A 53,949-nucleotide genomic window follows, 5' to 3' on the forward strand; every position below is an offset into this window, starting at 1 on the left:
AAAAAGCTCAGGGCCCGGATCCTCGAAGGTCTCCTCGAGCGCCACCAGATGCTCAACCCGTTCAAGTTCGCCTACTACGCGGGGCTGGCCGACCTTCATCTCACCGCGGTCGAATAGCCCCGGGAGACCGGCTGCGCCAGTAAGGGTGCAGCCGGTCACGCAGCGCCGGGACCCGGCAGCAACTCAACGTCCATCGGTCCCAGGGAAGCGCCGCAGGTGTCGCAGGTGAAGCTGGGCGTCAACTCGCCACCGCAACCATGATGACGCGTGAGCAGCGGCGGCCCGTCCGGGCTGCGGTACTTGTCGCCCCACATCAGCAGCGACATCACCACAGGCCACAGGTCCAGCCCCTGCGGGGTCAGCCGGTACTCGTACCGGTCCGGCCGTGTCTGGTACAGCTCCCGCTCCAGGACCCCGGCCTCCACGAGCCGCGCGAGACGGTCCGACAGTACGTTGTGCGCGATCCCGAGCCGGGTCCGGAAGTCCTCGAAGCGCCGGGTCTTCATCAGCGCCTCACGAATCACCAGCAGCGTCCACCGGTCGCCGACCACCTCGAGTGCCCGGGCGATCGAACAAACCTGACCCTCGTACAAACGCGGAAGCATGGCCTCAGTGTAGTCGATTGTGTGAAACAATCGGCCGGGAAAACGGAAGGAGCGAGATGAGCACCAACGACGAGTTCACGGTGGCGCCGGTCAAGCCGACGGCCACCTTCGAGGATCTGGAGAAGCTCGATATCCGGGTCGGGTTCATCGAGCAGGTGCAGGACATTCCGAAGTCCGACAAGCTCGTCCGGCTGCTCGTCGACTTCGGCAGCTTCAAGCGAACCATTCTCGTCGGCCTCAAGCAGGAGCGGGAGGATCCGGCCGAGATCGAGGGCCGGCAGGCGCTCTTCGTCGTCAACCTCGCGCCGCGGAAGATGATGGGCGAACTGTCCGAGGGCATGATGTTCGACATCGGGTACGCCGACTCGATCACGCCCGTACTGGCGATGCCCGAGCGCGTCGTACCCAATGGGACCCGGGCCGGGTGAAACGTCGGTCTCAGTTCGGCCAGGCGGGGTTGCGGCCGAGGTAGGCGACGATCTGGTCGAGCGTGTCGTCGCCGGACCACGGGATGTCCGCCGCGAAGGCCGAGCCGGGTGTGAGCCGGACGTCGCCGGTCGGGACGATCTGGGCGACGGTGTGGGCGGCTTCCAGTACCTCGGGACGGAACGTCACCGTCGTACCGAGGGATTTCGCGACGTCCCAGCTGTGGACGACGTAGTCGATGAAGTGGAAGCTGATCGCCTGGCTGCCGGGGAAAGAGGCGCCGAACTCGGCGAGCGGGAAGATCCGCTCCGCCACCCCGGGCTGTGCGAACGAGTCCAGGACGTGCTCGGCGGACTCGGTGTACGCCTTCACCGGGTCGTCGCCGAGGTCGACGAGCTTCCAGATCGCGGGGTCGTCCTCGCCGCGGGAGGCGGCGGCGAATCCGTAGTGCTGGGTGGCCATGTGCGCGAGCAGACCGTAGAGCGTCCAGGCCCGGCAGGGGGTCGGCTTGGACAGATCGGCCTCGGTGGCGGTGCTGACGATCTCGATGCTGGTCCGGACGGCTTCGGCGTCCAGCGGGATGTAATCAATGGTAGGCATGCGCATATCGTAAGCGCTCGCATATGATTGCGCCAGTGCTACCTTTTTCGGCATGGCAACCGAGCGACCCGACCTGGCGGCGATGCTGGCTCCGCTCGTCCGGGACCTGATCGCGATCGAGCTGCCGATCCTGGCCGCGCACCACGTCTCGATGTGGGGCTACGTCGTACTCAATGCGCTCGACGACACCCCCGTGCGGACGCAGGCCGCGCTCGCGGAGGCGATCGGCGCGGACAAGTCGCGGATCATCGGCACCCTGGACGAGCTGCAGCGGGTCGGGTTGATCGAGCGTACTCCGGATCCGGACGACCGTCGGGTCCGGCTGCTCTCGATCACGGCTCAAGGCCGGAAGGTACGTCGTGCCGTCCGCAAGGACATCCAGGCAGTCGAGCTGCAGACCCTCGACGGCCTGCCGGCAGCTGATCGGAAGATGTTTCTCCGCCTGCTGCAGCAGTTGCACGCTTCACGCTGACGGTGGACCGCGTTCCCTCGCGCGGGTGATCCGGCGGCGAACAAGCCTCAACAAACTGGCTGGATGAGGCGAGCGGTGGTGCTGTGGGCAACTATGTACGGCGGTCTGCGGATCTGGTACGCGACCGGGCACCAGCCGTCGTGGAAGCTGCCCGGCAACGACCTGCTGATCCCTTTGCGGGTATCGGTGGCCGCGTGCGTCGTCACCGCGCTCGCCGTCATCCGGATCCGGCCGCGCCTTCTCTGGGTGCTCGCCGCCGGCTGGCTGGCCGCGGCCGGGTTCATCCTGCTCGACGTGGTGGCCGGCGTCCTCCCGGGTCTCGGCATTCCGTTCGATCTGCTCGGCATGCTCAGCCGCCTCGGCGCGATCGCCGGCGCCGTACTGCTCGGGCTGCTTGCTCGTCAGCATCAGCCGACCGCGACTCCGTGGCCGTCCTGGATCTCGACCGTTGGCGCGTGTCTCGCCGCCGTCGGGTGCCTCACCAGGCTCGGTGCACAGGCGGTCGTCGGCTTCGGCAAGACTCCGTACGCCGGAAACTGGTCTTTCCTGGTTTTCGAAAGCGGATTCCTCCTCGCGGGCACGTTGCTGCCGTTCCTGCTCGTGCATCGGATCGGGCGGGCGTTCCCGCGCTGGCTCCTGCTCCTGCCCGGGTACGCCATCGGCGTCGGCATCACGGCGTACTTCGGGGTCGGGCTGATCCAGATGGTCGTTGCCGCGCTTCAAGGGCAGCCGGTGTACGGCGACGTCGGGCTGCCGGACAGCTTCTTCTGGGTCGCGGTACCGGCGTACGTCGTCTGGGGCGCGGGCCTGACAGTGGCCGCCCGCGGTTACCAATTCGCGACGCGAAGGGCAACCGATTCGGTGTGTGATCTTCAAAGCACACACGGTTGAACCATGTAGAGCGTTCAATCGTTCAAACCATGCACAGGCATGGTCGACAGGGCAGGAGCGCCGATGGCGGACGATCGGGCGACGCTGCTGCGCGAGCTGCACGACGTGCACGCGCCCGCGCTGTGGCGGTTCGTCGTCCGACTCACCGGCGACGACCGGCTGGCCGAGGACGTGGTTCAGGAGACCCTGCTGCGCGCTTGGCGGCGGCCGAACATCCTCACCGAGGACGAGCCGGGCGCCCGGGCCTGGCTGTACACCGTCGCCCGCAACCTGGTCATCGACGACCGGCGCAGCGCCCGGGTCAGCCGGGAGGTCGCCAGCGACGACCTCCCGGAGAACCCGAGCGCCGACCACGCGAACGCGGTACTGGATGCCTGGCTGGTGGCCGAGTCGCTGGCGCAGTTGTCGGAGGAACACCGGCAGGTGATCGTTCGTGCGTACTACGGCCGCCGTACCGTCACCGACATCGCCGCGGAGCTGGACATCCCGCCGGGCACCGTGAAATCGCGGCTGCACTACGGGCTGCGGGCCCTGAAGCTCGCACTGCAGGAGAAGGGGGTCACGAGCCAATGAGCGACCCGTACCGGGAGTGGGACGCGGCCTATCTGCTCGGCGCGCTGTCGGCGAAGGATCGTCGCGCGTACGAGGAGCACCTGCACACGTGTGCGGAGTGTTCCGCCGCGGTCGCGTCGTTGGCCGGCGTACCCGGGATGCTGGCTGCGCTGCCGGCCGACCGGGCGCAGGCCACCGTCACCACCGAGCCGCCGAACCTGCTCGCCGGTCTGGCACGGAGAGTCCAGCGCGACCGGCGGCGGCGACGGATCCGGTTCGGTGCATTCGCGTCCGCCGGCGCCGTGGCGGCCGCGGTCGTCGGCGCGCTCGTGATTGTCCCGCTGACGCGCGACGACGACTCCAAGGGCGACTACGTCGTCCTCTCCCAGACTGTGTCGAGCAAGCTGTCCGCCGACGCCCGGCTGGTGCCCGAGCCCTGGGGTACGACGATCGAGATCAGCTGCAAGTACGACGAACTCGCGACGCCGAGCGAACGCTCCCGCGGGTACGAGCTGTACGTCACAGATAAGACCGGCAAGGTCCAGCTGATCGCGAGCTGGACCTCCGCGCCCGGGACCACCGTGAAACCGGCTGCCACCACCAAGCTCAAGCGCGACGAGATCCGGGCACTGGACATCCGCAGTTCGGAAACCGGCAGGGTGTTGCTCGCCGTTCGTTTCTGAACATGAATGCACACGGCGCGTTGGGGCACCTGAAGGGTCAAGAACGGTGATCGCTCGAGAGGTGACCGCTCGAGACCCCGGTGTTCAGGGACGTGCACCGGGGTCGCCGTACGTCGTGACGGTGCCGCAAGAAAATTCCGGGGAAGCTGTAACACTCGGCTCGTCACCAGCGATACACCGTGTGTAACGCCACTTGAGGATCCCGTCCCAGGTCGTCCGCCCGAAGGGCCTGGGCCGGGATTCTCGACTGCTTCTGAGGCGCCGGCAGCGTTACGTGCAAAGGCCCCCCGGTGATGCCCACCCGGGGGGCCTTCGCAACTGCGATCCCTCTCCCTAGGATGCTTGCTCGGTCGGGCCTTCCGACGGCGGCAGGGCGATCCGGTCCGCCGGCAGGCGTTCCGTCCGCTCGGAGCCGTCGTCGCCCTCGTACTGCACCAGAGCGGTCCATCCCGATTCCTCGTGGTCGCGGCCGATCAGCCAGCCGCGATGCCACGTACCGTCCACACGGACGACGACGTGGCTGGGCAGAGGGAGTCGGGACACCAGATCGGTGCCGGGCTCGAACTCGGTCATGGCCGAAGGTTAGGTGCAATCCGCTCGCGGCGCCTCTTGAAAGCGTGTTCCGTCCAACTCTTCTCAGAGTCCGGACTCGAGTCCAAACGCTTGTACGGCGGCGTTCACCTTCAGCGCACGGCCGCCGGGTATCCGCGTGACCCACCCGTTGTCGAGCGCGTGTGCGCACAGCGCGGCGCCGACCGCGCCGGCCAGATGCGGGCGGCGCTCGGTCACGTCGAGACAGGAGCGGACCGGCGCGCGACCACGCCGTACGTCGAGCTCGATGCCGAGATCTTTCAACCAGGCTTGACCTTCCGGGGTCAATGCGATCCCCTCGGACCAGTCGATCAGGCCGCGCTCGGTCATCGCGTCGGCAAGCGCCACACCGAGTTTTCCGGCGAGGTGGTCGTAGCAGGTCCGGGCTCGTGCGAACGCGTCCCGTTTGCTGACCGCGGACAGGCTGTTCACGACTTCGGTACGTTGTGGCGTGAGCGCGGCCAGGCCTTCGAGCAACTCGGCCGTCTCCGGGCCGGCGAGTTTCACGTACCGGTGTCTGCCCTGACGGACCTCGCTCAACAGGCCGCCCGCGACGAGCAGGTTGAGGTGCTCGCTGATCGTCGGCCGTGAGACCTTCGCCACCTTCGCCAGTTCGGACGCGGTCCAGGCGCGGCCGTCCAGCAACGCGAGGCAGACGGTCGCCCGGGTCCCGTCCGCGAGCATCCGGGCCCAGCCGGCCAGCTCCTCACCTTCGGCAGTCATAGCGTCCATGATGCCGGGTGGACAGTTAGGCGTCCGCCGAACGGTTCCGTGCATAGCGTCGATTCGTATGACGCACCTGACGATCGAACCCTCCATCCTGTACGTCGGAACGCCAGTCGCCCTGCTGACGACGCTGAACGAGGACGGCACCGTCAACCTGGCGCCGATGTCGTCCGCGTGGGCGCTCGGCTCCGTGGTGGTACTGGGTGTCGGCGTCGGTGGCCAGACCGCGGAGAATCTGCTGACCCGGCCCGAGGTGGTCATCAACTACCCGAGCCCCGAGCTGTGGCAGGCGGTCGAACGCCTGGCTCCGCTCACGGCGGCTGACCCGGTGCCGCCGCACAAGCAGGCCCGCTTCCACCACGATCGCGCGAAGTTCGAGGCCGCCGGGCTGACCCCGACGCCGTCCGAGCTGGTCACCCCGCCCCGCGTCGCCGAATGCCCTCTCCAGTTCGAGGCGTCCGTCACCCAGGCCGACCTAGATGCCAAAGGCAACTTCGTCCTGGCCCAGGCCGAGGTCCTTCGAGTCCACGCGGCACCGCACGTGGTAGTCCCCGGCACATCCCACGTCGACCCTGCCGCCTGGTCCCCACTCATCTACAACTTCCGTCACTACTACGGGCTGGGCGCTGAACTCGGCGAATCCTTCCGCACCGAAACCCCAAGAAACAAAGGCGTGTAGACCCCCGGCGTGCTGCGCAGGTGCTCCGGTCGCTGCGCTCCCTCCCGCACCCGCTCCGCGCGCTCTCACCCACCCTCCGACTGGCGCCGGCATTTCCCGGCTGCCGCGGGGTTATTGCGAGCTGCCGCTCGCGGGCGACTACATCAGCGGGGGTGGTGAGTGAAGCCGCAGGTGGTGAGTGGCGTGGGTTGCAGGTTGGGGAAGGTCGAAGTCGCGAGGGGTGGATGTGGCTCGACCCTTGCGTGCTGCGCAGGATTCCGGTTGCTGCGATCCCTCCGACACCTGCTCCGCGCGATGCTGTCTACTGACTCGGGGCTTCGGGTGGAGCTGCCTGACGGACTTGGGCCGGCGAGATCCTCAGCGCGAGGAGGAGTTCTCCGTGAGATCGGCGACGAGTTGCTCTACTCGGGTCCGGATCTCGTCGCGGACCTTGCGGACGACTTCGATGGGCTGGCCTGCGGGGTCGGTGAGTTTCCAGTCTTCGTAGCGTTTGCCGGGGTAGAACGGGCAGGCGTCGCCGCAACCCATCGTGATGACGACGTCGCTGGCCTGTACATCGTCGGTCGACAGCAGGTGCGGCGTCGTACCGGTGATGTCGATGCCGACCTCGCGCATCGCTTCGACGGCGATCGGGTTGACCTGGTCGGCGGGTTCGGAGCCTGCGGAGCGTACGTCGATCTTGTCACCGGCCAGGTGGCGCAGCCAGCCCGCCGCCATCTGGGACCGGCCGGCGTTGTGGATGCAGACGAACAGGACACTCGGCTTGCTCACGACGATGCTCCCGCGGTGGTTTCGATGTGGGGGGTGACGACTTCATCGGCGGCTTTGCCCGCGCCGGGATAGAGGACCGCGACCAGGGCGGCACCGATGATCGCGCCGAGGATCTGGAAGGTGATGAATCCGGGAACAGAGCTGGGCGAGATCCCGGCGAAGGTGTCGCTGAATGCCCGGCCGATGGTGACGGCCGGGTTCGCGAACGAGGTCGAGGACGTGAACCAGTACGCCGCGCCGATGTAGGCACCGACCGCGAGCGGTGCGATTGCGGCTCGACCGGTCGCGGCGAGTGTGAAGATCAGCAGGATCAGACCGGCGGTCGCGACGGTCTCGCCGATGTAGAGGTGTCCGGCGGATCGGTGGGTGGTCGACCAGGACACGGCGGGTTCGCCGTACATGAGGTTCGCCAGGATCGCCCCGGCGATGCCGCCGCCGACCTGGGCCGGGAGATAGGCGGCGAGGTCTCGCGAGGTCAGGCCCGTGCCGCTGCGTTGACCGAGCCACCAGTCGACCGCGGACACGACGGGGTTGAAGTGCGCGCCGGAGATCGGGCCGAGCATCAGGATCAGCACAGCTAGCCCGAGCGCGGTCGCGAACGAGTTCTCGAGCAGTTGCAGCCCGGTGTCATGTGGTGACAGCGACGCTGCGGCGATTCCTGAGCCGACCACGACCGTCACGAGCAGACCGGTACCGAGTCCTTCGGCCAATGCTCTGCGCCACAGGCTCATGCCCTGATGGCCGGCGCGGCGAGCAGGCTGGAGATCCATTGCAGCTTCTCGGGGACCGGCCAGTAGTAGACCCAGGTGCCGCGGCGCTCGCAGTCGACCAGGCCTGCCTCGCGCAGCACCTTCAGGTGGTGGGAGATCGTCGGGCCGCTCACGTCGAACTGTGGCGTCAGGTCGCAGACGCAGATCTCGTCGCCGGCCGACGTGATCATCGAGAACAGCCGGAGCCGGATCGGATCGGCGAGCGCCTTGAACACCGTCGCACCCTCGGCAGCTCCATCCGGATCGAGCGCGGCGGTCGAGATCGGCGCGCAGCAACCGTCGGTGGCGCGCGGGGTCAGCACGATCTCTTGTTTCGACATGGATCTATCTTGACTCTTGTCTAATCAAGAGGCAAGCTGAGTGCTGTTTCGATGATCTTCTAGACAGGGAGTTGGATCGTGGGCGAGCAGACAGCACCGTCAGGGGCGCCGATCGTCGTCATCGGTGCGGGCCCGATCGGCCTGGCGGCAGCCGCGCATCTCGCAGAACGTGGGCTGGACTTCGTCGTACTGGAATCCGGGCCGAGCGTCGCGGCGGCGATCGAGGAATGGCGGCACGTGAAGCTGTTCAGCCCGTGGCGCTACGACATAGACAGCGCGGCCCGCCGGTTGCTCGAAGGCATCGAGTGGACCGAACCGGACCTCGGCACGCTGCCCACTGGCGGCGACCTCATCGACGCATACCTGGAGCCGCTGACCAAGACCCCGCAGTTGAACGACCGCATCCGGTACGACGCTCAGGTCGTCGCGGTGACGCGGGTCGGGTTCGATCGCATCCGCACCGCCGGTCGCGAGGCTGCGCCGTTCCTGATCCGGCTCGCGGACGGTACCGAACTGTTGGCGTCAGCCGTGATCGACGCGGCCGGTACCTGGCGCAAGCCGAACGTCCTCGGTGGTTCCGGCATCCCGGCCCGCGGTGAGATCGACAGCGCCGAAGGTGTCGCGCGGGCCTTGCCCGACGTGCTCGGAGCGGACCGGGAGCGCTACGCGGGTCGTCGTACTGCTGTCGTCGGCGCCGGCCACTCCGCCGCGACAACGCTGCTCGACCTCGGCCGGCTCGCCGAGGAGGAACCCGGTACCGAGATCGTGTGGGTGGTCCGCGGTACCGACCAGGCCCGCACCTATGGCGGCGGCGACGCCGACGAACTGCCGGCCCGTGGCGCGCTCGGCTCACGGCTGAAGGATCTCGTGCAGTCGGGGCGCGTCGAACTGATCAGCTCCTTCCGGATCGAATCCATTGGCATGACCAACGGCCGCGTCGTACTCACGTCCGGCGAACGAACCGTGATCGCCGACACCGTGGTCAACTCCACCGGCTTCCGGCCCGACCATGACATGGTCTCCGAACTGCGCCTGGACCTGGACCCGATCCTGGGATCCACGCGCGCCCTCGCGCCGCTGATCGACCCGAACCAGCATTCCTGCGGCACCGTCCCACCGCACGGCGTCGACGAGCTCGCGCATCCCGAACCCGGCTACTACGCCGTGGGCGCGAAGTCGTACGGCCGGGCGCCGACGTTCCTGCTCGCCACCGGCTACGAGCAGGCCCGCTCGGTCGTCGCGGCCCTGGCCGGTGACTGGGAGGCCGCCCGTGATGTGCAGCTCGACCTTCCCGAGACCGGTGTCTGTTCGTCCAACCTCGTCTACGGCGGATCGGCCGAGGAGACCGGCGGTTGCTGCGGTCCGGCACCGCAGGCCGTCGAGATCTCCGCGCCGGCCGGTCGTGGACTGGCCACCGGGATCAGTGGCGGTCTCCTGGCCGTGATCGACGACAAGCCGGCCACCCAGTCGGGCTGCTGCAACTGATGACATCCACCACGACCGGTGCCGCGACTGACGCGTCCGGTCGCGGTGGCATGCGCCGTGAGGTGGTCGCGGCGTTGGCGGTGACCACGACCGTCAGCTACGGCGTCTTGTACTACGCGTTCAGCGCGCTGCTGGAGCCGATGCGCCTCGAGTTGCGGATCTCAGCGACGGCCGCCACGGGTGCGCTGACACTGGCCTCGCTGGTGAGCGCGGTCCTGGCGATCCCGGTCGGGCGCCGGCTTGATGCGCGCGGCGGTCACGGGGTCATGAGCTTCGGTTCGATCGTCGCCGCAGGCTCGGTGCTCGCGTGGTCCCACGTTCAAAGTCTTGCCCAGCTGTACGCAGTATTCGTTGCCATCGGCATTGCGTCGGCGATGGTGCTCTATCCGCCGGCGTTCGCGGTGGTCGTCGCAGTCACGGCCCCCGAGTGCCGGACAACCGCACTCCTGGGCATCACCCTGGTGGCGGGGTTCGCCAGCTCGATCTTCATCCCGCTCAGCGGCCAGCTCATCCACGCCTACGGGTGGCGCCAGACACTCGCCATCCTGGCCGCGACCATCGCCATCATCACCGTGCCGCTCCATGTCATCGCGCTGCGCCATACGCGCCCACCCGCACCCAGGACGCGGCACCCCGCAGCGGAAGGTGCCCCGTCACGGGTGCTGCATGACGCCGGATTCTGGCTGGTCGCCGCCGCGTTCGTTCTGCACAGCGCCGCGCTCGCGGTCATCGGCGTCCACCTGGTCACCTACCTCACCAAGCTCGGGCATCCGCCCACGACCGCCGCAACACTGGCCGGACTGCTCGGCCTGCTGTCGGTCACGGGTCGCGTGCTGGTGACGGTGCTGCGCCGGTGGTTGCCGATCACATCGGTCACCGCTGTGATCGTCACCGCACAAGGCGCGGCGCTCGGTCTGCTGCCTCTCGCCGGGCGTTCGACCAGCGGAGCAGTGATGTGTCTGGTCGCGTTCGGCCTGGGTTTCGGGGTCGCTTCGCTGGCGAAACCTGCCATCCTGCTCGACCGCTACGGCGACCACGGCTATGCCACCATCGCCGGCATTCTCAGTACGCCGACCACGGTCGCGGCCGCGTTCGCACCGCTGGTCGCTGCCGCACTGGCCACCGCGATCGGCTACACGACGCTCATCCTCACCGCCGCGGCAGCCTGCGTGCTCGCCGGTCTCAGCCTCGCAACTTCCAGCCGCATCCCACAACCTGAGTCGACTGTCGGCAGGTGATAGCCGGAGGGTGGGTGGGAGCGTGTGGAGCGGGTGCGGGAGGGAGCGGAGCGACCGGAGCACCTGCGCAGCACGCGGGGGGACTACACCAGGCGGAGGCGGTCTATTTCTTCGTCGCTTAGTACTACGTCCAAGGAGGCCAGGACTTCGGGGAGGTCTGCCGGCGGGACCGACCGCTCGGTGGGGGGAGTGTTGGGGTGTTCGGTGGTGAGGGTGTTGCCTACTAGGCGGCGGACTTCGCCTTCGGCTACTCGCATGACGACCGGGCGGCCGGTGAAGGGGGAGTGGGGGTGGGTGGAGACGTAGTGGTGGTAGACCTCGTAGTCGATGGGGCGGACCGGTTCGTCGTTCGAGGCGTGTTGGGGGATCCAGCCTTCGGGGGTCTGTTTCGAGAGGGTCCAGACGTCGCCGTCCTGGGTGAGGCGGTGGTCCCAGCCGGCCTGGTCGACCACCACACCGTCCTTCAGCGGCGTCGGGTACAGCTGGCCGGCGCCGAACCCTACGTCGGCCAGGAACTCCTCGCCCGCCACCCCCACCTTCAGCAGTGCGTGTGTACGCGGTCCGGCTTTGTGCGGTTGCACCCGCGCCACCCGCCGTACGACGTCGAATCCGAGCTGTTCCAGTGCCGCTCCGAACAACAGCGCGTGCTCGTAGCAGTACCCGCCGCGCTGCCGGCCGACCAGTTTCGCCTGGATCGCTTCGAGCGAGATCCCGGGATGCGTGCCGAGGATCACGTCGATGTTCTCGAAGGGGATTGCCAGGACGTGCGCGCGGTGCAGGCTGCGTAACGCCTCCGGGGAGGGCGCGACCCGGTCGTGGCCGATCCGTGCCAGGTAGGCGTCCAGGTCGAGGCTCTCGATGTTCCACATACCCACCACCTCAACAGTTCCAGTTCACTTGAGGTCAAGTTCGGTGAACAACGTGAGCTGTATCCCGCCCGGTGTCTCCAGCCGCGCGTTCAGCGAGTTCCACGGCGTGCGCGTCGGCTCGGCGAGCACCGTCGCGCCGGCGTCGGCCAGTTGCCGCGTGGTCGCCGCCGAGTCCTCGACCTCGAACGCGACCCGGTACTTCCCGGCCACCCGCCGCCCGACCTCGACCGCGTCGATGAAGTCGGCCTGCCCGGGATCGGCGATCTCCAGGGTCGCGCGTTCCACCTCGAGGATCGTCACGCGCCCGTCCGGCGACGAGTACGACGCCCGCTCGGGCAGCCCGAGTACGTCGCGGTAGAACGCGACCGCCTCCTCGTAGTCGTCCGCCGTGACCACCAACCGCAGCTCTTTGACACTCATGCAGTCAGTATCTACAACCGCGACACCTGATAGTGCGCGATCAGCCCGTCGGCGATCAGCACGCTGAGATTGACGGTGATCGTCGGCCGGTCGGTGAAGGTGAAATCGACGGTCAGGTACGCGAGCAGCAGGTTCTCTGCGAGCTCTCGAGTCTCCAATACCTTGTACTGCGGTGACATCCCGATCGGCTGCGCGTCGTAGTACTCGTAGACCGCGTCGCGGCCAACACCGTACGGATGCAGGCCCTGGAAGATCGCGTCCTTGGTGAAGAGCGCGGCGACCCGCGCAGGGTCGTGGTCGTCGATGGCCGACTTCCATTGGTCGAGAATGTTTGTGAGTGCGGTGTTCATGCGAATCTCCTCGTGGGGTGGCGGACCGGCAGCGCGGCGGTCGCTGCGAGCGCGACGACAGCGGCGCTGACCAGGAGCGCTTCGTGGTATCCGTTGTGCAGTAGGGGGCCGACGGCGAGTGGTCCGATGATCTGGCCGAGGCTGTAGCCGACTGTGAGTACGGCGACCGCATGCGGGACCTGCAGTTGGGTGCCGAGTGCGATCGCGAGGTTGGCGACGCCGAGGAACGTGGCGCCGAAGAGCGCTGCCGAGATGAGTGCGGCGGCGACTCCGTGGACGATCGTGGGTAGCGCGATGCCGATCGCCTGCAGGATGAGGGCGCTGAGCAACAGCGTGGGGCGGGACCAGCGGCGGCTCAGGGCGGCCCACACAACGGTTGACGGAACGGCGGCCAGGCCGACCACGATCCACGCGCTGTTCCCGACCGGTCCGGAGGCCGTTTCGTTGATCGCGGCAACCAGGAAGGTGCCGGCGATGATGTAGCCGATTCCTTCCAAGGTGTAGCTGGTCAGCAGCGCGTTGAAGTGCCAGGATCTGCGATGCGCGGTGCTGACGGAAAGCGTTGACGTTGCGGCGGTCAGGTGCCAGGCCGGAATGGTGCAGGCGAGAGTGAGTACGGCACTGATCCACCAGGCGGTACGCCAGTTGCCGCCGGCAAGTACTGCGCCGGAGAGCGCGATGCCGGCGCCGACTCCTCCCCCGAACGTCCAGCCGACGTGGTGGCTGGGGAGGCGGTGCAGTACGGCGTTGACCGCGATCACGAAAACGAGTGCGCTCGCGATGCCGGCGATCAGTCGGAGGACCAACCACAGCGAGTGATCCACGGGCATCAGCGCGAGGGTCACGGCGAGGACGATGAGCGACAGGCGGAGCGTCCAGCGCGAGTGGACCAGCCGCGGCACCACGACCGCCGCCACTGCACCGGCGAGGTAGCCGGTGTAGTTGGCGGTCGCCAGTGCCGCGCCCAGCCGAGGGGTCAGGCCGGCCTGTGCGTGCATCATCGGCAGGATGGGCGTGTAGGCGAACCGCCCGATTCCCATCCCACCGGCCAACGCCGCCGCCCCACGCCCGGCCAAACCCCATGCCCTCATTGTCAGTGGCCTGCCTGCTGGCCGCCGTCGACGTGCAGTACTTCGCCGGTGACGAACTTGGCGGTCTCCAGGTACGTGACCGCGTCGACGATCTCGTCGATTTCGCCGAGTCGGCCGACCGGGTGGAGTGCCGCGAGGAACTCGTGCGTTTCCTCCGGGTGCATCGGCGTACGGATCACGCCAGGAGCAACGGCGTTCACCCGGATCCCGCGGGCGGCGTACTCCGTGGCGAGCGACTTCGTCACCGAGTTCAGGCCGCCCTTGGTGAGTGAGGCCAGCGCCGACGGGACCGAGCTGTACGCGTGTGTCGCGAAGCTCGTGGTGATGTTCACAACGTGTCCGCCGTCGCCGTCGAGCATCGCCGCGATCGCCCGCCGGGTGATGTCGAAGAACCCTCGCAGGTTCACTCCGGTGATCTGCTCGTAGTCCTCGTCGGTGTACTCGGTGAACGGCTTCGCCACGAAGATCCCGGCGTTGTTCACCAACGTGTCGATCCGTCCGAATTCCTCCAGCCCGCGCTCGATCACAGCAGCCCCGACGCCGGGCGTGGCCAGATCGCCGGCCACGGTCAGTACGTCAGGATCGCCCGAGGCCGGGATCGTCCGCGAGTTCGCCACCACGGCGTACCCGAGCTTCCGATAGGCCGTCACCAGTCCTGCCCCGATGCCCTGGGACGCTCCGGTGATCACAGCAACCTTCATGTTTCCTCCGTTTCGAAATCCTTTCTTCTTCGATGGTTATCGAACCTCCGGTGCTTTTCCACGACCGGTTACCTCCCAGCTGGGAGGCGCGGCCTACTACGCTGAGCAGCGTGGAGCTGCGGCAGTTGCGGTACTTCGTGGCGGTCGCCGAGGAACTGAACTTCGGGCGGGCCGCGGCCCGGCTGCACATCGCCGGTCCGTCCCTCTCGCAGCAGATCAAGTCGCTCGAGCGCGACCTCGGCGTACTGCTCTTCGAGCGCGACCGCCGCGCCGTCAAGCTCACGTCGTACGGCGAGACGCTGCTGCCGCAGACGCGGGCACTCCTCGAGCAAGCCGACGAGCTGCGCCGCACGGCCAGAGGATTCGCCGCCAGCGAGCCGGTCCGTCTCGGCTACGTCAGCTGGCACCCACCCGATCTGCAAGAACGCGTTTCCGGCGTCGCCCAGCTCCTGGTCGACGCCTGGGTGATGCCGTCGCACACGCAGGCGCGGCGGGTCGCGGACGGCAGTGTCGACCTGGCGATCTGCTGGGTACGAGCAACCGATCTCGCCGAGCAGAACCTTCAGGGCCGCCTCCTCGGCGCGGACCGGTTGTTTGCCGTCGGCCACCAAGACACGCCGGTGGAAGCACGTCGAACCGTTGTCCTGGTCGATGCGGACACCGACGCGTGGGCCTCGTGGAACATCTATGCGATCGAGTTCGCCCGGGCCACGGGTGCGTCGGTCGTGCGCATCGACGACCACGGCATCACCGGTCCCGGCTTCTACGACCACGTACGGCGCCTCGGCCGACCCGTGATCAGCTCACCGAAACGCGACGCGACGCCGCTCCCGCGGGGCCTGACCAGGCGGCCCGTCGTCGACCCGGTCCCGATCTGGACCTGGGCGCTCGTGTCACGTCAGGACGAGACGCGTCCCGCCGTACTCGCAACGATCGATGCGCTGACCGCGGACGTCACCGTCGACTACGACCCCGAGAAGGACTGGCTCCCGTCGGACGATCCGTTCCGGGACGTCACCAGGCCTGGGTGAGCGCGGTGCCACTCGGCGCGAGCCGATACCCGGAATGCGCGGAGAACGATGCGGACAGCGCGAACCTGTCACCGCGGACCAGCGTGTGCCGCCACTCCACCGGCCGGTTCTGCGCGCTGCCCTGGCGGACGATCGAGAACACCGCCGCGTCGTCCGGACAGTGCAGCACCTTGCGCTCGGCCGCGCTCGGGTTGATCGCGCGGATGTCCTCGCTGCCGTGGTCGAGGACGATCCCGGTCCGGTTGGCGAGCTCGTTGTACAGGCTGGTATGCGTGAAGTCCGCGTCCAGCAACGGTTCCGCCAGCGTGGCCGGCAGCCAGACCCGGTCGAGGGCGAGCGGCTCGCCACCGGCGTACCGCAACCGCTCGAGATACAGCAGCGGGATCGACTCCTCGAGTTCGAGCCGGGCCGCGATCACCCCGTCGGCGCGGACGTCGAGTGCCCGGACCACGCTGCGCTGAGGGAGCCCGGCTGCCTCGACCGAGGAGAACAGGCTGTAGAGCGCGCCCATCGGCTGCCGGATCTCCGGCGCGGCCGCGACCCGCGGCTGCCGGCCGCGCTCGGCGACGATCAGCCCGTCGGTGCGCAACTGCCCGAGCGCCTGGCGAACCGTGTGCCGGCTGACCTCGTACTCGTCGACGAGTGCGAGTTCGCCCGGGAAGGCGTTGTCGAACTCTCCGGAGCGCAGTCGCCGGACGAGGTCCGCCTGCAACTGCTTCCAGAGCGGCTCGCCGCCGCCACGCTCGAGTTTCCGCACACGCCGTCCTTCCGGAGTTGCCAAATGTCCGGTCATCTCCTACCTTGAATGTACGTACATTTCTGGCAGAAGGGAACCGGCTGGTGGTGCAGCTCGAGGTTAGGACACCTCACTACCTCACCGCCGCCGCTCCCGTTGTCCGTCGCCTGCGGGCGGCGCTGTCGCACCGCAAGGGCCTGGCGATCGTGGTCGCAGTGACGGCCGTCGCCGTGCCGCTCGGTCGGCTGGTTCCGCTCGTCGGCGGTCCGGTGTTCGGCATCCTGCTCGGCGTGATCGCCGGCAGCGTGATCCCGGTACTCCGCTCCGACGCGTGGCGTCCGGGCTACGACTTCGCCTCGAAAACGCTGCTCCAGCTGTCGATCGTCGTTCTCGGAACCGGCCTGTCCCTGCAGCAGGTCGCGCGGGTGGGCGCCTCGTCGCTGCCCGTCATGCTCGGCACGCTCGCGATCGCGCTCGGCGGCGCGTGGTTGTTCGGTCGCCTGCTCGGCGTCCGCGGTGACACCCAGACCCTGATCGGGGTCGGTACGGCGATCTGCGGCGGTTCCGCGATCGCGGCCGCCACCGCGGCGATCGGCGCCAAGCGGTCCTCGGTCGCCTACGCGCTGGCGACGATCTTCACCTTCAACATCGTCGCTGTGTTGACGTTCCCGCCGATCGGCCATCTGCTCGGGCTGAGCTCGGAGGCGTTCGGCCTCTGGGCCGGTACGGCGGTCAACGACACGTCGTCGGTGGTCGCCGCCGGGTACGCGTACAGCCAGGCCGCCGGCGATCAGGCGATCGTGGTGAAGCTGACCCGCTCGCTGACGCTGATCCCGATCGTGCTGACGCTGGTCGCGCTGAAGATCCGGCGCGAGAACCGCGCCGCCCGCGCGCTCGACGCAGCCTCGACCGGTTCGTACGAAGGCGCCACGGCCTCGATCCGGAAACCGCTGCCGTGGCGCAAGCTCGTACCGCTGTTCCTGATCGGCTTCATCGCCGCCGCGGGCCTCCGCTCCGCGGGCGCCGTACCGACCAGTTGGCTGCCGACCCTGACCGTCATGGGCAGCACCCTGATCACCGCCGCGCTGGCCGCGATCGGCCTGTCGCTACGCCCGCGCGAACTCCGCGACGCAGGACCCAGGCCACTCCTCCTCGGAGCGATCCTCTGGATCCTGGTCGCGACCGGAAGCCTCGTGCTTCAGTCCTTCTCGTAGGCCGCCTGGCGGTCCTGGATTGCCTTGATCCGGGGTACGTCGAGTTTGTTGCTGCGGTCGAAGTTGTAGATGCCGTTCTCTTCCTGGAAGACGTCGGTCAGCTGCGTGTAGCAGTAGCCGAACATCAGCTCGTTGTCGAGCAGTGCGTCGACCAGGCCGGCGAAGCGCGTGTAGAACTCCTCCTCGTCTGCGACCCGCTGGCCGTAGCCCCATGAGTCCGCCGAGTTTCCGCTCTTGCCGGCAGCGGCCTTCTCAGCGTTCCACCAGATGCCGCCGAACTCGCTGCAGAAGTACGGCTGGCCGTCGTACGCCAGCGAGATCGGCTTGCTCTCGGGCCCGCCGGTGTTGCCGTACGGATTGTCGTTCACCAGGTCTGCCATCTGCCGCGCGAACTCGGCCGGGTCCTGCTCGTAGTTGTGCGAGTCCCAGACATCGGTTTCCGGTACGCGGTGGCTGTAGCCGGAGGCGTCCAGAACCGGCCGGCTGGTGTCCGCGGCCTTGGTGGCCAGGAACATCGCGCGGGTGACGTCGTCGAGCTGGGTGATCCGGTCGTGCAGCAGTTGGTGCGTCTCGTTCAGCGGGCACCAGCCGACGATGCTCGGGTGGCTGTAGTCGCGTTCGACCGCCTCGAGCCACTGGCCGACGTACGACGCGGTCGGCTGCTGGTTGTCGGTGTCGGTGTTGCCGACACCCGAGCCCCAGTCGCCGAACTCGCCCCAGACCAGGTATCCGAGCCGGTCCGCGTGGTACAGGAACCGCTCCTCGAACACCTTCTGGTGCAGGCGCGCGCCGTTGAACCCGGCCGCCACGCTGAGCTCGATGTCGCGGACGATCGCCTCCTCGGACGGCGCCGTCATCAGGCTCTCCGGCCAGTACCCCTGGTCCAGTACGAGCCGCTGGAAGACGTGTTTGCCGTTGATCAGGATCGCCTTGCCGTTGATGCTGACCGAACGCAGGCCGGCGTACGAGTCGGCGCCGTCCACGACGTTGCCCTCGGCATCGATCAGCTCGAGACGTACGTCGTACAGGTGCGGGTCGGTGGTGTCCCAGAGCCGGACGCGCTCGGCCGGTACTTGCAGCGTGAGCCGCGGCGCCAGGTCCAGGTCGGCACGGACCTCGGCGGTGGTGATCTCACCGTCGCCGTCCTGCAGGCGGGCGCGCACCTTCCAGCCGGGCTTGTTCGCGGAGACCGGTACTTCGAGGTGGAAGCTGGAGCCGGCGACGTCCGGGGTGATGCGCGGGCGCTTGAGGTGCACGGTCGGTACCGCTTCGAGCCAGACGGTCTGCCAGATGCCGGTGGTGCGGGTGTAAAGGCAGCTGTGGTTCGCGTACAGCTGGCTCTGCTTGCCGCGTGCCTGCGGGCCGCGGTGCGTGTCGCGGGCGCGGACGACGATCGTCACCTGCTCGCCGGGCTTCGCCACGTGGCGCAGGTTCGCGCTGAACGGGGTGAATCCGCCGCGGTGCCGGACGACCTCCTGCCCGTTCACCCAGACGGTCGCGTCGTGGTCGACGGCCTGGAAGTGCAGTACGGCGTCCTTGCCGTCCCACGCCGCCGGGATCGTGACCATGGTGCGGTACCAGACCGCCTCCAGGAAGTCGACGTCCTCGATCCCGGACAACGCGCTCTCCGGCGCGAACGGTACGACGATCCGCTGCGGCAACTCGCGGTCCCGCAGGCCGCGCTCCAGCCCGGAGTCCGACCGGTCGATCTCGAACTGCCACTCGCCGTTCAGGTTCAGCCACTCGGGCCGGACGAACTGCGGACGCGGGTACTCCGCACGAGGCTGCGTCATGAACTCTCCCGTGGTGCTGGTCGATGGCGGGACGAGAGCACTTTACAACGTTGGAATGGGTCGGGCAATGGGCTGCGCTCGACCTGGCTAGCGAGTGAAGAGGGCGGCGTTCAGGAAGTCGGCGGCGAAGGTGCCGGGCCGGTCGTCTCGTACGGCGCGGAGGTCCAGCGGGGTGAGGTCCGTGAAGATCGCGCGGAGGTCGTCGAGCGTGAAGGCCATGCCGCCGTACGTGTCCCCGGTCGCGACGACGTCGAGGTCCGACGGCGCCTCCATCCGCTCGGCCGCGAACGTGACGATGCCGAACCGGCCGCCGGCGCGGACGAGCGGGAGGACCCGCTGCAGGTACGTGATCCGCCGATGCGGGGCGATGTGGTGGAAGCAACCGGAGTCGTACACCACGTCGTACTCACGGTCCGGCAGCGGATCACGCAGTACGTCGGTTGCGGTGAGTGTGACGTTTGTGGGCATCGTCGGCCGGAGTTGGTCGAGGAGGTCCTTCGCGAGGTCGATCCCGTCGACGGTCGCGCCCTGCTCGGCGAACCATCGGGTGTTCCGCCCGGCGCCGCAGCCGACATCGAGAACCCGCGCGCCGTCGAGGCGCCCGAGCAATCCGCGCTCGTGCCAATCCACCAACGGCTCATCGGGCAGTTGCGTTGCGAGCGGGTGTCCCGGAGTCGTCAACAGACCGGTCCAGAAGTCGGCGGCCGACGCGTCCGACCGGTCACCGCGGCCGCTCGCACTCACCACCCGATCCAGCACGTCCAGCAACTGTTCCACGGTATGAATCCGAGCGTCCGTCACTCGCCAATTCTACTTTAAAACAAGGCGATTTGCTTCGAGTAGCAGTAGGTCGACGGCTCGAAAACGTACTTGCCCCACGGCTCAGTGCGCGTATAGCCGCTCGACTCGTAGAGCGCAATCGCCTCGGGCTGAAGATACCCGGTGGACAGCCGCACAGTCGAGTGTCCGGCGGCGCGCGCCGCCTGCTCCAGGGTGTTGAGGAGCAGGCGCGCCAGTCCGCGGCCGCGTGCGTGCGGGGCGACGTACATCCGCTTGAGTTCGGCGTCGTTGTTGTCGAACGTCTGCAACGCGGCGCAGGCGACCGCGTGACGGGCGTCGTCGACCACAACGAAGTACCGGGCGCCGTCCTTCACCTGTGAGCGACCCTCGGCGCCGTACTTGGCGACGAGCTCCGCGAAGGCGGCGTCCAGGAGTGCGGTCAGTTCCGGGTCGTGGGGTGGGCGTTCTTCGACGGTGTGTGGCACGTAGGCATCGTAAAAGCAGGTGTGGTGGCGCGCGCGGCCGCTCTAGGGTGATCCGCGATGCAGCGTTTCTGAAGGTGTAGGTAGGTCGCAGCCGGCCCCGGGTGGGGTCGGTTCGTTGCGGCATGCCTGCGCCGTGCTTCGACTCATCTGTCGATCACGATCCTTCAGGAGCGTCCTTGCTCAGCGTCACCGACCGCCTTGTCCTGCGTACCGTCGACGGCGCCGCGGACCTGCTCACCGCAGACCTGCGCGCCATGGCGTCCATCCACTCGATCCGCCAAGCATCCGTCGACACCGTCGAATGCACCCTCGACGGCGATCTCGAGGAACTCGCGGCCTGCCCGCTGTACTCGACAGTCGACATCGCTGACCCCGAGCTGTCGCTCAGGTGCGGCTTACTGAGCACCCTCGATCCGTCGTTCCACCCGACCGCCGGGCAGGGGCAGGTTGACCGCGGCACCGTTCGGTTCGCCCCGCTGTCCTGGACCCGCCGCTTCGGCTCTTACGAACGCTTGCCCTGGTCAACCAACCTGATCGTTGCCGAAGTTCTCGTCCGGCTGGCGAAGATCCGCCCCGGCCACCGCGTACTCGACCCGTTCTGCGGCACCGGCACGATCCTCCGCGCCGCCCACCGCCACGAGCCGACCGCACACATCGGCGGCGTCGACCACGACCACCTCGCCCTGCGACTGGCCGCCCGCAACGCACGCACTGCCCACGACCCGCGCCCCGCGGACCAAGGCCGGCGCCCCGTGGTTCAGGGCCCGCGCCTCGTGGTCCCGGGCGGGCGCCTCGTGGAGGGACGCGCGGAGCAACTTCCGCTACTCGACGGGTCCGTGGACCGGGTGGTGGCCAATCTGCCGTTCGGGAAGCAGGTCGGCAGTCATCGGGACAACCAACGGTTGTACCCTGCGATGCTCGAGGAACTCGAGCGCGTGGTGGTGCGAGACGGGCGGATCGTATTGCTGACCGAGGACAAGAGGCTGTTGCGGAACGCCGTACAGCGGAGTTCGTTCAAGGTCGTTCGCGAGCGGCTGTTCCGGTACAACGGGGCGACTCCGACAGCGTACGTACTATCCAGGACAGCCAACTCCCGATAACATCGCCAGATGGCGATCAAAGAGGCCGGAGCGTTGGCGGTGGCTGGATGTTTGTTTCACGGGTTCAGTGACGCGTCGCGTCTCGCGATCGTGCGGCATCTTGCGTTGGGGGAGCATCGTGTTGTGGACCTGACCGAGCATCTCGGGCTGGCGCAGTCGACAGTGTCTAAGCATCTGGCTTGTCTGCGGGACTGCGGGCTGGTCGAGTCGCGGGCCGAGGGGAGGGCGTCGGTCTTCAGGCTCTCTCATCCCGAGGCGACGATGGATCTCCTGTCCGCGGCTGAACGCCTGCTCTCACTCACAGGTGATGCCGTCGCGCTCTGCCCGATCTACGGCCTCGACGCATGAGTCACCCGGGTATGTCCCACGGTCCGGCGGGCGGCGAGCCGCTGCAGCTCGGAGGCGTCGGGTCGGCGTGGGTCGTCGATCCGGGCGAACGAGAGCGGCTCGGCCGCCGGGCTCGGCTCTTGGCGGCCGCTTCCGTCGCCTACAACGTGATCGAAGCCGTCGTCGCCGTGTCGTCCGGGATGATCGCGGGCTCGGTTGCGTTGGTCGGATTCGGCCTGGACTCGGTTGTCGAGGTGTCCAGTGGGTTGATCATTCTCTGGCAGTTCCGGCACCCGCTCCCGGAGTCCCGCGAACGCAAAGCCCTGCGCATGCTCGCGTTCTCGTTCTTTACGCTCGCCGCGTACGTCGGATTCGAGTCGGTACGCGCGCTCGTCAGCGGCAGCCACCCGGACACCTCGGGAGTCGGTATCGGCATCGCGATCGCGTCTCTGATCGTGATGCCGTTCCTCTCCTGGGCCCAACGCCGTACCGGCAAAGCGCTCGGCTCCAATGCAGTCGTCGCCGACTCGACCCAGACCCTGCTCTGCACCTATCTGTCCGCCGTGCTCCTCGTCGGCCTGCTCCTCAACGCCACCCTCGGCTGGTCCTGGGCCGACCCGATCGCCGGCCTCATCATCGCCGCCGTCGCCGTCCGCGAAGGCCTCGAAGCCTGGCGCGGCGAAGGCTGCTGCTCACCCCTCGGCGGCCCCTGCAAGGGCTAGAGGTCGAGGAGGCGGGCGCCGTTGTCCCAGCAGACTGCTCGTAGCCAGTCGTCGCCTAAGCCGAGGGCTTCCAGGGAGGAGAGTTGTACGGCGTACTCGTACGGGATGTTCGGGAAGTCGGAGCCGAGGACGATTCGGTCCTGGGCGTCGCGTAAGCGTGGGACCAGGTCGCGAGGAAACGGCATCATCGCCTCGACGAACGGGGTCAGGGCCATCGTGGTGTCCAGGTGGACGTTCGGGTACGAGGTGAGCGCGAGATGTTCGGCGTACTCCGGCATCCCCAAGTGCGCGATCACCGCGGTCAACGAAGGATGCCGGCGGAGGACCTCGCCCATCGGGCCCGGCCCGGTGTGCCGGCCGCGGATCGGGCCGGAGCCACAGTGCACGACGACCGGTACCGAGGCGTCGGCCAACTGGCCCCAGACCTCGTCGAGCTCGCCGGAGCGCGGGTCGTAGTCGCCGACCTGCACGTGCACCTTGAAGATCCGTGTGCCCAGTTCAAGGGCTTCACGCACATAGGAAGCGGCCGACGGCTCCGGGAAAAAGGTGCCGCTGGCAACACAACCCGGAGTGCGGGCGGCGAAGTCCCGCGCCCACGAGTTCAACGACTCGGCCATCCCCGGCTTGTGCGGATACACCAGCGCCGGAAACGCCCGCACGCCCAACGAGTCAAGCGTTTTCAGCCTTTCCTCGACCGACGTCCGGTACGTGATCGGCCAGTCTGTCCCGTAGTGCGTCGAGGCCTGGTCGAAGTACGCCCAGACGGCATTCATCACCCGGTCCGGCAGGAAATGCACGTGGACGTCGACCAGACCCTCCAGCCCGAGCCGCTGCCACCACCCGGGTACGTCGGCGTCACGCATCGGCCACCCAAAGGTCGGTGAGGCCCTTGAAGTGGGCGAAGAACTTCTCCTGCTCGTGCTCCGGGTACGTCGACGCGACCGTGTCACGGAGCAACCGTTCGAAGTCCGGACCGGCCACCCAGTCCCGCACCCGCTGATCGAAGTCGCCCAGATGCGAGGCGCACCATTCCTGGTACTTGGCCGTCTCGAAGTGCTCGTCCGCGAGCGCCAGGTACCGCTCCAGCTTGGCGTCGTAGTCGAGGTCCGGGTCGTCCGCGATCTCGAAGTACCGCTCGGTGTGCAGGTCGACCGACGAACGCCGCCCGGTCGCCAGGCAGAACACCGACCACTTCACCAGCGCGCTGATCGCCCACGGGAAGTAGTAGTGCAGCGAGGTGACCGCGACGTCCGGGCAGGCGTTGGCATAGTCGATCGGATAGACCTCGTCGCCCGCGACCAGCATCTCGCAGGAGTTGAACTCCCAGCCGAAGAAAGCGTTCACGATCCGGCTGATCGCCACGGTCTGGTGCCCGGCCGAGGGTGACAGGAAGTCGTGCGAGACGGCGTACCGGTTGTGCATCGGCTCGTCCGGGCGGAAATCCATCACCATCGTCTCGGCGCCGATCGACAGCGCACGAGCGAACTTGTCGTAGTCGACAGTGGCCTGCAGGTGCATCAGCATCTCGCCGGACTGGTCGTACGCCCGGTGCAGGTCGACCTTGTTGTCGATCCGGGACACTCCGCGCCAGCCGCCGCCGTCGAACGGTTTCATGTAGAGCGGGTACCCGAGGTCCTCGGCGATGGCGTCCAGGTCGAAGGGCTGGTTGTACTTCGCCGACGTGTACGCCCAGCGCACGTTGTCGACCGGGTTCTTGTACGGCACGAGCACGGTCCGCGGGATCTTCAGGCCGAGCCGGAGCATCGCGCAGTACGCCGAGTGTTTCTCCATCGACTGGAACGTGAACGGCGAGTTCAGCAGGTACGTGCCGTTCATCAGCGCGGCCTTCTTCAGCCACTCGCGCGGGTGGTAGTACCAGTACGCGAGCCGGTCGATGACGAGCCCGACCCGGACCGGATCGGTCAGGTCGAACGGCTCGATGGTCAGCCGCCGGGACCCGAACTCGTGCTCGTGGCCGTCGATCGTCACCGGCCCGACCCGCTGCAGCAACGCCTCGAACGCCCGCGGCCAGTCCTCCTCGGCGCCGAGCAACAACCCGATCAAATGCCGCGAACGATCAGCCACGAGGTCTCCTACAGGTCGACGGAAAGGGTAGCGGAGGGGATGGATTCTCCTCAGCAGAATCGGGGAAGGTGGTGGGCGATCTGCTGACGCCACCACGGCCAGTCGTGTGCTACGTCGTACCCCCACAGGTCCAGCTCATGCGGGATGCCCTTCTCCGCCAGCAGCGCAGCGGTCTTCAGTGCCGAGGGGAGCGACCCGGTGGGGTGGGTCTCCCAGTCGCCCTGTCCCACCGTGAGTACGAGGAACAGCCGGGACCGCAGCCACTCCAGGTGATCGCCCGACAGGTTGGGCAGGTAGTCGGCCGGGTTGTTGAAGTACGTCGCGGTGCCGCGCTCGCCCCACCCGTGCCAGCTGGCGGCGTCGTAGTTCCCCGACTGACAGATCGCGATCGGGAACAGGTCGGCCCGCTTCAGCGCGAAGTTCAGCGCGTGGTACGCCCCGAGGCTGCACCCGGTCGTGATGATGTCCGGAGCGCCCGGCGAGTCCGCACCGATCGCCGGCACCACCTGATTCACGATCCACGACTCGTACAGCTCGTGCCGCCGGGCGCGCAGCTCCAGCTGGATGCTGCGGTCCGACCAACTGACGTGATCGTAGGAGTCCACGCAGTACAGCTTCACCCGTCCGGCCTCGATCAGCGAGGCGACCGCGTCGACCATACCGTTGTTCTCATAGTCCCAGGCGCGACCCTGCTCGCTCGGGAAGACCAGCACGGGGCGGCCGAAATGGCCGTACCGGATCACGGTGCCGCGGCGGTCAAGCCCCGGCGCCTCCAACTCGACCTGCTCCCGTTCCATCGGCCCCACCCCAGGTCTGTCGCAGTAACTCCGTCAGATCAGGATCCAGCACATCCCGCCAGGCTGTGAAGTTGTGCATGTCGGGAGTTTCGGCGAGCGTCACGTCCAGTCCGAGCTCGGCCAGCCGGGCGGCCAGCACCCGGTTGTTGTGCACGTTTTCCTCGGTCGCCCCGGACGTCATCCCGACCAGCGGCGTGCTCGGTGCCGTGGTTGCCGTCAGCACCTGCTCGACGAACCTGGTCACCTCGGCGTAGTACTCGAACTTCGCCTCCTGTGGATCGGTCGCGGGCGTGAAGAACGAGCCCGACTGCAGGAACAGCCCGTCGAAGGTACCCGGATGGTGCCATTCGGCATACAGTGCGGCGAGCGCGCCCAGGCTGGCCCCCATCAGGACCGGACGCCGACTCCGGTACGACTCCTCGACCGCGGGCAGGACGTACTGCGTCAAGGCCTCGGCATACTGCGGATTCGCCGAGTACCAAAGGTTGCGGGCAGTCGGTTCGATCAGCGCGAGCCGGAACGGCGGGAGCGTGGCTCGGGCGACCATCGCTCCGGCGTACTGCACGAGCCCGGCGTACGTCGCGAACTCCGGACCGTCGTGGGCGAGCAGCAACGGCAGCTCGAACATCGGTGCGATGCCCTCCGGCGCCCAGACCTGCACGTCGACCGGCCCGACCGGGGACTCCGTGGTCAGTGGCGTCAGCGTCGACGGGATCGGTGACACGGTGAGCCAGGCGGGTTCGACGTACCCCGGCAAGGGCAGCCAGGAATGGTGCCCGAACGCGCCGCCGACGGTCCGTGGATTGGTCGGATCGGTCCGCGGCCCGAGGTCGGCGATGTCGAACAGGTACTCCATCCGGTGCACGGACGGCCGCGGTAGCCGCAGCTCCCAGCCATACTCGACCGGCTTGAACTCGAGCAGCTCCGCGGGCAGCCCGAGCTCCTGCCACAACCGAACGCCCGCGAACGCATGCGCAGCGTCACCGAGGCGGAACACCACCTCGGCTCCTTCGACCGCGCTGACAACCATTCGGACACGGTACCCAGGGGAATGCTGACACGATCTGTCAGTCATGCCGTTCTACCGTGGGAGGGTGGTCGATCTCACCGATATCCGCCGAATCACCGCGGACCTGCCGCGCAGCTACGAGGTCCTGGTCCGGGACCGGATCAAGTTCCGCGTCGGCCAGATCGTCTACTTGGCGGTCGCGCCCGACGAGCAGACCATCGGCCTGGGCTTCCCGCGCGAGGAACGCGCCGCGGCCCTTGAAGCGGAGCCCGGCAAGTTCCTCCCGCCCCGGCCGTCCGACGAGCGCTACCAGTGGATCGAACTCAACCTGGCAGCCGTCGAGTACGACGAACTCCGCGAACTGATCCTCGACGCCTGGGCGCTGTGCGTCCCGAAGAAAGTCCGCGCCGCCTACTTCGGCGACTGACCGATCTCGACGGGCGTGTCCGCGCTGCCGATCAGCCCGAGCAGGTTCACCGCCTCGGCCTCGACCTCATCCCGCTCGCGAGTCGTGAGCGGGAGATGTGGAACGACCTGCAGACTCTTGCCGCGGTGATGCCGCCAGTCGGCCCGGTAGTCGCCGTCGATCAGCACGGTCCCCATCGCCGCGCCGTTGCCCGGCGGCAGCGGTACCGCGCGTCCGGTCGGGTTGACCCGGCGCCGGTCCGCATGTGACAGCAGCAGATTGTCGAACTCCGGCAGGAACCGCACCGGCGCCGGCGTGTCCGCGTCGGGCAACGGTCCGTCGGGTACGTCGAACAGCTCCCGTCCGTCCTCGTCGGCGTACCGACGCAGCTCGAGCCGCTCCACGACCTCACGCAGCCGAGTCAGACCGGACCACGTCTGTGCGTCGGCCACACTCGCCGGACCGAACGCCGCAAGGTAGCGCAGGACCAGCGCGTCGATCGAAGGATCCGCGACCGGTGGCCGGCCGAGCCAGCTCTCGATGGTCTGCAGTGCGGCCGGACCCGTCTTCCCCCACACCCCGCGCGGTGTTACCTGGACGGTGCCTGTCAGGTAGCTGACGGCGTACGCCATCGCGTTCGCGTCCCAGTGCGGCCAGCGCTCGCCCAGCACTTCCCGCAGCCGGTTCCGGCTGTACGGCTCGCGGCTCAGGAGTTCTGTGCCGTAGGCAACAACAGCACCGATGTCGGCGCCGGCCAGTTGCTTGCCGAACGCACCACGGAAACCGCGGTCCGCGACCGTGTGGGTGAGCGGCCACATCATCAGGCAGTCCTCGGCGGTGACCAGATGGATGGTGGCCCGCAGCAACGTGGCGCGGACGGCCCGCCGCGATGTCATCAGCGCGGACAGGTCGGCCGGGTCGAAGCCCTCGAGCCTCGACCACAGCGCGACGTACGGCGCCAGCGGAGCCTGCGCCTGCAGCCCGACCAGCCGCTCGATCAGCTCGGCGACCGGTCCGGCCTCCCGGCGGAGCAACTGCTGGCGCTGGAGGGTGGCACGGTTCAGCTCCCGCCGGCTGAGCACAGGGTTGGTCACCGCGACAGCCTACGAAAGAGTTCGCCGATCCTCCTCAGGTAGTAGACCAGAACCATCCTGACGGCCGATGGGTACAGCGCGCCGGCGACGCACTCTGGAATCATGACCGGGGACTTCTTGCCGCAGCGCCGTAAGGCGTCGGTGTTCAGCCAGGCTTTGACCGTTGTGATCCTGCTCGCCGCCGCGGCGATCGCGGTGTGGATGTTCGCCTAGGCGTCCCAGTTGACGTCGGCTTCGCCGGGCCGGACGACGCCGGCCTCGTAGGCGACGACGACTGCCTGGACCCGGCTGGACAGGCCGAGCTTGGACAGGACCGAGCTGACGTGGGTCTTGACCGTGGTCTCGCTCACGAACAGCTTGCTCGCCAGGTCGCGGTTCGACAGGCCGCGGGCCATCCAGACCAGGATCTCCCGCTCCCGTTCGCTGAGCTGCGACAGCAGTCCGAGCCAGCGCGCGTCGGGCTGTGCCGGCACCGGGCTCGCCGTACCGCCCTCGAACCGGCGCTCCAGCTCCATGCAGCGCTCGAGCAGCACCCGCGTGGACGCCGGATCGACGAGCGAGTCGCCACGATGCACCGCGCGGACCGCGGACACGAGGAGATCCGGGTCGGTGTCCTTCAGCAGGAACCCCGACGCCCCCGCCCGGACCGCGGCCAGCACGTACGCCTCGTCGTCGAACGTCGTCAGCACCAGTACGGCGGGACGCGCCCGGCCGGCCTCGCGGTTCGCCGACGTGATCCGCTCGGTGGCGACCAGGCCGTCCATCACCGGCATCCGGATGTCCATCAGCACCACGTCCGGGTCGTACCGGTCGATCAGGCGCAGCGCCTCCTCGCCGTTCTCGGCCTGGGCGACCGTGGTCAGGTCCGGCTCGTGGTCGAGGATCATCGCCAGCCCCATCCGGATCACGCCCTGGTCGTCGGCCACCAGGATCCGGATCGGCTCGCTCACTTCTGCGGCGGTAGCCATGCCTGCACTCTCCATCCACCCAGGGGGCCGGCCGCGACGGCGAGCGTTCCGCCGACCGCGGTGGCCCGTTCCCGCATCCCGATCAGCCCGTTGCCGCGACCGCTCTCCTGGCGGCGCGCGGTCTGGAGTACGTTCACCGGTGGCGGTCCGCCGGTCCCGTTGTCGTCGATGGTCAGCAGCTCGCCCTGCGGTCCACTCTGCCAGGTGACCCGCGCCGCGGTGGCCTTCGCATGCACCATCACATTCGTCAGCGCCTCCTGGATGATCCGGACCGCGGTCAGGTCGGTCGCCGACGTGAGCTGCCGCTGCCGGGGCGGGAGTTCCATCGTGACGTCGATCCCGACCGCCTTCAGCCGCTCACCCATCCGCGCCACGTCGGCCAGGTCCGGTACCGGCGCGGTCCCGCCACCCGACCCGGTGTCGCCCGCGACCTGCGGTGACGCGGTGTTCAGTACCCGGACCGTCTCCCGCATCGCGGTCAGTGCTTCCTTGCCGCTGGCAATGATCCAGCGGATCGCCTCCCGCAGTACTTCGGGACGCTGGTCGGCGACCCGGTCCGCGGCCTGCGCCCGGATCACCACCGCGCTGACGTGGTGCGAGATCACGTCGTGCAGGTCGCGGGCGATCCGGGTCCGCTCGGCGACCGCGGCCCGTTCCGCCTCGACCGCGCGCAACCGGACCAGTTCGGCGTTGCGCTGTTCGAGCAGCGCCACCGACTTGCGGCGCCGCCGGGTGTCCGCGCCGAGCAGGACCATCCCGCAGATCAGTGCCTCGGCGAACACGAACAGTGACACGTCGATGTAGGTGTACAGGCTGCCGAGGTCGCGGGGGAGCGCCTTGTACCGCGGGCCGTGCAGCACCGCTCGGTTCACGTGGCTGAGGACGATCGCGACCACGGTCGGCAGGCCGATCATCAGCCCGGCCAGGCTGCCCATCGTGAAGAACAGACAGGTGAACCGCCGGACGCCGGCCGACGCCGCAAGGTATCCGACCACGAGCAGCGGTACCAGGTGGATCTCCGACTGCAACGCCGCGTCGCTGATCTCCGGCTGCCCGAAGATCGTCAGCCCGAGCTGCGCGGCCAGACCGGTGCCGACCGCGGCGTACAGGAACGGATACAGCACCGAGACGAGCAGCAGCATGGTTCGCGGCGTACGCCGGGTGAAGGCGACCGTCGCGACCAGGAACACGCCGGTGACCACCGAGACGGCCGGGTTGTGCGGCCGTAACCAGGTGCCGTTGATGAGGTTGAGCGACATGAACCAGACCAACCCGACGAGGGCAGCAAGCAGCAGATCCTGCTGCCACTGCGTCATGCGCCGCCAAAGTCCGATCACGTCGCCCAGCGTAGTCAGCTCGTGTTTGCCGAAGCTTCATCTGACCGGAGGGGTGCTCACTCCAACTTTTGGAGGAGGCTCGGCGTCCGAACTGATACTCAGGGGCTACAGATAGGGCTGCAGGACAGTCCCTGGGACCGATGCGTCGACTGCCCTGATCAGAAAGGCTGTACCCCATGAGTGAGGACCAGCTGCCGCGCCGGAGCGGGGCGGCACGGACGCGGTTGCTGTCCGTGATCGGCGTGGTCGGGGTCGGTGCGGTCGCGGGATCACTGCTGCTGTGGCACCAGCAGGTCGGCGACGCCCTCGGTCTCGGCGCGGACAAGGTCCCGGTGGTCTCGACGGTCGGCGCGCCCGCGATCAGCGAGCCGCCCGCCACGGTGGTACCGACGCCGACCGCGTCCCGCCGTACGACGCGGACGCCCACGAGCACGACGCCGACCAAGAAGCCGACCAAGAAGCCCACCGAGCAGCCGACCGAGCAGTCCGTGCAGGTCCCGCGCGAGGAGAACATCGACGCGCTCTCCCCGAAGCTCCGGGCCCGGCTGAAGAAGGCGTTCGCCGCCGCCAAAGCCGCCGGCATCCCGATCCGGATCAACTCCGGCAAGCGCAGCGCCGCGAAACAGCAGCGGCTGCTGAACGCGGCGATCGAGAAGTACGGCTCGTACAAGGCAGCGACCCGCTGGGTGCTGCCCCCGAAGTACTCCGCGCACGTCCAGGGCAAGGCCGTCGACATCGCGCCGGCGGCCGCCATGGCGTGGCTGGACAAGAACGGCTGGCGGTACGGCATCTGCCGCCGGTACGACAACGAACCCTGGCACTTCGAGGCGATCACCACGCCCGGTACGAAGTGCCCGCCGCGTGAACCACACGCGGTGGCCGCTGCAGATTGATCACTTGGGGGATCGAGAAATGACCATGACCTACGCACAGCCCTTGACCCGGCGCTACACCCGCGCACGGCTCGCCGTACCCGCTCTGTGGCGCCAGGTGGTACGCACCGAACGCACCGAGCACCCGACCACCGAGCCCGATCGGTCCGCGTACACCCAGCTGGAGATCTACGACGGTGTGCTGGCCGCGTTCGAGCGTCGCGACGAGGTGGCAGCGGTACTGCGTTCCGCCGCCGACCGTCCGGCCGCCGTACGGTTGTTGCGCTCGGAGTTCGGGCTCAGCCACCTGCAGGCGAGCGCCCTGGTGGACCTGCCGCTCACCACCGAGTGCCGCGACCGGATCGCCCACCGCGCCGAAGAACTCCGCACCGCCCTGCACCGCTGACCACTCTTCGCGCGAGCCGCAGCTCGGTGGTGGCGGCTCGCGCGGACCTGCGGTATTTGCGTGCCGTGGGGAGGATGGAACTGTGATCACGATCGAGCAGGCCGGACGACTGCGCAAGGCCGGGGTGCTGTGGACACCGGCGGCCGGGGACCGTTTCGTCGTACCGGACCGGGACATGGACGACGACGTGTTCGTGGTGAGCGACATGACCGTCGAGGTGCACGACTACCAGGGCAGCAAGGTGATCGGCTTCAACGGCACCACCGAATGGGCCCTGGACAGCATCGAGCAGCGCGAGGTGATCTGGCTCCCGCGCGAGGAGCAGCTCCGCGCCCTCCTCGGCCCGCACTTCAGATCGCTCGAAGCCACCCGCGACGGCTTCCAGGTCAGGGTCGGCGAAGCCACCTACACCTCACCCGACGCGGAGCAGGCGTACGCCGACGCAGTACTCGACCTGCTCGACGCCTAACAGGCTCGCCAATACTGCTTCTTGTCCCGGTCCTTCACCGTGATGCCGAGGTTGGCCAGCTCGCCGCGGAGTTCGCGCAGGTCGGCCTTGCCCTTGTCACCGTCGCCGAACGCCTTCGAGCGGACCTTGAGTACGGCGTTGGCCGCGGGCGGCAGGTCCGGGTCGTCCTCGATCCAGCGGCGGAACTCCGACGCGTGCGGATCGCCGGCGTCCGACCACGGGTAGCCGTGCGTCCGGAACGCGACCGCGATGTTCGGCGCCTCGGACTTCAGCTGGTCGTGCTTCTCGCGGGCCAGCTCCCGCGAGGTCGCGTCCTGCAGGACGATCTCCTTGCCGTCCAGGAACGCCACCGACACCTTCGACCGCGGTACGGTCACGGTCTTCTGGTTCTTCGAGAAGTCCACCGAGTGGCTGCTGATCGTCACCTTCAAGGTGTCGTCGAGCGCCATCGCGGCCAGTACGACGCCACCGATCAGGCCGACCGCCACGCAGATCGCGACGACCCACCACCCGTTCCACTGCGAGATGAGCCGCACAGGACCTTGGAACGGCACCCACTGCCGGCCCGCGGCCCAGTCCGCGAACCGCGGCAGGAAGAATCCGAGCACCAGCCCGAGCAGCGGCAGCCCACCGAACAGCAGCACCTTTTCGCCGGTCGAATGCCCGATCACGGTGCGCTCCGGCGTCCCAGTCATCGACCCCATGCCTCGACCGTACGGTCGCCGGGCGAAACTTAAGTATCGACCGACGGCAACCGAAGGAGCCCGCGCGTGCCTGACGGAATCTGGCTGCGTTTTCTGAGCGGCCCCGACATCGACGCGCTCGGCCTCACGCGGCTGGAGATCGTGGACGCGGTCGAGGACGCCGTCCGCGAGCACGGATTGGGTCGTACCGCCTTCGAGCCGCGGGTGCATCTCACGCCGGACAACGGCGGCATCGGCCACTTCAACATCCTGCGCGGTCATCTCGACGGGCTAGGTGCGCACGGGGTCAGCGGAGTGAAGGTGGTCGGCGACCTGAAGGGTCTGCCGAGCGAGCTCGCGATGGCGACGCTGTTCGACCCGACGACGGGCGTGCCGCTCGCTGTGCTCGATGCGACGATGATCACCGCGGCCCGGACCGGCGCGATGACGACGGTCGGCGCGCGGCACCTGGCCCGCCGGGACAGCAAGATCCTCGCGCACGCGGGTGCTCGGGGTACGGCGTGGTGGAACGTGACGATGCTCGACGACCTCTTCGACCTCGACGAGATCCGGGTGACGTCGGCGCGGCCGGAATCGCGGGAGAAGTTCGCCGCCGAGCTCGCGGAGGAACTGTCGACGCCGATCCGGGTGTGCGCGACCGCGGAGGAGGCCTTCGACGGCGCCGACGTACTGGTCGAGGCGACCCGCCTCACCGAACCCGAACCGCTGCTCCGCACCGCGGCGGTCAAGCCGGGAACGCTGACCATACCGTACGGTACGGTATCCGCGGTCGAGCTGGACCTCCTCGACGTGATGGACAAGGTCGTCGTGGACGACTGGCGCGAGGCGCAGTCCGGCCGCTTCGGTGCGCTGCGCCGGCACGTGGACACCGGCCGGCTGTCACCGGAAACGCTGTACGCCGAGATCGGGCAGATCGTCGCGGGACAGAGGCCGGGGCGGGAATCCGACGCCGAACGCAATCTCTTCTGGCATCGTGGTCTGTCGCTCCTCGACGTCGCCATCGCGCACCTGATCCTCACCCGCGCCGAAGCTGCGGACGCCGGCACGATGTTGCGTTTCCACTGATGATCACCGAACCTCGCGACCTCGATCCCGCCAGTTGGGAGCCGATCGAATTGGCTCCTGCCCTCCTGGAACGGCTGGCGGCGATCCGCGCCGAAGCCCTGGAGGTGCTGGAATCGGGGGACCCCGTGTACGGCGTGAATACCGGTATGGGCAATCTCAGCAAACGCCGTCTGACCCTCGAGGAGCAGGCGCGCCATCAGCACAACCTGCTCCGCGGCCGGGCGGTCGGCGGCCCACCGTGGCTACCACCCGACGAAGCCCGCGCAGTCCTGATCGGCCGGCTGAGAACCTTCCTCACCGGCGATGCCGCCGTTTCCGTCGCCCTCATCAACCAACTGGTTGCCCTGATCAACAGCAACTACGTCCCCGCCATCCCCCTCGAAGGCGCCGGCTCCGCCGGCGAAATCATCCCCCTCGCCCACGCAACCAGCCCCCTCATCGGCCTCGGCTGGGTCTACGAACTGCCCCGTCCTACCGCCCGCGGCGGCGCGGCGGGTGTTGCCTCTGCCGGAGCCGCTGGGGGCGGGGAGGGTGTTGTGCCCGCGGGGCATGCGGAGGGTTCTGCGCCCGGTTGGGGTGCGGAGGGTTCTGCGTCCGGTGGGGTTGGGGCGGGGGCCTCTCGACCGGGCGGTGGTCAGGTGGCGACGGAGGGGGTTGGTGGGACGTGGGGGCCCGTGTTGCGGTCTGCGAGGGGGGTGTTGCCGGGGTTTGAGTTGGGGGCTAAGGAAGGGATTGCGTTGCTGGCGGGGGTTCCGGGGGCGGCGGGGCGGGCGGGGCTTGGGGTTGCTCGGGGGCGGCGGTTGGTGGATCGGCTGACGGCTGTAGCGGCTGGGGCGATTGCTGTGGTGGGGGCCAATCGGGATCCGTACCACGTGGCGGCCGGGCGGGGTGACGACGTGCTGGCTGCCGAGCTCGCGCGGTTGCGGGAGTGGGCCGGTCCCGAGCGGGAGCCGCGGAGTTTGCAGGCGCCGGTTTCGTTCCGCGTGGCGGGACACGTGATCGCGCACGTACGGCGAACCCTCGAGCAACTCGACGACGCGGTGGAGCGCGCGTTCGAGGGCGTCACCGACTCACCGGCCTACCTGGATGGCGAATACGTCGGCACCGCGGGTTTCCACGGTCTCGATCTCACGGCGTACTGCGACCACCTGACCGTAGCGCTCGCCCACGCCGCGGAAGTCTCCACTGCTCGCCTCCACCGCCTCCTCGACCCCACGGTCACCGGCCTGCCGGCGCAGCTCGCCCGCGATCCCGGACCGCAGGCCGGGCTGGTGGCCGTCCACAAGCGGGCGGTCGCGATCACCCACCAGCTCCGCCGCCTGACGTTGCCCACGGCAATCAGCATGACGGAGACGTCCAACGGGCAGGAGGACGTCCAGACCTTCTCCTGGGAAGCCGTCGGCAACCTCGGCGAAGCCATCCGCCTCACCCGCGCGGCAACCGCCTGCGAGCTCCTCGCCGTACGCCAAGCCTTCGCGCTCTCGAACCGCCCGGTGCCACCGGCTTTACAACCACTCATCCAAGCGGTCGACGACGTTGTACCCCCGATCGACGCGGACCGTCCCTTCGGCGAGGACCTGACCCGGCTGCTGACGGAGGTGATCTAACCCCCGGCCGGCGTAGGTTGATCGAAAAAGCCAGCCGACACGCAGGTTGTACCGAAGCCGTAAGTAGCCCGCGTGGGGTCTGTGTCGTTGGCCTGGTGTCGGGGTCCTGTCGATGGCGGCGGAGGAGTTGTCGTGAAGCGGTTCGTGGTACCGCCGGGTTGGCCGATTCCGCCGCGGCGCAACTGGATCCCGCCGAAGACCTGGCAGCCGGACCCGTCCTGGCCACCGGCCCCGCCGAGCTGGAAGTTCTGGGTGAACGGGAAGGGCAAGCCGGTCCTCGGCCCCGTCGGCCGGTACGGCGGTCCCTCCCGCCGTGCCGTGTACGCCGGAGCCGCCGCGCTGCTCGTCTTCGCCGGCGTGAACATCTGGGCGGTGTCCGCGATCGGCCTGTTCGACGGCGACTCGGACGACTCCGCGGCGGTGAAGTTCGCCGAGAAGACAACCCAGCCGACCCAGAGCGTCGCGGAGAGCTCGACGAGTCCCGTCGTACCGCCGCCGACTGTGACGCCACCGCTCGTACCGAGCACGATCGTCACGCCGACCGTGAAACCGGCGAAGCCGACCCGGAAGCCCACCGCGAGCAGGACAACCGACCGGACCAAAGCGACTCCCAAGCCCACCCGGACCACGACGAGACCGCCGTCACCGAAGCCGACCAGGCCGACCGTTCAACCGTCCACCTCGGACGAACTCCTCCGCCAGTACTGCATCCAGCACGGCATCGACCCCGAGTGGTGTGATCCGAGCGTCTGGCGGCAGCACCACTAGACGATGTTCCGCTCGGGGCGGATCGTGGAGCGGAAGCGGTCGGTGCTCAGTGGGCTGACGTCGACGAACGGCTCGCGGCCGAGGTAGAGGTCGCGGATCACCTCGCCGACCGCGGGACCTTGCAGGAAACCGTGTCCGGAAAACCCTGTCGCGTAAAGGAAGCGCGAGATTCCGGCCGCCTCGCCGATGAGCGCGTTGTGGTCCGGGGTGACCTCGTACAGCCCGGCCCAGCCGCCGGTCAGGCCGACGTCGAGCAGTGCCGGTGCGCGACGCTCCATCGCGGCGGTGAGTCGTGGGATCCACTCGTCTGTGCGGCTGACGTCGAACCCGGGCTGCTCGTCCGGGTCCGACATGCCCACCAGCAGCCCGGGACCTTCGCGGTGGAAGTAGAACGTCGTACCGAAGTCGATCGTCATCGGCAAGCGGGTCGGCAACCCGGCGATCGCCTCGGTGACCACGATCTGCCGCCGCAACGGCACCACCGGCAACTCCACTCCGACCAGCTCACCAACCCGCGCAGACCAGGCTCCCGCGGCGCAGATCACGGTCCCGGTCCGCACCTCACCGCGCGGCGTACGGACCTTCGAGATCTGGTTGCCAACAGCATCGATCCCGACCACCTCGCAGTTGGTGACCAAGGTGGCACCGAGCCGACGGGCGGCAGTGGCGTAGCCGAGTACGACGGATTCCGGCGTGCAGTGGCCAGCGCTCGGAGAGAAGCAGGCACCGGCCAGACCGTCCGGTACGACGATCGGCGCCAGCTCGACAGCCTCGTCGACGGAGATCATCCGGGTCGGCGGAAGGTGCGCGGCCACCGTGTTCTGCAGTTTCGTGCTCTCACGGAAATGCTCGACCTGCTCGGCCGTCTCCAGCAGGAACAGGTAGCCGACCTGATGCAGATCGATCTCCTGCCCCGGACGCTCACCGAACCGCGCGAACGCCTCCAAGCTGCGAGCGCCGAGTGCGATGTTCACCTCGTCGGAGAAGTTCGCTCGTACGCCGCCCGCCGCTTTGCAGGTAGAGCCGGAGCCGAGCTGACTCCTCTCCAGCAAGAGCACGTCCCGGACCCCGGCCTCGGCGAGGTGAAAGGCGATGCTGGTCCCCATCACCCCGCCACCCACCACCACGACGTCGGCGGCGCGCGGGAGGCCGATCGCCGTCACGGCAGCTCGTACGACAGGTCGGCCTCTACCGTCTGGGTATCCATCTGCGCCTTCTGCAGCTTGCCCGAGTAGTCCCAGTTCAGCGACTGCCAGCGGGTGAACTGGTCGAGCACCCACATCCCGCTCTGCCGCGACCCGTTGCCCGACTTCCCGTTCCCACCGAACGGCAGATGCGCCTCGGCCCCGGACGTCGAGTTGTTCACGCTCACCATCCCGGCCGAGATGCCCTGCGCGAACCGGAACGCCTGCTGCGGATCGGTCGTGTAGATCGAGCTCGACAAGCCGTACCCAGATTTGTTGCCTAAAGCAATCGCTTCGTCCAGGGTGGTGTACGGCATGACGCCCACGATCGGCCCGAATGTCTCGTTCAGGAACAGCTCGTCGTCCGCACGCACGTCCGCGACGATCGTCGGGTGGTAGAACAACCCGGCCGCAGGATCTCCGACGAACCCCGCGCGCGGGTTGTCCGCGGTCACCCGCCCGGTCCGCCCGATCACCCGGTGGTGTGCCACGATCCAGCCGAGCGACTTCTCGAACCCGGCCGCGAACTTCTCGTCCAGCAGCGGCCCGAACAGCACGTCCCGCGTCGGATCGCCCATCACCGCCGCCCCGACGGCGGCCCCGAATCGGTCGAGGAACTCGCCGTACACGGAGCGGTGCACGATCGCCGTACCCAAGGAGGTGCAGCGTTGGCCGGCCGTACCGAAGCCGGAGAACAACGCGCCCTCGACGGCCAGCTCCAGGTCTGCGTCCGACGCGATGATCATCGGGTTCTTGCCGCCGAGTTCCAGGCACGGTGTCTGCAGCTGCCGGCCGCACAGCTCGCCGATCCGGGTGCCGACCGCGCTCGACCCGGTGAAGCCGACCTTGTCGATCAGTCCGTCCCGCAACGCCTGCTCGAGGCCCGTGAACGTGTCGGGGCCGTCGGCGTACACGACGTTGAACACCCCGGCCGGTACGCCGGCATGCGCGAAGATCTCGTAGAACGCGTCCGAGACGACCGCGGAGTACTCCGCCGGCTTCCAGACGACCGTGTTGCCGCAGAGCAGCGCCGGGACGATGTACCAGGACGGGACGGCGATCGGGAAGTTCCCGGCGGTGATGACCGCGACCGTCCCGACCGGACGGCGGAACGTGAACAGCTGCTTGTCCGGCATCTCCGACGGCACCGTCTGCCCGTACAGCCGGCGGCCTTCGCCGAGGAAGAAGTCGCAGGTGTCGATGATCTCCTGGACCTCACCGCGCGCCTCGGCCAGCGGCTTGCCGATCTCCTGCGTGACCAGCGCGGCCAGGCGCTCCTTGTTGAGCGTCATCAGCCGGCCGACATTCGAGATCACCTGACCGCGCTGTGGCGCCGGCGTCGCGGACCACTGCGCGGCGGCGTCCCGGGCCGCTGCGGCCGCCCGGACGAACACGTCCGGCCCGGCGCTGCCGACTGTCCCGACGACCTCGTCCAGCCGCGCCGGATTCGTCGACGCTGTACGCCGTACCGCTTCCGCCACTCGCTCGCCACCGACCACGGACAGCACCTCACGCGCCATACGGCTTACCTCCAGGTTGTGGGGTCTCCAACCCTAGAGCGAAGGCGGGATCTTGTGGTCGATGTACAGGTCGGGGATCGGAATCGGCATCCGCCACAGGTGCGAGTCCGGGTGGATCATGCCGTGCCGGACCGCGATGATGCGGAGCAGCCGGAGCGGGCCGGCGATCAGGACGAACGCGAGCGGGAGTTCGACCAGCAGCGCGCTGAGCAGCGCCTGGGTGAGGTCGCCGCCGCGCTGGCTGGTCATCACGTCGACCCAGGCGTCGCAGATCAGCAGTACCCCGGACGCGAACGCGGTCGGGAACACGAACTGCTTGCGTTTCCAGCCGCCGATCGCGGTCAGGACCAGCATCGTGAGCAGCAGGATGTCGAATCCGACCCACGTCGCGACCCAGTTCCGCGCGACGTAGTGGTTCGGCAAGGTGACCGCGAGGTACACCGTCCAGGGAATCAGCGCGATCACGCAGAGCGTGATCAGCACGGTCCGCCACTTGCGGATTCGCTCGATCGTTCGTCTGGACGGCAAGCCGTCCAGGCGTGGTGCGAGCCGCAGGATCAGTTCTCGCCGCTCCTGCGGCGTCATCGCCGCGATGTCTTCGTCGGTCAGCACCCTTCGAGTATGCCTTGTGATCGCATTCACAAGCCAGTATTCTGATACTTCGAAGCACTCGACGAGCGAGGTGCGGGAGATGACCGAGCGCAAGCCACCCGGCATGAAGACCCAGGATTGGGTCGAGGCTCAGCTCAAGCGGGCCCAGAACGCCGGCGAGTTCGACAACCTGGCCGGAGCCGGGAAACCGCTGCGGCTGGCCGAGGGCCACGACCCGGACTGGTGGGTGAAGGACTTCATCCGCCGGGAGAACATCGAGACCGACGCGTTGCTGCCGTCGGCGATGCAGTTGCGCAAGGAGAAGCAGCAGATCCACGAGAAGGTCCGCGGAATGCGCCGCGAGTCCGAAGTCCGGGAATACCTGGCCGATCTGAACCAGCGCATCCGGGTCGCGATCCGCGACACCACCGGCCCGGTCGTGCCGACCGGCCCGGTGAACGAGGACGCCGTGATCGCCCAGTGGCGGATGGAGCGCCCGCCCCGCGAACCGCTGTCCAGACCGGTCGAGAACAAGCCCCGGAAGAAGTCGATCTGGCAGCGCCTGTTCAGCTGAGCATCGAGCGCGCGGTTTCCTCGATGGTCTGCTCGCCCAGCAGAACTTCGTGCGCGGCCGCGCCGAGTGGGACGTACGAGTCGTAGCTCGTCACCCGCGCCAGCCGCCCAGCGAACCCGTGGTCGATCAGGGTGGCGAGCACCCCTTCGGAGACACCACCGGTCCGCCGGGTCTCGTCGGCGACCAGCACCCGCCCGGTGATGTTTGCCTCGCGCAACAGATCCTCGACCGGCAACGGCGCCAGCCAGCGCAGGTCGAGGACCCGGATCCCCGGCACCCGCGCGGCCACCCGCAGGCTCATCGGTACGCCGTTCCCGAACGTCACGATGGTCAGTTCGGTACCGTCGCCGTACGTCCGGCCGCGCCCGATCGGCACCGGCTCACCGGCGTACGGCGTCAGCCACTGCTCGTCGCCGTCGGCGTACAGGTCGCGCCGGTGGTAGAGCGCGATCGGCTCCAGGAACACGCTCACCGCGCCGGTGGCCCGGGCGGCCGCCGCGCACGCGTGCAGCATCCCGGCTGCGTCGTCCGGCCGCGACGGCGACGCGATCACGATCCCGGGGATGTCCCGGAGTACGCCGATCGCGTCATCGTTGTGGAAGTGACCGCCGAAGCCCTTCTGGTAGCCGTAGCCGGCGATCCGCAGCACCATCGGGTTCGCGTACTGCTCCTGTGAGAAGAACTTCAGCGACGCTGCCTCGCCGCGCAGCTGGTCCTCGGCGTTGTGCAGGTAGGCGAGGTACTGGATCTCCGGGATCGGCAGTAGTCCCGAGACGCCGGCGCCGAGCGCGAGCCCGAGGATCGACTGCTCGTCGAGCAGCGTGTCGAACACGCGCGCCGGTCCGTACGCCTTCTGCAGCCCGCGCGTCACGCCGTACACCCCGCCCTTGCGGCCGACGTCCTCGCCGAAGACCATCGCCTCCGGGTAGGAACTGAGCACATCGCTCAGAGCGCGGTTGATCGACTGGCTGAGCGTCAACGGTTCGGTGGTCGGAGTGGGCCGAGGCAGCGCCGCGGCGACGGTGTCTGCCGACGGGAAACGGAGGGGCGCGGCGACGAGCTCGGCGGACGTCAGCTGCGGGAGGCCCGCGACCTCAGCCGCGATCCGGAGCGCCTCGGCCTGTTTGTCCTCGTACAGCTCGACGATCTCGTCGGCGGTGTAGCCGGACCCGAGCAGGTAGCGCGCCGTCCCGAGCAGCGGATCCAGCTCCTCGTCGGCGGCGAGCTCCGCGGGGGACCGGTACGCGGTCTCGACGTCGGAGCCCGCGTGTCCGAGCAGGCGGACCGTCCGCAAGCGCAGGAACGCGGGCCGGCGGTTCCGGCGTACGAAGGTTGCTGCTTCACGCGCCATCGACAGCGCCGCGTCCAGGTCCGTGCCGTCCGCGTCGAAGTACCGCAGGCCGGGCCGGGAACCGTACGCCTGCCGGATCCAGCCGTCCGGGGTGCGCACGCTGATCCCGATCCCGTTGTCCTCGCAGACGAACAGCAACGGCATCGGCAGGCCCTGGTACGACGCGTGCAGCGCCGCGTTGATCGCGCCGGTCGCGGTGGAGTGGTTCGCGGACGCGTCGCCGAAGCTCGTCACCACGATCGCGTCGTGCGGCCACGGCGACGGTACGCCGAGCTTCGCGGACCGGTTCATCGAGAACGCGACGCCCATCGCCCGCGGCAGGTGCGACGCGATCGTCGACGTCTGCGGGATGATCGACAGCTCGTGCCGGCCGAACACCTTGTGCCGACCGCCCGCGATCGGCTCGCTGGTCGCGGCCGCGACGCCGAGCAGGATGTCCCGCAGGCCCTCCTTCGAGCCGCATTGCGCCGCGCGGGTCAGGTAGAACGCCCCGGAGCGGTAGTGCAGCAGTGCCGGGTCGGTCGGCTGTACTGCGGCGGCGACGGCCGCGTTCCCCTCGTGGCCGGCCGAGCCGATCGTGTAGAAGCCGGTGCCCTGGGACTGCATCCAGCGCGCCGCCAGGTCGGCGTGCCGGCTGCCCAGCTGAGCGTCGTACAGACCGCGGAGCAGCTCTGCGTCGTGCTCCCACGGGGCCGGGGCGAGGCCGCGGACGCGTTCGGCGAAGGTCCTCATCTCATCCATGATCACCGAAGCGCGGCTCGATGACAGCAGCGACCACGAGTTGAACAGATCACCCGGCAGGTTCCGGGAACCGGGCGGAGGGGTTGTCCGTTCTTCAGGGGAGGGGGACGCTGTGGGGTGTGGTGACGGTGAGTGAGCTGTGGTGAAGCACCTTTCGCGGGTCGCGCGACGGGTCGGCGTCGCGGCCGGCCTCGGGGTCGGCACCGCCGGCGCGATGGCCGGCGTGCTGTTGCTCGGGCCGCTCGCCGCATCGATTCTGCTGGTCGTGGTGTTCGTGCTGGTCTGGCCGCTGGCGTCGGTGGTTCGGCACGTGACCGACGACGCGCCGTACGGCTCTGCGCCGCTGGTCGCGGCGACGGCGGCGGGCGCGGTGCTGTGCCTGCCCGGGTTGGTGCGGCTGCTCGCGTGGGGCGCGCTCGGTCTGGCCGCGGCGTTGACTCTCGCGCTGTTGTTCGTGCTGATCGACCTCGTCGTACCCGACCGGGAACCGCACGTCCGTCCCTCGCGTAAGCAGCGACGACTCGAGCGGCTGACCGACGCGCGGCTCGCCGAGGACGAGCGGCTGATCGCGTCGCTGCAGTGCCCGCTCACGATCGCCGAGCTCTGCGGGGTGTGGTCGGAGACCGCGACCCAGCTCGCACACGGCGCCGGCCCGCGGGACCGCCAGGCAGTCGCCGAGGTACGCCGGATCTGCCTGGACGAGTTCGAACGCCGCAACCCCGACGGCTTCCATCGCTGGCTCGACGCCGGAGCCCCGGCCAACCCCGGCCGCTACCTGCTGCCGCTGCCAGGCGAGTAACTACAGCCTGTTGTAGTGCTTGCGGGCTTCCCGGCTTTCCTTCTGCGCTTCCCGGGCTGCTCGTCGTGCCTCGTCCAGTTCCGTGCCCAGGCGGTGTACCAGGGCCTGCGCCTCCGCGAGGGCCTCGCGGGCGTCGTCGAGTTGGCTGTCGAGCTCCTCGACTCTCGCCTCGGCCTCCTGCGCCGCCGCAACCGCGGCCTCGAAAGCCCGCTTGGCCTCGGCCTTCTCGGCCGCCTCACGTTCTCGCTGCTTCTCGCGTTCCCGCTCCTCGGCCTCGCGCTTCTTGCGCGCCGCGGCAGTTTCCTTGGGCTCCTCAGGCTCCTTGGCCGCCTTGGCTTCCGCGGCCTGCTGCGTCTTGCGCCGGTCCCGCGCGGCCTCGCGCCGTTCGTCGGTGAGCGGCGTGACGTTCGACGGTTCGCCGTTCTCGTCGACAACGCCGAACCCGACATGCCGCAGCGCACTGCTCAGCCGGCCCTCGCGGACCGCGTCACCCGCCGCCGGATCGATCAGCGCGGCGTTCAGCGTCTCGCGCAGCTTCTGGGCGACGTCGGCGCTGAGCTTCTGCCCCTGGTCGGCGGCCAGCTTCGCCGCGTCCTTTGCCAGCTTGTCCAGCACCTGGTGGCGCTTCGGCGTCAGCTCGCGCAGCCGGTCGCCGTCCAAGTCGGCGGTCGCCTCGCGGAACTCGTCGCCGAGTGCGAGCAGGTCGTCGAGCTGGTCGGGCAGCTCGCGGGCGACCAGGTTCGCGACCCAGGCCGCGACCGTCGGCTTGCGCAGCGCCTTCAGCCGGGTCGACCCGAGCGGGTCGCCGTCGGCCTTCAGCTGTTTGGCGAGCTCGTTGCGAGTAGCAATGAAGTCCGCCGCCGGCGCCGCGTAGACCGCATCCGCCGCCTCCTCGAAGTCCACACCCGCGACGCTACCGCGAAACGGTGTCCGCGAGGTCGGAACGAAGGGTGTCGAGGATGCCGCGCAGCAGCCGTGACACGTGCATCTGGCTGACGCCGAGCTCCTGGCCGATCTCCTCCTGCGTGAAGCCGTTGCAGAACCGGAGCTGGAGGATCCGCTTATCCCGGTCGCCGAGGTTCGCCACCGCGGGCGTCAGCGTGTGCACGTTCTCGACCAGGTCGTACCCGTCCTCGGAGTCCGCCACCGTCTCGATCAGGCTCGCCACGCCTTCGGCCGTACCGGGCGCGTCCAGGGACAGCGTGCTGAAGCACCCGCGGACGGACGTGGCCTCGGCGACCTCGGACGCGTCGGTGCCGAGCGCCTCCGCCGTCTCCTCGTCGCTCGGTACGTGCCCGAGCCGCTGGATCAGTTCGGGTTCGGCGGCGGCGATGCTGCCCTGCATCTCCTGCACCCGTCGCGGTGGGCGGATCGTCCACGCGCAGTCGCGGAAGTACCGTTTCAGCTCGCCGCGGATCGTCGGTACGGCGTACGACAGGAACGCGGTGTCGGCGTCCAGGCGGTAGCCGTTCGCGGCCTTCACCAGGCCGAGGTACGCGACCTGTTCGAGGTCGTCGGGGTCGACGCCCTTGCTGCGGTACCGGGAGGCGATCGACCGCGCTACCGGCGCGTTCAGCAGTACGACTTCGTCGAGGCACGCCTGGTGCCGGGGGTCGGGAACGCGGTCCGCCTCGAGCAGCAGCTCGTGGGTCGCGTCGGCAATGTTCTGCTTGGACTCTTCGATTGCTGCGATCGTCACGGGAGATACCTCGTCGTGTCGTCGTGCATACGCAGTGGCACGGGGGCTCGACCACTGGTTCCACCAGATCAAAATCGCGGAGCGGTTTCAAGTTCTGGGCTGTTACGAGTGTTTCAAACGGCTGTAGCCTGACAGTAACTGTCAGGTTTCGGTGGTTCGATCCTCGCCATGAACGAGTGCTGCGCCGTTGCCGACCTGCGCCAGTACACGCTGCATCCCGGGCAGCGTGACACCTTGATCGAGCTCTTCGACACCTATTTCGTCGAAGGGCAGGAGGCGACCGGGATGCACATCGCCGGTCAGTTCCGCGACCTCGACGACCCGGACCGGTTCGTCTGGATCCGTGGCTTCCGCGATCTGCCCGCCCGTGCGGAGGCGCTGAACTCCTTCTACTACGGCCCGGTCTGGCGGGCGCACGCCGCGGCCGCGAACGCGACGATGATCGACTCGGACAACGCCCTGCTGCTGAAACCGGTACGGCTCGGCCCGGGCTACCCGGCGCTCGACGCCCCGCGGACGCACGTCACCGGGCAGCCGATCATCGCCGGCGCCGTCTACCACCGGGGCGCCGCGGACGACGGGTTCGTCGAGTACTTCACCGATCACGTCGCCCCGGTGCTGACCGGCACCGGGGCCGCACCGGTCGCGGTGTTCGAGAGTTTGGTTGCCGAGAACAATTTCCCGCAGCTGCCGTTGCGGGACGAGGTGGTGCTGACCTGGTTCGCCCGGTTCCCCGGAGTGTCGGCGTACGACGAACACCGCCGGCAACTGGCGGCGTCCCGGATCTGGAACCAGCAGGTGCTGCCGGAACTGGTCTGCCGGTCGGTGAAGCCGATGCAGGAGCTGCGGCTGAGTCCTACCGCCCGGTCGCAGTTCCGGTAAATACGTTGCAGGGTCCGCGAGCGGCGGGCATCCTGTTGACCGAACGGCGGCGAAGGCTGCCTGGACCTAAGGAGGGCTGACGGATGGCCATCACTGTGCTGCGGCGTGTCCGCGTCAGTTTCACCTCTTCGTTCAGGAGCACCCGCGTTGTCTTTTCCCGAGTACGAACTCACCGATAACCCCTTCATCTTCCAGTTCCAGTCGATCGACGAGAACCTGGGACCGGACCAGCGGTGGTCCACCTGGCTGGACGTCGAGCGCGGTTCTCGCGGCCCGGAACCACGCCCCTCGTGGGTAGTGACGGAACAGGCCGCGATCGACACCGAGCTCGGCGTCCTCAAAACCGGTAAGGAAGCCGACGTCTTCCTGATCGAACGGGCCGTCGAAGCCATCGGCGACAATCCCGCGAAGTCCTCGCTGCTGGCCGCGAAGCGGTACCGCACCGAGGAGCACCGGTCCTTCAACCGCAGTACGTCGTACGTCGAAGGCCGGCGGACCCGGAACAGCCGGGACAGTCGGGCGATGGCGAAGAAGACCGCGCACGGGCGCAGCGTCGCGGCCGGCGGCTGGGCCTACGCCGAGTGGGAGGCGCTCAACCGGCTGTGGAAGGCCGGCGTCCCGGTGCCTTATCCCGTGCAGGTCGACGGCACGGAACTGCTGATGGAGTTCATCGACGACGGCCAGGGCGGCGCCGCGCCCCGACTCGCCCAGGTCCGGCCGGCCAAGAACGTGCTCGAGCTGTACTTCGAGCAGCTCCGCGGCGCGATGCGCGAACTGGCCCGCGCGGGGCTCGCGCACGGCGACCTCTCGCCGTACAACGTGCTCGCGCAGGCCGACCGGATCGTGATGATCGACCTGCCCCAGGTCGTCGACATCGTCGGCAACCCGAAGGGCATGGAATTCCTGTTGCGGGACTGCCACAACATGGCGGCCTGGTTCACCAACCGCGGCCTGGAGATCGACGAACAGGAGTTGTTCGCCGACCTGCTCACGATGGTGTTCTAGGAAACGGCGCCGGCGGCGGCCCGTCCGGCCGTGCGGCCGGTGAAGAGGCAGCCGCCGACGAACGTGCCTTCCAGCGAGCGGTAGCCGTGGATGCCGCCGCCCCCGAAGCCCGCCACCTCGCCGGCCGCATAGACGCCGGGCAGCGGAGTGCCGTCGGCTCGCAGGACCCGCGAATCCAGGTCGGTCTGCAGGCCGCCGAGGGACTTCCGGGTCAGGATGTTCAGCCGTACGGCGATCAGCGGGCCGGCCTTCGGGTCGAGGATCCGGTGCGGCGGCGCGACCCGGATCAGCTTGTCGCCGCGGTAGTTGCGGGCGCCGCGGAGCGCGGTCACCTGCAGGTCCTTGGTGAACGTGTTGGTCAGCTCGCGGTCGCGGGCGACGATCTGCCGTTCCAGGTCGTCGAGGTCGATCAGCTGCTCACCGGTCAGGTCGTTCATCCCCCGGACCAGGTCCGGAAGGTTGCCGCGGACAACGAAGTCGGCGCCCTTGTCCATGAACGCCCGCACCGGCGCGGTGGCACCGCCGCGGGCGCGGCCGAGCACACCCCGGATGTCCTTGCCGGTCAGATCCGGGTTCTGCTCCTGGCCGGAGAGCGCGAACTCCTTCTCGATGATCTTCTGGGTCAGCACGAACCAGGTGTAGTCGTACCCGGTCCGCATGATGTGCTCGAGCGTCCCGAGCGTGTCGAACCCGGGGAACAACGGCACCGGCAGCCGCTTGCCGGTGGCATCGAACCAGAGCGACGACGGGCCGGGCAGGATCCGGATGCCGTGCTGCGGCCAGATCGGGTCCCAGTTCTGGATGCCTTCGGTGTAGTGCCACATCCGGTCGCGGTTCACGTACCGGCCACCGGCCCGCTCGGTGATCGCGAGCATCCGCCCGTCGACGTGCGCCGGGACGCCGCTGATCATCCGCTTCGGTGGTTCGCCCATCCGCTTCGGCCACTGCTGCCGGACCAGCTCGTGGTTCCCGCCGATCCCGCCGGACGTGACGATCACGGCCTGCGCCTTCAGCGCGAACTCACCGACCTCGACCCGCGAGCTGGCCACACCGCGCGGTACGTCGCTGGGCTCGAGGACCTTGCCCGCGACACCGTCGACCACCCCACCGGTCACGGTCAGCTCGTCGACGCGATGCCGGAACCGGAACTCGACCAGCCCGTTCGCGACCGCCTCCCGCACCCGGCGCTCGAACGGCGCGACCAGCCCGGGCCCTGTGCCCCAGGTGATGTGGAACCGCGGTACCGAGTTCCCGTGCCCGTCCGCGTTGTACCCGCCGCGCTCGGCCCACCCGACCACCGGAAAGAACCGCACGCCCTGCGCGTGCAGCCACGGACGCTTCTCGCCGGCCGCCCAGTCGACGTACGCCTCGGCCCACTGCCGCGCCCATTTGTCCTCGTCGTCGAGCCGGTCGAACCCCGCCGATCCGAGCCAGTCCTGCAGCGCGAGCTCGCGCGAGTCCTTGATCCCCATCCGCCGTTGCTCTGGCGAGTCGACGAACAGCAACCCGCCGAACGACCAGAACGCCTGCCCGCCGAGCGACGCCTCCGGCTCCTGATCGAGCAGCAGCACCTTCCGTCCCGCATCGGCCAACTCCGCGGTCGCCGCCAGCCCGGCCAGCCCTGCCCCGACGACGATCACATCAGCGTCCATGCCGACTATGTATAGCGCACTTGCGAAGATGGAGCCGTGACGATCCTTTCTGCGCAAAACCTCGTGATTCCCGCAGCTTCGCTCGGTCCGGAGAACCCGCTCGCTCCGCTCCGCACGCAGCGCGAGGTCCATCACGTGGAGAACCTCGCCGATCTCCCGGCCGACCTCCGGGAGAACATCGAGTACGGCGGCCTGCACAGTCCGCTGCCATGCCTGGACCAGGACGGGTACGACCGGACGCTGGTCGAGACGTCGCTGCCCGTGCTCGTCCTCGAGAACGAGCACGTACGCGCGACCGTACTGCCGACGCTCGGCGGCCGGCTGTACTCGCTCCTGCACCACGGGACCGAGCTGCTCTACCGGAACCCGGTGTTCCAGCCGGCGAACCTCGCGCTCCGCAACGCCTGGTTCGCGGGTGGCGTCGAGTGGAACGTCGGGAGTACCGGCCACTGGACCGGGACCTGCGCGCCGATGCACGCGGCGCGGGTCGAGGGGCCGGACGGTACGCCGGTGTTGCGGCTGTGGGAGCTCGAGCGGACCCGGAACCTCGTCACCCAGCTCGACTTCTGGCTGCCGGAGGACTCCGAGTTCCTGTACGTCGGTGTCCGGCTGCAGAATCCGTCCGACGTGGACGTCCCGGCGTACTGGTGGTCGAACATCGCCGTACCGCAGTCGGCCGATCGCCGGGTGCTGGTGCCGGCGGAGCAGGCGTGGCGGTACGGGTACGGGAGCCGGCTGGAGCTGATCGACGTGGAGCCGGAGCTGACGTATCCGATGCGGCATCCGCGGGCGGTGGACTACTTCTTCGAGCCGCTGGCCGGGGAGGGGTCGTGGATCGCTTCCGTGGACGGGTCCGGTCGTGGGTTGGTGCAGGCGTCCACCGAGCGGTTGGCCGGGCGGAAGTTGTTCGTGTGGGGGCAGGGCGAGGGCGGGCGGCGATGGCAGGAGTGGTTGTCGCCGGGGCTGGTCGGTGATGGGTACGCCGAGATTCAGGCTGGTCTTGCTCGTACTCAGATGGAACACCTCAGGCTGCCGGGGAAGACTTCGTGGAGCTGGCTCGAGGCGTACGGATGCCTTTCGATGGACGCCGAGGTTGCGCATTCCCAGGACTGGAAGACAGCTCGATCGGGTGGGGCCGCGGCGCTGGGGCCGGTGTTGGGCGGGTTGGTCGAGCGGGAGCGGGAGTGGTTGGGCGTGGTGGATGCTGCGCCGGTGGAGCGGTTGGCTGTGGGATCTGGGTGGGGCGCGTTGGAGCTGCGGCGGACCGGGTGGAGTGTGTCGGACGGTACGCCGTTCGCCGAGGACACCTTGACGGCGCGGGAGCGGGCGTGGTTGCCGTTGTTGGACGGTCAGTTGCCGGCGGCGGACGACGTACCGGACGGGACGCTGGTCGCGTGGCGGGACGTGCTGGAGGCAGCCGAGGACAACTGGCTCGTCTGGTACCACCGGGGTGTCGCGCGGCACTACGCCGGTGACGAGGCCGGCGCGGTCGAGGCCTGGCGGCAGTCCGGGGACAACGCCTGGGCGCTCCGCAATCTCGGTGTAGTTACGCACGAGTTGGATTACTACGAGCGCGCCGTCCAGCTCCGGCCCGACCTGGTACCGCTCCTGGTCGAGGCGATCACGGCCGCGCTCGACTCCGACGTACCGCGGGCGGAGCGGATGCTCGCGCAGGCGCCGGACGACCCGCGGATCCAGTTGCTGCGCGTACGGCACGCGCTGGCGACCGGAAATCCGGCGAAAGCCCATGAATTGCTGGCCGCTGGAATCCAGTTGGCCACCGTCCGGGAGGGCGCCAATCCGCTCACCGACTACTGGCTGGCGGCCGAGGCCGCGCTCGGCACCCAGCGGCCGGTGCCGCCCGAGTACCAGTTCGGAATGGGCGAAAACTGACAACTACAGGTCAACTCTACCTCTAGCAACACCGCTCCACCGGACTCTACTATGTTGCTGTAGACGAAAAAGTGGCCCTGTAAAAATTCCGTGAAGTCTACGGAACCAAGTGGAGTCCGGTGGCGTCCCACCGGTGAGCGGCACCAGTCGCTCAGGCAGTTTCGACAACGACCGCGTCGCTCGCGGGCGGCGCGTCGGGGGTGAGTGCCATGTTGACGATCGTTGTACTAGGTGGGTTCGGCCTGGTGCTGGTGGTCGCGGCTTTCATCGTGACCGAGGTCCTGGCCGGCCTGCGCCGGGACGAAATCCCCACCGGCACAGAAGAGAAGACCGCGGGACGAGTGATCCGGGTGCGTGGCCCGGTCCGCGGCCAGTTGGCCAACGGTGCCCCGGCGGTCTACACCGAGGTCATCGTCGAGTACTACAGCCGCCGGGGTGAGGGACCGTTCGAGGTCGCTCGCAAGTTCCCGGTCGGGAGCAGGATTACTTACACCAAGGGTGACCGGGTGATCGTCGCGTACGACGTCCGGAACCCGCGCCGGGCACGCCTGGCCGGAAGGGTCAGCCACTGGCCGACCCTGGGACCGTATTCGGCGGCCCCGGCAGCCTGACGGAATACCTGCTTGAGCCGAACTGCCTGGCTCAAGCAGGAAGATGCGGGGCGAGCAAGCCGTACAGCACCGGCCGGCCCCGTTCCAGCACGTACTCCGCCTCGTCCGCGGACAACCGGTCCGCCAAGTGCGCGAGTGACTCGCCCATCGTGATGCTCAACGTCACCGTGAGCCGGAATTCGCGCGAGTCGCGGGCCCCGAACCGCGCGACCAGCAACTCGGCGAACTCGCCGGCGTGCTGGTCGTCGAACTCTCCGGGCTTCGCCTCCAGCTCCGGATCGCCGAGCCCGCTCAGCACCACCGCCTTGAAGCCCGGGTCCGTCCGGTGCATGTCGCGGAACGTGTCCAGAGTGACGTCAACGGCTGCCCGCCAGCTGGTCACGTCGGCCAGCCGCTCGCTCACCGCCTCGGTGTACCGCGCCTGGTTGCGGCGCTCGATCGCCTGGATCAGGCTGCGCTTGTCCGGGAAGTAGCGGTAGACGCTGCCGACCGCGATCTCGGCCCGCTTCGCGATCCCGCTCGTCGACGCCGCGTCGTACCCCCGCTCGACCACCTCGGCGCAGGCCGCGTCCAGGATCCGCTCGACCTGCCGGCTGGCCCGGTCCTGGGTCGGCGTCCGGCGGAGCGGATAGGCACCCGATGTCACCATTCACCCATTGTCCACACATTTGGGGACAACGGTTGCCACCTCTGTGTGACAGATTGCCGACAGTTGGTCCTGACAGGGGAGGTTTTCCATGCGCGTCAGCAAAACCGTCGTCGCCGGGGTGGTGTCCGCCGCTCTCGCCGCGTCCGGGGTCGCCGGTACGGCGTACAGCCGTTCACCGGGCAACGATCTGCGGCTGAACCAGATCCAGGTGGTCGGGTCGCACAACTCGTACCACCGCGAGCTCAGCCCCGCCGAGCAGAAGGTGCAACAGCAACAGAACCCGGGATCCGTCGACCTCTGGTACTCGCACGCTCCGATCTCGCAGCAACTGGAGGATCAGAACGTCCGTGCGCTGGAGCTGGATCTCTACCCGGATCCGCAGGGCGGGCTGTACACGTACCCGCTGATCCGCAAGCTGACCGGCCAGGGTCCGCTGACCGACCCGGCGATGGCGAAGCCGGGGATCAAGGTGATGCACATTCCGGACTTCGACTACAACACGAACTGCGACACATTCGTCGTCTGCCTGCAGCAGGTGAAGACCTGGTCGGACGCGCACCCGGCGCACGTGCCGATCGCGATCAACCTCGAGCTGAAGCAGTCCGACCCTGCGGTCGTCGCAGCCGGTGGGGTCAAGGCGCCGCCGTGGGACGCCGCCAACCTGGACAGCGTCGACACCGAGATCCGCTCGGTGTTCAGCGAGAACGAGATCCTGACGCCGGACGACGTCCGCAAGCCGGGCCTGACGCTCGAGCAGTCCGTGCTGACGAAGGGCTGGCCGAAGCTGAACAGCGTCCGCGGCCAGGTGATGTTCTACTTCGACAACGGTGGTCCCGGTGCGATCCGTGACACCTACTCCGCCGGCAAGCCGAACCTCGAAGGCCGGGCGGTCTTCACCCGCGGACCGGAGGGCGCACCGGACGCGGCGGTCACCGAGGTGAATGACCCGCGCGGCGCGAACCAGGCCGAGATCCAGCGGCTGGTGCAGAAGGGCTACCTGGTCCGGACCCGTTCCGACGAGCCGATGGCAACGATCCGCGACAAGGACTACACCCGGCTCGGCATCGCGCTGGCCAGCGGTGCGCAGTGGGTGACCACGGACTTCCCGGTCGCCGGGATGGCGGCCCGGTACGACAGCGACTACGTCGCCAAGCTGCCCGGACACACTCCCGTAAGATGCAATCCCGTCACCGCCTCCGCGAAGGCGGCCGTCTCGGAAGGGTGAACCCATGTCGGAGCACGTGGTCGATGTCAGTTGGAGCCGTGGTGAGTACGACTTCGCCTACGACAGCTACAGCCGCGACCACGAGTGGCGCTTCGACGGCGGTATCACGGTTCCGGCCTCGGCGAACCCGAAGTACCTGGGCAACCCGGGGCCGGTCGACCCGGAAGAGGCGTTCGTGGCGGCGCTGTCGTCCTGCCACATGCTGACGTTCCTGTCGATCGCTGCCCGGAAGCGACTGGTCGTGGACTCGTACGAGGACCACGCGGTCGGCGTGATGGCTCCGGGCAGCTCCGGAAGGCTCGCGATCACGCAGGTCACGCTGAACCCGAAGATCATCTGGAACGGCGCCGAGCCGGACGCCGAGACGGTCGGCAAGATCCACCACCTCGCGCACCAGGAGTGCTTCATCGCGAACTCGGTGACCACCGAGATCATTGTTGCCACTGACAACTGAAACCACCCGCCGGACCAGCCTGAGCCTCGCGCAAACGGCGTCAGGTTGGTCGGCGGGTGGTTCGGGTGCACCGCTGTGGCGGTGCACCTGGCAACGGGTCCGGCGGCGCCGCGCACTGGGCGCCTCTGCGTTGGTCGTGCGACTTCCGTGCGGTCCAGCTCGGTGGGCAGGACCGTCCGGCGCGCCGCCCGGACCCGTTCGTCCGGTTCGCGCCTTACTGCTCGGCGGCGGCGTCGTTCCGGTCGTCGGTGGGGCGGTTCAGGTCGACCGCCAGCAGCTGCTCGAGATCACGGACCTGCTCGGTGGCCATCGTGGTCATCAGTCGGTGGATCGTCATGCCGGTGAGACGCGGACGGCGCCGGGGTATGACGGGAATTCTCGCTGTGACCTGAGTCACCCCGGGAACGGCTACTTCTCGTCGAGCCCGTCGAGCCGGAGCGGGACGAGCGTGCGCGCCTCGTCGTACGGCATACCGCTCAGTTCCAGCAGGTCGACGATCGTCGAGCGGACCTGCCCGAGCACGACCACAGCGGACAGCCCGGTCGGCAGCGGAAGATCCGCTGTACGGCGTCCCAGCTCGCCCAGGACGCGGTGTGCGGCGACCTCGGCGGCCGGCTCGAACAGCGACTCACCGATCAGCCGGGTGCCGTCGGCGAGGCGGTCGAGCAGCATCGGGTACTCGTCGGGCATCGCCTCGTCGCGCCACACCGACACGGCGCAGCGGCGGACCAGCACCCTGGTGTTCCGGATCGCCCGGTCGAGCGGGAGGACCAGGTCGGCAATCTCCTGAACCCCGCCGCGGTGCCGGCGCCGGAACGGTGACAGCCGGACGACCGCGACACCTTCCTCGGCCGCGGTGCGCAGCACCTCGAGTTGCGAGTCACTGGCCCGGGCGCGGCGCAGGGCGTCGGTCATCGCCTCCTCGTCCCGCGCGCGGAGGCCGTCGGCAGTCTCGATCAGGATCTCGGCGAGCTCGTTCAGCACGCCGGCGGCTTGCTGGCGCGGCCGCCGGATCGCTGCGGCAGGAGCGATGGTTGCCGCCGCCAGCGCCACCAGCCCGCCGAGCGCGGCGTCCTGCCAGCGGGAGAACCCCGCGTTCGGGTT

The 53,949-nt window shown here is 68.6% G+C and carries 63 protein-coding genes (2 of these 63 only partly in view); 29 read left to right on the top strand and 34 right to left on the bottom strand.

Going from position 1 to position 53,949, the window contains the following annotated elements; translation table 11 throughout:
* Positions 1-117 carry the 3' portion of an MBL fold metallo-hydrolase gene (locus FB475_RS19485; protein WP_185759308.1) on the top strand. It extends 1,197 nt beyond the left edge of the window, so only the last 117 of its 1,314 coding nucleotides appear in the window; its start codon lies off the left edge, out of view; it ends in the stop codon at positions 115-117.
* A 38-nt stretch (positions 118-155) separates the two neighbouring features.
* Here FB475_RS19485 and FB475_RS19490 read toward each other — a convergent pair whose 3' ends face one another.
* Entirely contained in the window at positions 156-605 is a 450-nt protein-coding gene (locus FB475_RS19490) for a winged helix-turn-helix transcriptional regulator (RefSeq protein ID WP_141857646.1), read from the bottom strand.
* A 56-nt stretch (positions 606-661) separates the two neighbouring features.
* Between FB475_RS19490 and FB475_RS19495 the strand changes: the two genes are divergently transcribed.
* Positions 662-1,033, top strand: a complete 372-nt coding sequence (locus FB475_RS19495) for a tRNA-binding protein (protein ID WP_141857647.1) — start codon at positions 662-664, stop codon at positions 1,031-1,033.
* Between the two features lie 10 nt (positions 1,034-1,043).
* Here FB475_RS19495 and FB475_RS19500 read toward each other — a convergent pair whose 3' ends face one another.
* Complete coding sequence (locus FB475_RS19500) at positions 1,044-1,631, bottom strand: TIGR03086 family metal-binding protein (RefSeq protein WP_238332232.1); 588 nt, start codon at positions 1,629-1,631, stop codon at positions 1,044-1,046.
* A gap of 52 nt (positions 1,632-1,683) precedes the next feature.
* Here FB475_RS19500 and FB475_RS19505 point away from each other — a divergent pair, with 52 nt between their 5' ends.
* The 4 genes from FB475_RS19505 (at position 1,684) to FB475_RS19520 (ending at position 4,229) form a co-directional block, all read left to right on the top strand.
* Positions 1,684-2,103, top strand: coding sequence for a MarR family winged helix-turn-helix transcriptional regulator (locus FB475_RS19505; RefSeq protein ID WP_141857649.1), 420 nt, complete (start codon positions 1,684-1,686; stop codon positions 2,101-2,103).
* A 63-nt stretch (positions 2,104-2,166) separates the two neighbouring features.
* Entirely contained in the window at positions 2,167-2,994 is an 828-nt protein-coding gene (locus tag FB475_RS19510) for a hypothetical protein (protein WP_141857650.1), read from the top strand.
* Between the two features lie 63 nt (positions 2,995-3,057).
* Positions 3,058-3,567: a sigma-70 family RNA polymerase sigma factor gene (locus tag FB475_RS19515; RefSeq protein WP_141857651.1), complete on the top strand. Its 510-nt coding sequence runs from the start codon at positions 3,058-3,060 to the stop codon at positions 3,565-3,567.
* Complete coding sequence (locus FB475_RS19520) at positions 3,564-4,229, top strand: anti-sigma factor family protein (RefSeq protein WP_141857652.1); 666 nt, start codon at positions 3,564-3,566, stop codon at positions 4,227-4,229. The genes FB475_RS19515 and FB475_RS19520 overlap by 4 nt, the downstream gene beginning before the upstream one ends.
* A gap of 333 nt (positions 4,230-4,562) precedes the next feature.
* Here the strand turns inward: FB475_RS19520 and FB475_RS19525 are convergent, their stop codons facing one another.
* Positions 4,563-4,802 (bottom strand): hypothetical protein, encoded by a 240-nt coding sequence (locus FB475_RS19525; protein WP_141857653.1) that lies wholly within the window; start codon positions 4,800-4,802, stop codon positions 4,563-4,565.
* 63 nt (positions 4,803-4,865) lie between these two features.
* The gene (locus tag FB475_RS19530) at positions 4,866-5,543 is read right to left on the bottom strand and encodes an ArsR/SmtB family transcription factor (protein WP_141857654.1); all 678 of its coding nucleotides are present in this window, start codon (positions 5,541-5,543) and stop codon (positions 4,866-4,868) included.
* Positions 5,544-5,610: 67 nt separating this feature from the next.
* Here FB475_RS19530 and FB475_RS19535 point away from each other — a divergent pair, with 67 nt between their 5' ends.
* On the top strand, positions 5,611-6,225 hold the full coding sequence (locus FB475_RS19535) for a flavin reductase family protein (protein ID WP_141857655.1): 615 nt from the start codon (positions 5,611-5,613) through the stop codon (positions 6,223-6,225).
* Between the two features lie 357 nt (positions 6,226-6,582).
* On the opposite strand, the gene FB475_RS19540 is transcribed toward FB475_RS19535, so the two are convergent.
* From FB475_RS19540 to FB475_RS19550, 3 genes are read right to left on the bottom strand one after another with little or no spacing between them, the layout of a single operon-like run.
* Positions 6,583-6,996: an arsenate reductase ArsC gene (locus FB475_RS19540; RefSeq protein WP_420359217.1), complete on the bottom strand. Its 414-nt coding sequence runs from the start codon at positions 6,994-6,996 to the stop codon at positions 6,583-6,585.
* On the bottom strand, positions 6,993-7,766 hold the full coding sequence (locus FB475_RS19545; protein WP_141857657.1) for an aquaporin: 774 nt from the start codon (positions 7,764-7,766) through the stop codon (positions 6,993-6,995). The genes FB475_RS19540 and FB475_RS19545 overlap by 4 nt, the downstream gene beginning before the upstream one ends.
* Positions 7,724-8,086, bottom strand: a complete 363-nt coding sequence (locus FB475_RS19550; RefSeq protein ID WP_141857658.1) for an ArsR/SmtB family transcription factor — start codon at positions 8,084-8,086, stop codon at positions 7,724-7,726. The genes FB475_RS19545 and FB475_RS19550 overlap by 43 nt, the downstream gene beginning before the upstream one ends.
* A 78-nt stretch (positions 8,087-8,164) precedes the next feature.
* On the opposite strand from FB475_RS19550, the gene FB475_RS19555 reads away from it, so the two are divergent.
* Together FB475_RS19555 and FB475_RS19560 are read left to right on the top strand one after the other, a co-directional pair.
* Positions 8,165-9,571 carry an FAD-dependent oxidoreductase gene (locus FB475_RS19555; protein WP_141857659.1) on the top strand — a complete coding sequence of 469 codons (1,407 nt, stop codon included), beginning with the start codon at positions 8,165-8,167 and terminating at the stop codon, positions 9,569-9,571.
* Positions 9,571-10,809, top strand: coding sequence for an MFS transporter (locus FB475_RS19560; RefSeq protein ID WP_238332233.1), 1,239 nt, complete (start codon positions 9,571-9,573; stop codon positions 10,807-10,809). Before FB475_RS19555 ends, FB475_RS19560 begins: the two co-directional genes overlap by 1 nt.
* An 83-nt stretch (positions 10,810-10,892) precedes the next feature.
* Here the strand turns inward: FB475_RS19560 and FB475_RS19565 are convergent, their stop codons facing one another.
* The 5 genes from FB475_RS19565 to FB475_RS19585 are packed head-to-tail and all read right to left on the bottom strand — an operon-like array spanning position 10,893 to position 14,240.
* Positions 10,893-11,678 (bottom strand): arylamine N-acetyltransferase family protein, encoded by a 786-nt coding sequence (locus tag FB475_RS19565; RefSeq protein WP_141857660.1) that lies wholly within the window; start codon positions 11,676-11,678, stop codon positions 10,893-10,895.
* Between the two features lie 24 nt (positions 11,679-11,702).
* Positions 11,703-12,098: a VOC family protein gene (locus tag FB475_RS19570; protein ID WP_141857661.1), complete on the bottom strand. Its 396-nt coding sequence runs from the start codon at positions 12,096-12,098 to the stop codon at positions 11,703-11,705.
* A gap of 11 nt (positions 12,099-12,109) precedes the next feature.
* A complete protein-coding gene (locus FB475_RS19575; RefSeq protein ID WP_141857662.1) occupies positions 12,110-12,448 on the bottom strand; it encodes a nuclear transport factor 2 family protein in 339 nt (112 codons plus the stop codon).
* Positions 12,445-13,539: a YbfB/YjiJ family MFS transporter gene (locus tag FB475_RS19580; protein ID WP_141857663.1), complete on the bottom strand. Its 1,095-nt coding sequence runs from the start codon at positions 13,537-13,539 to the stop codon at positions 12,445-12,447. The genes FB475_RS19575 and FB475_RS19580 overlap by 4 nt, the downstream gene beginning before the upstream one ends.
* 2 nt (positions 13,540-13,541) lie before the next feature.
* The gene (locus tag FB475_RS19585) at positions 13,542-14,240 is read right to left on the bottom strand and encodes an SDR family NAD(P)-dependent oxidoreductase (RefSeq protein ID WP_141857664.1); all 699 of its coding nucleotides are present in this window, start codon (positions 14,238-14,240) and stop codon (positions 13,542-13,544) included.
* A 110-nt stretch (positions 14,241-14,350) separates the two neighbouring features.
* On the opposite strand from FB475_RS19585, the gene FB475_RS38145 reads away from it, so the two are divergent.
* Positions 14,351-15,271 (top strand): LysR family transcriptional regulator, encoded by a 921-nt coding sequence (locus tag FB475_RS38145; RefSeq protein ID WP_141857665.1) that lies wholly within the window; start codon positions 14,351-14,353, stop codon positions 15,269-15,271.
* On the opposite strand, the gene FB475_RS19595 is transcribed toward FB475_RS38145, so the two are convergent.
* The gene (locus FB475_RS19595; RefSeq protein WP_238332234.1) at positions 15,255-16,028 is read right to left on the bottom strand and encodes a GntR family transcriptional regulator; all 774 of its coding nucleotides are present in this window, start codon (positions 16,026-16,028) and stop codon (positions 15,255-15,257) included. The genes FB475_RS38145 and FB475_RS19595 overlap by 17 nt on opposite strands.
* Positions 16,029-16,111: 83 nt before the next feature.
* Between FB475_RS19595 and FB475_RS19600 the strand changes: the two genes are divergently transcribed.
* Entirely contained in the window at positions 16,112-17,221 is a 1,110-nt protein-coding gene (locus FB475_RS19600; RefSeq protein ID WP_238332235.1) for a YeiH family protein, read from the top strand.
* Here FB475_RS19600 and FB475_RS19605 read toward each other — a convergent pair.
* From FB475_RS19605 to FB475_RS19615, 3 genes are all read right to left on the bottom strand, one after another.
* Entirely contained in the window at positions 17,206-19,014 is a 1,809-nt protein-coding gene (locus tag FB475_RS19605) for a glycoside hydrolase family 2 protein (RefSeq protein ID WP_141857667.1), read from the bottom strand. The two genes, FB475_RS19600 and FB475_RS19605, sit on opposite strands and share 16 nt — an antisense overlap.
* Positions 19,015-19,101: 87 nt before the next feature.
* Positions 19,102-19,815, bottom strand: a complete 714-nt coding sequence (locus tag FB475_RS19610) for a class I SAM-dependent methyltransferase (RefSeq protein ID WP_141857668.1) — start codon at positions 19,813-19,815, stop codon at positions 19,102-19,104.
* 14 nt (positions 19,816-19,829) lie between these two features.
* Entirely contained in the window at positions 19,830-20,279 is a 450-nt protein-coding gene (locus FB475_RS19615; RefSeq protein WP_141857669.1) for a GNAT family N-acetyltransferase, read from the bottom strand.
* Positions 20,280-20,455: 176 nt separating this feature from the next.
* Between FB475_RS19615 and FB475_RS19620 the strand changes: the two genes are divergently transcribed.
* From FB475_RS19620 to FB475_RS19630, 3 genes are read left to right on the top strand one after another with little or no spacing between them, the layout of a single operon-like run.
* Positions 20,456-21,379, top strand: coding sequence for a methyltransferase domain-containing protein (locus FB475_RS19620; RefSeq protein WP_185759310.1), 924 nt, complete (start codon positions 20,456-20,458; stop codon positions 21,377-21,379).
* 9 nt (positions 21,380-21,388) lie between these two features.
* A complete protein-coding gene (locus tag FB475_RS19625) occupies positions 21,389-21,727 on the top strand; it encodes an ArsR/SmtB family transcription factor (protein ID WP_141857671.1) in 339 nt (112 codons plus the stop codon).
* Complete coding sequence (locus FB475_RS19630) at positions 21,724-22,428, top strand: cation diffusion facilitator family transporter (RefSeq protein WP_238332236.1); 705 nt, start codon at positions 21,724-21,726, stop codon at positions 22,426-22,428. Before FB475_RS19625 ends, FB475_RS19630 begins: the two co-directional genes overlap by 4 nt.
* Here the strand turns inward: FB475_RS19630 and FB475_RS19635 are convergent.
* Genes FB475_RS19635 through FB475_RS19650 form a run of 4 tightly spaced genes read right to left on the bottom strand, consistent with a single transcriptional unit; the run spans position 22,425 to position 26,340 of the window.
* Positions 22,425-23,291: an amidohydrolase family protein gene (locus FB475_RS19635; protein WP_141857672.1), complete on the bottom strand. Its 867-nt coding sequence runs from the start codon at positions 23,289-23,291 to the stop codon at positions 22,425-22,427. The two genes, FB475_RS19630 and FB475_RS19635, sit on opposite strands and share 4 nt — an antisense overlap.
* Positions 23,284-24,513: an ATP-grasp domain-containing protein gene (locus FB475_RS19640; protein WP_141857673.1), complete on the bottom strand. Its 1,230-nt coding sequence runs from the start codon at positions 24,511-24,513 to the stop codon at positions 23,284-23,286. Before FB475_RS19640 ends, FB475_RS19635 begins: the two co-directional genes overlap by 8 nt.
* A gap of 50 nt (positions 24,514-24,563) precedes the next feature.
* Positions 24,564-25,310 (bottom strand): esterase family protein, encoded by a 747-nt coding sequence (locus tag FB475_RS19645; RefSeq protein ID WP_141857674.1) that lies wholly within the window; start codon positions 25,308-25,310, stop codon positions 24,564-24,566.
* Positions 25,270-26,340, bottom strand: coding sequence for an alpha/beta hydrolase (locus tag FB475_RS19650; protein WP_141857675.1), 1,071 nt, complete (start codon positions 26,338-26,340; stop codon positions 25,270-25,272). The genes FB475_RS19645 and FB475_RS19650 overlap by 41 nt, the downstream gene beginning before the upstream one ends.
* Positions 26,341-26,404: 64 nt before the next feature.
* On the opposite strand from FB475_RS19650, the gene FB475_RS19655 reads away from it, so the two are divergent.
* Entirely contained in the window at positions 26,405-26,746 is a 342-nt protein-coding gene (locus FB475_RS19655; RefSeq protein ID WP_185759311.1) for an MmcQ/YjbR family DNA-binding protein, read from the top strand.
* Here FB475_RS19655 and FB475_RS19660 read toward each other — a convergent pair.
* The 3 genes from FB475_RS19660 to FB475_RS19670 all read right to left on the bottom strand — a co-directional run bounded on the left by FB475_RS19660 (position 26,731) and on the right by FB475_RS19670 (position 30,124).
* Positions 26,731-27,819 (bottom strand): winged helix DNA-binding domain-containing protein, encoded by a 1,089-nt coding sequence (locus FB475_RS19660; protein ID WP_141857677.1) that lies wholly within the window; start codon positions 27,817-27,819, stop codon positions 26,731-26,733. The genes FB475_RS19655 and FB475_RS19660 overlap by 16 nt on opposite strands.
* A 209-nt stretch (positions 27,820-28,028) precedes the next feature.
* On the bottom strand, positions 28,029-28,769 hold the full coding sequence (locus FB475_RS19665) for a response regulator (RefSeq protein ID WP_185759361.1): 741 nt from the start codon (positions 28,767-28,769) through the stop codon (positions 28,029-28,031).
* A complete protein-coding gene (locus FB475_RS19670) occupies positions 28,766-30,124 on the bottom strand; it encodes a sensor histidine kinase (RefSeq protein ID WP_238332237.1) in 1,359 nt (452 codons plus the stop codon). Before FB475_RS19670 ends, FB475_RS19665 begins: the two co-directional genes overlap by 4 nt.
* Positions 30,125-30,300: 176 nt before the next feature.
* On the opposite strand from FB475_RS19670, the gene FB475_RS19675 reads away from it, so the two are divergent.
* The 3 genes from FB475_RS19675 to FB475_RS19685 all read left to right on the top strand — a co-directional run bounded on the left by FB475_RS19675 (position 30,301) and on the right by FB475_RS19685 (position 31,871).
* Positions 30,301-31,017, top strand: coding sequence for a M15 family metallopeptidase (locus FB475_RS19675; protein WP_141857679.1), 717 nt, complete (start codon positions 30,301-30,303; stop codon positions 31,015-31,017).
* Between the two features lie 19 nt (positions 31,018-31,036).
* The gene (locus tag FB475_RS19680) at positions 31,037-31,402 is read left to right on the top strand and encodes a hypothetical protein (protein WP_141857680.1); all 366 of its coding nucleotides are present in this window, start codon (positions 31,037-31,039) and stop codon (positions 31,400-31,402) included.
* Between the two features lie 82 nt (positions 31,403-31,484).
* Positions 31,485-31,871, top strand: coding sequence for a pilus assembly protein CpaE (locus tag FB475_RS19685; protein WP_141857681.1), 387 nt, complete (start codon positions 31,485-31,487; stop codon positions 31,869-31,871).
* Here the strand turns inward: FB475_RS19685 and FB475_RS19690 are convergent.
* Positions 31,868-32,575: a YqeB family protein gene (locus FB475_RS19690; protein WP_238332238.1), complete on the bottom strand. Its 708-nt coding sequence runs from the start codon at positions 32,573-32,575 to the stop codon at positions 31,868-31,870. The genes FB475_RS19685 and FB475_RS19690 overlap by 4 nt on opposite strands.
* 66 nt (positions 32,576-32,641) lie before the next feature.
* Between FB475_RS19690 and FB475_RS19695 the strand changes: the two genes are divergently transcribed.
* The 3 genes from FB475_RS19695 (at position 32,642) to FB475_RS19705 (ending at position 36,015) form a co-directional block, all read left to right on the top strand.
* The gene (locus tag FB475_RS19695) at positions 32,642-33,640 is read left to right on the top strand and encodes an ornithine cyclodeaminase family protein (RefSeq protein ID WP_141857682.1); all 999 of its coding nucleotides are present in this window, start codon (positions 32,642-32,644) and stop codon (positions 33,638-33,640) included.
* Entirely contained in the window at positions 33,640-35,247 is a 1,608-nt protein-coding gene (locus FB475_RS19700; protein WP_238332239.1) for an aromatic amino acid lyase, read from the top strand. Before FB475_RS19695 ends, FB475_RS19700 begins: the two co-directional genes overlap by 1 nt.
* A 132-nt stretch (positions 35,248-35,379) precedes the next feature.
* Positions 35,380-36,015, top strand: a complete 636-nt coding sequence (locus FB475_RS19705; protein ID WP_141857683.1) for a hypothetical protein — start codon at positions 35,380-35,382, stop codon at positions 36,013-36,015.
* Here FB475_RS19705 and FB475_RS19710 read toward each other — a convergent pair.
* From FB475_RS19710 to FB475_RS19720, 3 genes are read right to left on the bottom strand one after another with little or no spacing between them, the layout of a single operon-like run.
* Positions 36,012-37,178, bottom strand: coding sequence for an NAD(P)/FAD-dependent oxidoreductase (locus tag FB475_RS19710; RefSeq protein WP_238332240.1), 1,167 nt, complete (start codon positions 37,176-37,178; stop codon positions 36,012-36,014). The genes FB475_RS19705 and FB475_RS19710 overlap by 4 nt on opposite strands.
* Complete coding sequence (locus FB475_RS19715) at positions 37,175-38,719, bottom strand: aldehyde dehydrogenase family protein (protein ID WP_141857684.1); 1,545 nt, start codon at positions 38,717-38,719, stop codon at positions 37,175-37,177. Before FB475_RS19715 ends, FB475_RS19710 begins: the two co-directional genes overlap by 4 nt.
* 33 nt (positions 38,720-38,752) lie before the next feature.
* Entirely contained in the window at positions 38,753-39,331 is a 579-nt protein-coding gene (locus FB475_RS19720; RefSeq protein ID WP_202878370.1) for a hypothetical protein, read from the bottom strand.
* A gap of 79 nt (positions 39,332-39,410) precedes the next feature.
* Here FB475_RS19720 and FB475_RS19725 point away from each other — a divergent pair, with 79 nt between their 5' ends.
* Positions 39,411-39,884 carry a DnaJ family domain-containing protein gene (locus FB475_RS19725; RefSeq protein WP_141857685.1) on the top strand — a complete coding sequence of 158 codons (474 nt, stop codon included), beginning with the start codon at positions 39,411-39,413 and terminating at the stop codon, positions 39,882-39,884.
* On the opposite strand, the gene FB475_RS19730 is transcribed toward FB475_RS19725, so the two are convergent.
* Positions 39,877-41,967, bottom strand: a complete 2,091-nt coding sequence (locus tag FB475_RS19730; RefSeq protein WP_238332241.1) for a thiamine pyrophosphate-dependent enzyme — start codon at positions 41,965-41,967, stop codon at positions 39,877-39,879. The genes FB475_RS19725 and FB475_RS19730 overlap by 8 nt on opposite strands.
* A gap of 151 nt (positions 41,968-42,118) precedes the next feature.
* On the opposite strand from FB475_RS19730, the gene FB475_RS19735 reads away from it, so the two are divergent.
* Positions 42,119-42,775 carry a hypothetical protein gene (locus FB475_RS19735; RefSeq protein ID WP_141857687.1) on the top strand — a complete coding sequence of 219 codons (657 nt, stop codon included), beginning with the start codon at positions 42,119-42,121 and terminating at the stop codon, positions 42,773-42,775.
* On the opposite strand, the gene FB475_RS19740 is transcribed toward FB475_RS19735, so the two are convergent.
* Together FB475_RS19740 and FB475_RS19745 are read right to left on the bottom strand one after the other, a co-directional pair.
* A complete protein-coding gene (locus FB475_RS19740; RefSeq protein ID WP_141857688.1) occupies positions 42,776-43,678 on the bottom strand; it encodes a hypothetical protein in 903 nt (300 codons plus the stop codon). It lies immediately after the preceding gene.
* Between the two features lie 10 nt (positions 43,679-43,688).
* Entirely contained in the window at positions 43,689-44,474 is a 786-nt protein-coding gene (locus FB475_RS19745; protein ID WP_141857689.1) for a sigma-70 family RNA polymerase sigma factor, read from the bottom strand.
* Between the two features lie 168 nt (positions 44,475-44,642).
* Here FB475_RS19745 and FB475_RS19750 point away from each other — a divergent pair, with 168 nt between their 5' ends.
* Both FB475_RS19750 and FB475_RS19755 read left to right on the top strand, forming a co-directional pair.
* Positions 44,643-45,356 (top strand): NIPSNAP family protein, encoded by a 714-nt coding sequence (locus FB475_RS19750; protein WP_141857690.1) that lies wholly within the window; start codon positions 44,643-44,645, stop codon positions 45,354-45,356.
* 147 nt (positions 45,357-45,503) lie between these two features.
* Entirely contained in the window at positions 45,504-46,361 is an 858-nt protein-coding gene (locus FB475_RS19755; protein WP_141857691.1) for a serine protein kinase RIO, read from the top strand.
* On the opposite strand, the gene FB475_RS19760 is transcribed toward FB475_RS19755, so the two are convergent.
* Positions 46,358-48,013, bottom strand: coding sequence for an FAD-binding dehydrogenase (locus tag FB475_RS19760; protein WP_141857692.1), 1,656 nt, complete (start codon positions 48,011-48,013; stop codon positions 46,358-46,360). The two genes, FB475_RS19755 and FB475_RS19760, sit on opposite strands and share 4 nt — an antisense overlap.
* A 36-nt stretch (positions 48,014-48,049) precedes the next feature.
* Here FB475_RS19760 and FB475_RS19765 point away from each other — a divergent pair, with 36 nt between their 5' ends.
* Together FB475_RS19765 and FB475_RS19770 are read left to right on the top strand one after the other, a co-directional pair.
* On the top strand, positions 48,050-49,906 hold the full coding sequence (locus FB475_RS19765; RefSeq protein WP_141857693.1) for a DUF5107 domain-containing protein: 1,857 nt from the start codon (positions 48,050-48,052) through the stop codon (positions 49,904-49,906).
* A 209-nt stretch (positions 49,907-50,115) separates the two neighbouring features.
* Entirely contained in the window at positions 50,116-50,517 is a 402-nt protein-coding gene (locus FB475_RS19770; protein WP_238332242.1) for a DUF3592 domain-containing protein, read from the top strand.
* A gap of 31 nt (positions 50,518-50,548) precedes the next feature.
* Here FB475_RS19770 and FB475_RS19775 read toward each other — a convergent pair whose 3' ends face one another.
* A complete protein-coding gene (locus tag FB475_RS19775) occupies positions 50,549-51,166 on the bottom strand; it encodes a TetR/AcrR family transcriptional regulator (protein ID WP_141857694.1) in 618 nt (205 codons plus the stop codon).
* Between the two features lie 88 nt (positions 51,167-51,254).
* On the opposite strand from FB475_RS19775, the gene FB475_RS19780 reads away from it, so the two are divergent.
* Both FB475_RS19780 and FB475_RS19785 read left to right on the top strand, forming a co-directional pair.
* Positions 51,255-52,391 (top strand): phosphatidylinositol-specific phospholipase C1-like protein, encoded by a 1,137-nt coding sequence (locus FB475_RS19780; protein ID WP_141857695.1) that lies wholly within the window; start codon positions 51,255-51,257, stop codon positions 52,389-52,391.
* Positions 52,392-52,395: 4 nt separating this feature from the next.
* The gene (locus tag FB475_RS19785) at positions 52,396-52,845 is read left to right on the top strand and encodes an OsmC family protein (RefSeq protein ID WP_141857696.1); all 450 of its coding nucleotides are present in this window, start codon (positions 52,396-52,398) and stop codon (positions 52,843-52,845) included.
* A 214-nt stretch (positions 52,846-53,059) separates the two neighbouring features.
* Here the strand turns inward: FB475_RS19785 and FB475_RS38150 are convergent, their stop codons facing one another.
* Together FB475_RS38150 and FB475_RS19790 are read right to left on the bottom strand one after the other, a co-directional pair.
* Entirely contained in the window at positions 53,060-53,182 is a 123-nt protein-coding gene (locus FB475_RS38150; protein WP_272952074.1) for a hypothetical protein, read from the bottom strand.
* A 71-nt stretch (positions 53,183-53,253) separates the two neighbouring features.
* On the bottom strand, positions 53,254-53,949 hold the 3' portion of the coding sequence (locus FB475_RS19790; protein ID WP_141857697.1) for an FUSC family protein. It continues 459 nt past the right edge of the window; the window shows 696 of its 1,155 coding nt (coding positions 460-1,155); the start codon falls outside the window, past its right edge; it ends in the stop codon at positions 53,254-53,256.

This window comes from Kribbella jejuensis (genome assembly GCF_006715085.1).
Lineage (GTDB): Bacteria > Actinomycetota > Actinomycetes > Propionibacteriales > Kribbellaceae > Kribbella > Kribbella jejuensis.

Bases quoted from the DNA above. Each gene is read 5' to 3' on its own strand.
- FB475_RS19490 (WP_141857646.1), bottom strand. From the start codon at position 605: ATGCTTCCGCGTTTGTACGAGGGTCAGGTTTGTTCGATCGCCCGGGCA.
- FB475_RS19495 (WP_141857647.1), top strand. From the start codon at position 662: ATGAGCACCAACGACGAGTTCACGGTGGCGCCGGTCAAGCCGACGGCC.
- FB475_RS19500 (WP_238332232.1), bottom strand. From the start codon at position 1,631: ATGCCTACCATTGATTACATCCCGCTGGACGCCGAAGCCGTCCGGACC.
- FB475_RS19505 (WP_141857649.1), top strand. From the start codon at position 1,684: ATGGCAACCGAGCGACCCGACCTGGCGGCGATGCTGGCTCCGCTCGTC.
- FB475_RS19510 (WP_141857650.1), top strand. From the start codon at position 2,167: ATGAGGCGAGCGGTGGTGCTGTGGGCAACTATGTACGGCGGTCTGCGG.
- FB475_RS19515 (WP_141857651.1), top strand. From the start codon at position 3,058: ATGGCGGACGATCGGGCGACGCTGCTGCGCGAGCTGCACGACGTGCAC.
- FB475_RS19520 (WP_141857652.1), top strand. From the start codon at position 3,564: ATGAGCGACCCGTACCGGGAGTGGGACGCGGCCTATCTGCTCGGCGCG.
- FB475_RS19525 (WP_141857653.1), bottom strand. From the start codon at position 4,802: ATGACCGAGTTCGAGCCCGGCACCGATCTGGTGTCCCGACTCCCTCTG.
- FB475_RS19530 (WP_141857654.1), bottom strand. From the start codon at position 5,543: ATGACTGCCGAAGGTGAGGAGCTGGCCGGCTGGGCCCGGATGCTCGCG.
- FB475_RS19535 (WP_141857655.1), top strand. From the start codon at position 5,611: ATGACGCACCTGACGATCGAACCCTCCATCCTGTACGTCGGAACGCCA.
- FB475_RS19545 (WP_141857657.1), bottom strand. From the start codon at position 7,766: ATGGATCTCCAGCCTGCTCGCCGCGCCGGCCATCAGGGCATGAGCCTG.
- FB475_RS19550 (WP_141857658.1), bottom strand. From the start codon at position 8,086: ATGTCGAAACAAGAGATCGTGCTGACCCCGCGCGCCACCGACGGTTGC.
- FB475_RS19560 (WP_238332233.1), top strand. From the start codon at position 9,571: ATGACATCCACCACGACCGGTGCCGCGACTGACGCGTCCGGTCGCGGT.
- FB475_RS19565 (WP_141857660.1), bottom strand. From the start codon at position 11,678: ATGTGGAACATCGAGAGCCTCGACCTGGACGCCTACCTGGCACGGATC.
- FB475_RS19570 (WP_141857661.1), bottom strand. From the start codon at position 12,098: ATGAGTGTCAAAGAGCTGCGGTTGGTGGTCACGGCGGACGACTACGAG.
- FB475_RS19575 (WP_141857662.1), bottom strand. From the start codon at position 12,448: ATGAACACCGCACTCACAAACATTCTCGACCAATGGAAGTCGGCCATC.
- FB475_RS19580 (WP_141857663.1), bottom strand. From the start codon at position 13,539: ATGAGGGCATGGGGTTTGGCCGGGCGTGGGGCGGCGGCGTTGGCCGGT.
- FB475_RS19585 (WP_141857664.1), bottom strand. From the start codon at position 14,240: ATGAAGGTTGCTGTGATCACCGGAGCGTCCCAGGGCATCGGGGCAGGA.
- FB475_RS19605 (WP_141857667.1), bottom strand. From the start codon at position 19,014: ATGACGCAGCCTCGTGCGGAGTACCCGCGTCCGCAGTTCGTCCGGCCC.
- FB475_RS19625 (WP_141857671.1), top strand. From the start codon at position 21,389: ATGGCGATCAAAGAGGCCGGAGCGTTGGCGGTGGCTGGATGTTTGTTT.
- FB475_RS19630 (WP_238332236.1), top strand. From the start codon at position 21,724: ATGAGTCACCCGGGTATGTCCCACGGTCCGGCGGGCGGCGAGCCGCTG.
- FB475_RS19635 (WP_141857672.1), bottom strand. From the start codon at position 23,291: ATGCGTGACGCCGACGTACCCGGGTGGTGGCAGCGGCTCGGGCTGGAG.
- FB475_RS19645 (WP_141857674.1), bottom strand. From the start codon at position 25,310: ATGGAACGGGAGCAGGTCGAGTTGGAGGCGCCGGGGCTTGACCGCCGC.
- FB475_RS19650 (WP_141857675.1), bottom strand. From the start codon at position 26,340: ATGGTTGTCAGCGCGGTCGAAGGAGCCGAGGTGGTGTTCCGCCTCGGT.
- FB475_RS19675 (WP_141857679.1), top strand. From the start codon at position 30,301: ATGAGTGAGGACCAGCTGCCGCGCCGGAGCGGGGCGGCACGGACGCGG.
- FB475_RS19680 (WP_141857680.1), top strand. From the start codon at position 31,037: ATGACCATGACCTACGCACAGCCCTTGACCCGGCGCTACACCCGCGCA.
- FB475_RS19690 (WP_238332238.1), bottom strand. From the start codon at position 32,575: ATGGGGTCGATGACTGGGACGCCGGAGCGCACCGTGATCGGGCATTCG.
- FB475_RS19700 (WP_238332239.1), top strand. From the start codon at position 33,640: ATGATCACCGAACCTCGCGACCTCGATCCCGCCAGTTGGGAGCCGATC.
- FB475_RS19715 (WP_141857684.1), bottom strand. From the start codon at position 38,719: ATGGCGCGTGAGGTGCTGTCCGTGGTCGGTGGCGAGCGAGTGGCGGAA.
- FB475_RS19725 (WP_141857685.1), top strand. From the start codon at position 39,411: ATGACCGAGCGCAAGCCACCCGGCATGAAGACCCAGGATTGGGTCGAG.
- FB475_RS19730 (WP_238332241.1), bottom strand. From the start codon at position 41,967: ATGAGGACCTTCGCCGAACGCGTCCGCGGCCTCGCCCCGGCCCCGTGG.
- FB475_RS19750 (WP_141857690.1), top strand. From the start codon at position 44,643: ATGAACGAGTGCTGCGCCGTTGCCGACCTGCGCCAGTACACGCTGCAT.
- FB475_RS19760 (WP_141857692.1), bottom strand. From the start codon at position 48,013: ATGGACGCTGATGTGATCGTCGTCGGGGCAGGGCTGGCCGGGCTGGCG.
- FB475_RS19770 (WP_238332242.1), top strand. From the start codon at position 50,116: ATGTTGACGATCGTTGTACTAGGTGGGTTCGGCCTGGTGCTGGTGGTC.
- FB475_RS19775 (WP_141857694.1), bottom strand. From the start codon at position 51,166: ATGGTGACATCGGGTGCCTATCCGCTCCGCCGGACGCCGACCCAGGAC.
- FB475_RS19780 (WP_141857695.1), top strand. From the start codon at position 51,255: ATGCGCGTCAGCAAAACCGTCGTCGCCGGGGTGGTGTCCGCCGCTCTC.
- FB475_RS19785 (WP_141857696.1), top strand. From the start codon at position 52,396: ATGTCGGAGCACGTGGTCGATGTCAGTTGGAGCCGTGGTGAGTACGAC.
- FB475_RS38150 (WP_272952074.1), bottom strand. From the start codon at position 53,182: ATGACGATCCACCGACTGATGACCACGATGGCCACCGAGCAGGTCCGT.